Here is a 51598-nt window from a genome sequence, read left to right on the forward strand (position 1 = left end):
AGTACAGTGCACGTGAGAAAAAGTAGCCGCCCGGATGCATCCCAACAGGAAATTTTGTCAGCTCTTGGAGTGCAAAATCTACCAGGTAAGCAGGTGAAGACAACAATATGAATAAAAAGTAACTGCTCACAGAATAAGAAAAAAAGTAGTGCCATAACGGCACATGCTGAACCGGTAAATATCTGTATTTACGATAAATTGTGATCCAGCGTCACGAACTTGGGTTAGCTTTCGGATTTATTTTTACCTGAAATTCCCGTCGACGTTCAATTAACAAACAATTTGCCGGATGCCATCTGTTCACCCAGCAACCTGGCTTGCATGCAATCGTTACCGAAATGTGCCTCCTGGTACGCCTGTTTTTCCTCGCCTGGCGCATTGGCCTCATACTTGCTGTAATCGTCGTATTGTTTGGTATTATTGGCCATGATCATTTTACAGTATCCAAATTCCCGTTCAAGGGTCGTTTTTGTACGGCCCAAGGTTACATCGTAACCCAAGGTCTTCATCATTTCGACGGGGATATTCATGGTATAAATGAGGCCGATCGGAATTCGTCGTGGGAAGTGGCTGTTGGCGTAATCTGCATAATTAAGATACGGAAAACAGAGCCTCTCGATAAGAGCACGGGTTGCAGCGGTTTCACTGCCGAAATAGACGGGAGTGGCAATAAGTATTGCATCGATATCGCGAACCTTTTGCAGTACTGGCTGCAAATCATCCTGAACCACACAAACAATGGGACGTTCCCTGTCCAGGCGTTTACAGGAAAAACAGCTGATACAGCCGGAATACTGCATTTTGTACAAATTGAACAGTTCCACTTCTGCACCATTATCCCTTGCGCCATTTACAGCATTGTCCAGCATTGTTGCCGTGTTTCCTTTAAGGCGGGGGCTGCCGTTAAATGCTAATATTTTCATATAACTCCTTATAAGATATTAATACGCTTGTTTTGACGAAACAGTTTTATTATCCTTCCGCGCAAAGCCTGGCTTACGTATGATCCAATACGCTGTGCCAGCCTGATTGCGAAAATCTCAAGTACCCTGTAACCAGTTACACATACAGGTGAGTTTTACATTTATCCGTTTCACCTATGAGTTGTTACCTTTTTCGCTTTACTCCGACTGTCGACATACCGTTTACTTATGCTTTTGAGGCCGATGAAGCCTTGATCTCATTATTAACTGAAGGTCTTATGAGGTAGACGTTCCTCACGACAAAGACACGAAAAAGAAAAAATCATTGCTTACTCAAAATACATCGAAAAAAGACAAAGAAAAAATAGTTGGTGTACTTTTTACAATCATGAAAAATAACCTGTATCGTCTGCTTAGAATTGTTCAGCGGGAAAATATCGCACAACTTGTATTGTTTATTATTTTCATGGTGTTTGTCGGCAGCCTGGCTATTACTTGGGCGGAACCTGATATTTCCTTTGTAAACGGCGTCTGGTGGTCGATTGTAACATTGACCACAGTTGGGTATGGCGACATTTCTCCAACCACTGTCGGAGGAAGGGTTGTCGCAGCTTTTATGATGTTTTTTGGTATAGGAATATTGGGTATGTTCAGCGCTGCCCTGGCAACAATCATGATAAGTAACAGATTAAAGGAGAATAAAGGAATGGCTGCAACCAGCCTTGAGAACCATGTAATTATCTGCGAGTGGAACCATAGAAGCCATTCTGTTTTAAAAGAGTTACGAAACGGTGTAAAGCGATGTGAAACCCCTGTGGTGCTGATTGCTGATATTGCGGAAAAGCCGATGGATGATCCAGATCTCGTATTTATAAACGGTTCTGCCAACGAAGAAACTTTTGGCAAAGCCAACCTGAAACAGGCTTCCACGGTTGTAATTTTGGGAGATGATAACCTAGACCCCACCGCAAGGGATGCCAAGGTGGTGTTGACCACTCTCACAGTGGAGACCATTAATCCTGATGTCTATACCATTGTTGAGATAATAGATAAAGCCAACAAGCAGCATTGTCTTAGAGCCAATGCCGATGAGATTATCATTGGAAGTGAGCTCAGCAGCCATCTATTGGCTACTGCCACCATGGACCATGGAATGTCTTCCATTGTTTCCGAGCTGGTCAGTTCGCGCTACGGTAACGATCTGTATTCCGTTCCTTTACCTGAAAACTACGTTGGTACACCATTTCTTGAACTTATGGTAACGGTAAAGGAGAAGTACCAGGCGACTGCCATCGGCATTCAAAAAGGCAGGGAAGGGGATTTAATGGCCAATCCGGATCATGAATACCTTATCGAGGAAGCAGATCGATTGGTGGTTATAGCCAGGAAGCGGTTCACGTTTTAAGGCTGACGACGGTATATTTTTCTTTTCAAGGAGAGTTTTTTCTTGTTTCAACCTGGCCTTGATGATGAAATGTATCCCTTCACCCTGCACGAATCTTCAGATAAAAAAGAAATGTTGCAGCACAAAGGCTTCCCAGATCGTGGGAAGGTTTGTCTTGACTTATTATGGCCAACTTTGTAGTTGATATCTGTTTTTCCGTTTTTATGGTTAATTAGTTGTTTTATGGGTTTGTATGTCCCTTGATGCAAACATATTGCCGGATGGACTGGAGGGTCTTGCCGGTCCCTTTTTTATGTTTTGGAGATCCCTGAATGAAGCAGATTAGTGTGTTGCTGTGTTTTCTTTTTTTTATGTTTGCTGCAGGTACTGCACAATCCGGTGAAACACAGCCCCAAGAAGGAACAATGACAGTTGAAGAATTTGTTGCCTCGCTTAATTTACAACAGGGAACAATCGTTTTGCCTGGTGATGTTGCAACCCTTACGGTTCCGGAATCTTTTTACTATCTCGGTCCGGAAGATACAGAGCGGGTGCTGGTTCAAGCCTGGGGTAATCCAGATGGTTCAGGAACGCTTGGCATGCTTTTTCCTGTTGATACCGGAGTGGTTGATGAGGGGAGCTGGGCTGTTGTGATATCGTATGAACAGGATGGCTATGTTTCAGACGAAGATGCAGACAGCATTGACTATACCGCTTTGATGCAGGACATGAAAAAGGCGGTTGCAGAGGCAAACAAGCAACGTACTGAGCAGGGATATGAAGCTGTAACGTTGGTAGGATGGGCTGCAGAACCATTCTATGATAAAACAGAACACAAATTGTATTGGGCAAAGGAGCTAGCCTTTGGTGATGATGAAAACCATACCCTGAATTATAATATAAGGGTATTGGGACGCAAGGGAGTGATGGTGCTCAATGCTGTGGCTGGGATAGCACAGCTTGATAATGTTTCCCAGGAAATGCCTTCAATCATGTCTTTTACCGAATTTAATCCCGGATATCGATACGATGAATTTAACCCAACTACAGATAAAAAGGCTGCCTATGGTCTTGCCGCTCTTGTAGCCGGTGGGGTTGCTGCCAAGGCAGGTCTGTTTGGGAAACTTTTCGCGGTGTTAATTGCTTTGAAGAAGGCTATTATTCCCATTATTGTAGGTGGTGGAGCAATGGTGGCCCGTCTTTTTAAGAAAAAAGGGTAACATTCAACAGTAGAATATTCAGGGAAGTTTACAATGACTATGCAGGAGAATACACCGGAGTCAACTCCTGAAGTGCAAAATCAGTCCAGCGATGGTGGAGGTGGCAAGCGCTCGGGCCTTATTACTGGTCTGCTTGCCATCGGAGTATTGTTGTTTAAGTTTGTCAAACCATTGCTTGTAGGCATCAAATTTCTTAAATTTGGGGCCCTGTTTAAAACCGGGGCAACAATGATTGTATGCATGTGGGCCTATGCAAATCTCTGGGGATGGCAGTTCGCTGTTGCCTTTGTGTTGCTCATTTTTTTCCATGAAATGGGGCATGTATATGCTTTAAAGCAATATGGAATCAGGTCCACTGTCCCGTTTTTTATTCCATTTGTAGGGGCATTTGTTGCCTTGAAAGAAATGCCTAAAAATGCAGAAATAGAGGCATGGGTGGGGATAGCCGGTCCCCTGGTAGGGACTGGAGCTGCCACCCTCTGCTGGTCTTATGGTTTGTATACAGGCCAGCGTTTCTGGTTTGCTGTGGCTTATAGCGGATTCTTCATTAATCTTCTTAATTTACTGCCCGTTCGTCCGTTGGATGGAGGGAGGACTGTTGCGGCTATTTCTCCTAAATTGTGGATTCTGGGAGTAATCGGTCTGGTACTTCTTCTTTTTCGGTCTTTTAATCCAATTTTACTGGTAATTCTTTTTTTCGGCTTGCAAAGCCTGTATCAGTTGTGGAAAAAGCGGCATGAAGACAGCAATGTATATTATGCGGTCCCTCTCAAAGCCAAGATTCAATTAAGTTGCTGTTATTTCGGTTTATTGCTTTTTCTCGCATACGGAATGTCACAGACCCAGGTACATGTGTAAAAGGGGCCTTCTCTGTTTGTTCATACATGGCAGGACCTTGCTGAGGCCCTTTGTTACAGCGTGGCTATAACAGAGCTCATTGTATCTATTACACTCTTCCACGTATACCTGTCCTTTACTCTGTCATATCCGGCTTCACCCAACGCCTTGAGAGTGGCGGGACTCTTCAGCAGGTCAGTAATGGTGTCGGCAAGTTGCCTGCCATCTTCCAGGCCAACCAGGTACCCGGTTGTGCCGTGATTAATTATTTCCGGCATGGCGCACGTTCGTGTGCCGATACATGGTATTTTGTGAGCCATGGCTTCAAGGAACACTATTCCAAACGGTTCGTACAGTGAAGGCATAACAAATAGATTGGCCCATTTGTACAATTCCAGGAGTTGGTTCATTCCATATTCAGAATTTTTGTCAATAGCAGGGATATATTCCACTCCATCGGGAAGCCTATCCATTTTTTTGGCGGTAACGATTTTCAGTCGGGCACCGGGGATTTCTTGTTTCACTTGTTTGAAGGCATCCAGCAGGCATGGTCCGCCCTTACGATGAAAATTCATGCCGATGAATAAAATATTGGGGCTCGAGTAATTTTTTTCTTTTGTAACAATGGGTTCTGGTAAATTTATGCCTGCTCCAACAACTTCCAGCCTGGAATAGGGGACGTCGAAATCGTTATGGAAAGAGGAGGCAAGCCAGTTGCTGAAACAAAAGATTTTGCTGACCCTTGAGTAGACTTTCTTTTCATAGGCAAATGCTCTCCGCAGACAGGATTTCGGTACTTTAGGTAAAGGGTGGGGGCTGTTCAACAGGGCTGCTAAATTACCATCGTGGTAAGAAACGACGTCTTGGGTTCCAAATGTGGTAAGGTCGCACCAGCTGCCAAGCTGCAACAAGATGTCATAGGCCTTATTTTTAGTGAGTACGTGTCGCCGCGCTCCCATTTTCAGCAGATGGTACCGCAGGGGAGAGAGATTATACTTAAATTTCCAGGTGGAGACACGCGGGTGGAAGCTCACCAGCTTTGCGAGCAGGGTAAGGTTGGTTCTGGCGCAGTAGACGCCTGCGAAATTGTTTCTTTTTTTAAATTCATTAAAAAAAAAGTAACTGGAACCAGACCAGGAGTGCAGATTATACGGATCTGCGTCTGTTACTGCCATGATTTTTTTCATGGGAATGCGTCAAGGGGATGAATGTATTTGGCTCAATGCTGTGTGTAATGTTCAACCCTTTGATAATAGTGTGAAATATCCAGGATGTCACTGTTTTATTCAACTTTACTGTCTATTGACGATTTACAGCAGCGGGTTCCGGTCATTGACCATGCAATCGCAGATCTGCCTGACAAAAAGTTGTGATCGGCCTGATGACCGCAAAAAATCTAATAAGACTCAGCTCCATCTTGGTCTCAATATACATCAGGGCATCCCCAAATTTTCATTGGTCATGGGGATGGTTTTAGAGCTGTTGCATCACCTTTATTCCATTTCAACAAAGCCCCAGTACGGGTAATCCAACCGGTAAGACCCGATCTTTCCAGGGCTCTGTTCACGGCTGGCAACCAGCCAGAGGTTATTGACCCTGGTGGATGGGTCGGCATCGTCGAACGGATCCCAGTCAGGCAGCAGTACCATGGCGTTATCAGCGGAATAGGCGATGTCTCCCGACCCCTTGAACGAGCCAAGGCTTGGCTGTCGGTCAAACTGACCGCTTTCTCCCCTGGCCAGTTCAGAGATCACCAGAAATGACGTTTGATATTCGTCACGAATGGCTTCCAGTTGCCGAAGCCAGCCGTCAATACCGGAGCGCATGTTGGTGATATCCTGAAACGGCAGCTTATGCAGACTGTCTATGACCACGCAGACAAATTCACTGTTGGTTTCATGCCGGAGAAAATCAATGTGCCGGCGCATCAGGTCAGGGGTGAGCTTGCGGTCGTTCACCACTCGCAGGTATGGCAGCAGTTTCTGCAGCTGTTGCTGTGATTGTTCCAGAATCTGGTTCTGTTCCTGGGTGCGCTGACGGGACTGGATAATATCCGTTGACAGTTTGCTGAGGCGTGACAGGGTGCGCAGGTAAATCTTTCGGCGACCGTTCTCAAAATCATAGTAGATGACAGGTACTTTATTCAAGGCCATCTGGGAAGCGATCTGGATATGAAAACAGGATTTCCCAGCCTTTGGGGTCCCACCCATGATGTTAATGCCCCTGATACATCCCAGAGCGCGATCCATCTGTGGAAAACCGGATTTCAGTTTATTAAAACCCCCTTCCTGTTCCATGGTGAGGGATGTCAGAAAATGATGATATTCCCTGTTGGGAGAATAAAAAGGGCTGAAAGCCTTGGATTTTTGTATGGAGTTAAACAACGTCTGCTGCAGTTGTTCTTTGCTGCAGTGTGATGCCAGAGTAAACAGGGATTCATCTTTTTTAGTCTCCGTACTCCACTGAATAAGGCGCACTTTGAAGCCGATTTTGGTAGCAAAACTTCTCGCTGCAGCCTCTGATTCCTTATTGTTGTCAACCCAAAGAAATATCGTGCGCAGGTATCTGCATCTCTCCCATGGGATAAAATCGAGATCAGCAGCAGTTGGCACGGCAATGCCCGGCAAACCAAATTGTTTCAGAATCAACAGGTTTCTTTCTCCTTCCACAATGATGAGACTGCCGTTTTCACAATGATCAATGTCGAGACTGTTGAATATGCGCATTCCCTGGTTGGAAAAGGTCTCATTCCCGTACCAGAATGTATCTGTTGGTTTGTCGGGATGGATGCAGCGCCCACTGTAATAGTTACCATCGGTTTGCAGATAGGGATAGACCAGGTATCTGCCATTATACCCTATACGCAGAAGACGAAGCACATCCCGGCTGATATGGGCATCAATGAACTGGCGTTCCTGTTCCTCTGTGAGTTTATCCATGAATTGGATGATGTCCTGATTAATATTTTTTATAGGAAAATCAGATAACAGGCCACCATATTCACGATCTGGGTCATACCCGGGAACCGTGTTAAGATCAATCTTCATCAGCCGCCCAAAATGGAGGGCAAATCCCCCTGGTACGCAGTTGGAGGAGCAACGGAAATAGCCGTGGAAAAAACTTTCCGGGTTTAAATGAACTACCAGGGTGCCTTGTGGTGATGTCTTCTGTTGGGCACAGAAGGGGCAGGGCGACTGCATGGCTGTTTTGTTCAGGACAGCCTCCGGCAGTAGGGACTGGTAGAAACGGCTGATTACGTCCGACATGGTTGCACCTCATTGTAAAAATTGGTTATCATAGTGTATTCAATCAAAAAGAGCAGGGCTGATCAATGAAATATCGTTCCTGCGGAGGAAGATATGACAGCAGGTGTTGATTACGAAAAAATGGATCTTTTCTATTTGGGTCGAGAACTTGACGCCCAGGGAATCACTTCAGCCATACCTTTTGTCTTCAACAACAGGGAGCTGCGCACACATGCGGCCATCCTGGGGATGACCGGCAGCGGGAAAACAGGCTTGGGCATTACCCTTCTGGAGGAAGCAGCCATTGATGGTATTCCTTGTTTCATTCTCGACCCCAAAGGGGATATGGGAAACCTGTTGCTGAGTACACCTTCTCTGAGGGCTGATACGTTCAAACCATGGATTGATGAGCAGCAAGCTGAAAGACAGGGGATTAGCCGTGATGAGTTAGCACGTCAGACTGCCCAAACCTGGAAACATGGGTTGGAGTCCTGGGATCAATCTGCTGAGCGGATACAACGCATGCGTGATCGCACTGCGTTTAATCTTTTCACTCCAGGCAGCACTCGAGGGCGCCCCCTGTCACTGTTGCATAACCTGGAAGCACCAGACCTGGAAAGCCTGCAGCATACAGATACCATCGCAGGACTTGTGAGTGCAACAGCCTCTTCTCTATTGGGGTTACTGGGTATACAGGGCGATCCCCTGACCAGCAGGGAGCATATACTGCTTTCCACTATTCTTCTGACATCCTGGAAAGAAGAAAAGAATCTGAGCATTGAAACCGTGATTTCGCAGGTGGTTCAACCACCATTTGAAAAGGTGGGCATCATACCTGTGGATTCATTTTTTCCCCAGAACAAACGGATGGATCTGGCTGTAAAATTGAATAATCTGTTGGCCAGTCCAACTTTTGCTGCCTGGATGCAGGGGGAGGAACTCTCAATAGAGCAGCTGCTCTACGATAAGAGTGGCAAACCAGCCTTGTCTGTTTTTTCCATCGCCCATCTCACTGACGCTGAGCGTATGTTTTTCGTCACCCTGTTTCTTGGGCGACTGCTTACCTGGATGCGAAAGCAAAAGGCAAGCAGTGGGCTGCGATGCCTGCTGTATATGGATGAGATTTTTGGCTTCTTTCCGCCAACCAGTCAGCCACCTTCAAAAAAGTTGATGTTGCTGTTATTGAAACAGGCCAGGGCATATGGAGTGGGGGTTGTACTTTCTACACAGAATCCCGTAGACCTCGATTATAAGGGACTTGCCAATATCGGTACCTGGTTTGTGGGAAGGATGCAGACCCGCCAGGATCAGGACAGGGTGCTTTCCAATATCAGCAGGGAAAACACTCAGGTACGGGAGGCAATACGTAACGCTCTGGGTACTATGCGTAGACGTGTGTTTCTCGTCCATTCAACGTACCATCCTGATGCGTTTTTATTTGAGTGCCGTTGGACCATTTCTTATTTGAAAGGTCCTTTGAGCCTTGATGAAATTGCGCATTTGAATCAAGAGAAGGTACCTGTTTTTCACCAAAAAGAAAGTCGTCTTGAACGTAATTCCCAGGAAATAAATACAGCATACTCTGCCAATGCACCACTTCTCGAAACAGGCATCGGTCAGCGCTTTGTCCCTCCCCCCTTTCCCGGAGAGCAGATTCAATTTAGACCGAGTTTTATAGGGTTTGCAACTGTACGTATTGTGAAGCAGGCAAGAGGAGTTGACCGGCAGGAGCAGGTTTGTTTAAAGCTGGAAATTCCTGGAAGTAGAGAAGCCATTGCATGGAATTCGGCTGAACCAGTGGATCTTCAGTTGCAGGACTTAGCTTTACAATGCCATGAAGGTTCGCGATATGCTTCACTGCCAGGTTATGTTCTGCGCATGAAGAATCTGCATGCAGAGAAAAAAGCATTGATTGATTATCTGTACCACAACAAAAAGTACCAGGTGTTTCAGGTAAAATCTCTTAAAATCTTTTCCGATCCCGGGGAAGGTGAACAACAATTCAGGCAGCGGATACATGCCGTACTTATAGAAACCCTGGAGGAGCAGAAAAAGAAGGTTCAGGAGAGCTATCTGAAGAAACGAAGGGCATTGGAAACTCGTCTGGAAAAGGCCCAAAGTAAACTTGAGAAGGAAGAGCAGGATGTGTATGTAAAAGGCGTTGATACAGTCATGTCCATCGGAACAGCAGTTATCGGAGCCTTGTTTGGCAGAAAGTTGCTGTCGACTTCAACGGCCAATCGAGCCGCACGTGGTGTACGAAGCGCTGGACGGCTGGCCAGGGAAAAGGCCGATGTAGAGCGGGCCAGGGAAGAAATACTACGTATTCAGGATGAACTGCAACTGTTGACAGATGAATTACAGATACAGATAGGAGAACTCACAACAAGGTTTGCTCCTGAGAAGTATCCAGTGGAAACCGTGATGCTGACACCCCGCAGGGCAGATATTTTCGATGTGGATGTCTTCCTGCTTTGGGAGCCGGATTTTTCATCTGCAACATTTGCGTAAGGGTCGCGGAAAATAATACATATCCAAAAATTGCGTAGGATATCGGTTTGGTAACGTCGTCGCGTCAAGAGACAAGCAAGATTGTGGATAATTTATTTTTTCCGTGACCCCTAATGCCGGTATGAGGAGAGCTAACCCAAAATCTTCTGCATGGAGTTGTTTTCAAGCAGAAGGTCAAAGGTAAAGTGCACACCATAGTCTTTGGTCAGGAGATCGTGGGGTTGGATGCCTATGGCGGTTCCTTTCAGATACAGATATTCGCCCTTAATACCCACCGGGAGAACAACTTGCATTTTTCGTCCCAGAAGGAGTCTGGTGTTCTCTTTTCGAGTAATGCGGATGAGGAAGGCAAGGCCTCCCCGGCTGATATCAGCAAGTTCTGCACGGAAGCCCTTGCCGATTGGTTTACCCTGGTTGTCTGTAGGTTGGACCTGGATCTTTCTGGAGAGTTTGAACCGTTTTTCGGTTCGTCGATCCAACCCCTTCTTCTGAATGAGATCAGGAACATTATTATGTTCAATATAGAATTTCTCCAGTTTACTTCTCAGGCCTGGGAATTGTTCTTGCCACTTTGCCAATTTTTCCTGTTTGAGCCTGTATACCCTGGCCTGGGTAAGGGCTGTGAGGCTGACTGTCCATATTGACGGATTGAAAAAATTTTCCCCTGCCAGTTCACCACGGCTCAGAGTGGTGATAAAAAGCTCTTTGTTGCCAATGAGGTGGGAAACCTTCACACTGCCTTGATTTATGAAAAACAGTTCATTGCTCAATGTTCCCTGGCTAACAAGATTCTCCTCAGGTCCATAGGTGCGTTCACGGAATTCATGATAGATGGTCAAGAATTCTTCAGAAGTGAGTCTGTCCGTTAACCTGGCCCAGATTTGGAGATCATCTTCACGAATTGCCCCACCTTTCTCCTGTTCAATTATTTCGCCAGAGCGAATGATTTCGCTGAGTGCCATGGGATCAATATCGTAAAATCGCTCGCGAAGACGCTCTGCATTTTCAAAATCACCCCTGCGAGCTGTATTGGATATGAGATCAAACAAGCTCTTTTTTGCCTCATCTATTTTCCCTTGTTCGGCAAGATGCAGAATTGCCTGTTCTTCCTGTTGTAGTTTTTCCTGTTGAGCCTTTCTTTCTTCTTGCTGGGTAAAGGAAAGTGTAGCTGTATACGTGTCCTTCTCTTGATCTGTATCGTCTGGTTTGGCTGGGGCAGCTGATTTGAGAATATGGACAGTTTTTTCCGCTTCCGCCCTTACGCTGTCGGAATATGTGGCTTTGCCCAGAACGTTCTTACTTTGTGCCACTCTCTGCAGGGAGGTGAGAGCTTTTCTGGATCCAATGGCAGCGAGAGCCTGGCATATGGTAATGTGTAATGTATCTTTGCTCTTACCTTTAAAAGGAGCCGTGCTCTCCAGAAGTTCGGTAAGATGGCGTACAAACCGCTCATCAGGAAAAATTTCCATCAGCGATGCAGCTTTTGTTTTAAGCATGTCATCTGTACGAAGAAGCGCCCGTATTAAAAATTCGGTAATATCTTCTCCGCCGAGTTTACCGGCTGCTGCCAGTGTTTCCTGCTGAACGCGCAAATCATCGTGATCGAGAAATGGCTGCAACTTGAGCAGTACGGTAGAATCACCAATGTCACCAAGCAAACGAATAATATTCCTGTGAACATACCAGGGGCCCGGCTGTTGCAACTGTTCCTGAAGTATTTCCGTGGCAAATTTACCGGATTGTTTAATCAGGTCGAGCAAACGCTTTCTTTCAAACCTGCTGTCACTTTTTATGAGATGGTCAACCTGGAAGCTCGCAGAGGTTTTACCCATTTGAGAGAGGAGTTTACCGGCCTTGTCACTTCCTTCACCAGCTTCAAGAAAGCGTGTAAGAAGTCTGCCAAGTACTTCGTTGGTGCTGATCTGTTCCAGTGCTTCACCGGCATGGAGGCGGACACTTTCCGAGATTCCTTTGTTTGTTGGATTTACCAGCCGCTTGATGGAGTAGATTGTATCATAGGCATGGGTGTACTCTTCCTGGGTAAGATGATGATATGCGAGTTTGGAAATAGCACTGATTGTTCTGGTGATACTGTCTTCGTCAGCAGTCATTGAGAGAAGCATCTGCTCCAGGGCTGGCAGGAGCCTGGCTAATCTTGGCCAGCGATTATGTGCCGCCATGGCTTCGGCAGCGGCAGCCAGTGTCTGAGCACTGTTCATTCTAATTTCTTCGTCAGCAGTGTGCTGTGCTACAGCGAGTTGGGCAAGAAGCGTGTCAGCTTCTTCATGTCTTTCCTTCTGGAGTGCATATATGATTTTGTCGGGTAATACGGAGCAGAATTCGTGGGAACGTAGAGCCTCCAAATCACCATTTTGCAGATCTTTAAGCCCCTGGGAGATACGGCTCATATTTTTTTCCTGCTGTTCGCTTTGTTTTTCTTCCTGGATTTTAACTACTGTACGTAATTTTTGTTCTCGAACGGTTTTCATCAAAGCTGTATATGCTTCCTGAACGTTCTGGTCCATTTCGTCATTGGGGAGCATCTCCTGGCCAGTGGCAAAACGTTGCATCTGTTCTGCAAGCCGGGTAAATTTTTCATCACTGAGGTTCCGAATGACCTCGGAGTAGAATTTTTCCCCAAAAAGGCCCTTATATTTCTGTATAAGAATGAGACCAAGCTCTCGTTCTTCCAGATCTTCTGCAATCCTAGCCCCGGCCGACGCAGCAACCTGTTTTTGTTTTTCTTCGTTTAGCAGGCTTTCATAGGCTGTCAGTATCTGATTGAATCCTTTGATGTCTATGCTGCTGTCGCTGGAGAGTTCCGGGTCAACGGACAGGTGAGCAGCAGCAGTCAGCACCGGTGACGACCATCCTGGCTGCTGCAATCTCAGTTTAACTTGTTCTGGTAAATGTTCAACCGATGTTTGGGAAGAGCGAAGGAGCTGTGCATCAAGTTGTTGTGCAACCAGTTGTTTGATGATAGGGCTTTTGCTGGTTGAAGCCAACCTGTGAAGAAAGGCCTGTTCTTCATCCTTTTCCAAACCGGCTTCGCCGTCTTCTGACGCACTTGTCAATATGGCGATCAATTTGTTGATCTGGCGGGTGGAAAGGGTGTCAACTGTTGCCTCAAGCTGGTCATCGTGTATCTGGTTGAGGACTTGTTTGTAGAGCTTTTCGCCAAGTATACCCTTGAAGCGGTGAGAGAGCAGATGAGCCAAGGCAGTACTCTCTGAGGCTGCCAGTTGCGAGCCGAGCCGGGAAGTAATGTCTTCCTGCGTGCCGGCATCGAGCAACTGTTCAAAATGCCCGAGAATGGTATTGAATGCAGCGAAGTTTATACTCCCATTTGCCGAGAGTTCCGGGTCCATGGTTTGCTGTGCTACATTGGCAAGCACCCGGCCTGACCACTCTGGTTGTTTGAGTCGTTCCACCAGATGTGGAGGAAGTTCGGCAAGGGTGGTTTGTGGATTGTCAACCAGCTGCCTGGCATCGAAATTTTGTACTATGGCCTGCTGCACTTCCTCTTTTCTTGGGGAGTTGAGCAGTTTCTGTAATTCTGGTGTTTCTATGGCGCTGTAATCTGGTTCTCCTTCGATATCGATTCTAAATGGAAGTTTGGCCGACATCATGGTTACCAATCTGTTTAACTGTTCAGGGGTTAGTTGTTGCAAAGAGTCGTCCTGGGTCGTATCCTGGCTTTGACTGACGAGCTGATTGTAGACCTTTTCTCCAAAAATACCTTTGAACTTATGGGATATAAGTTTTCCCAGTTGCAGCCCTTGAACAGAGAGTAGCTTGTCTGCAACGGTTGCCGACACCTGATCCTGGTTATCCTGGTCCAGGATATATTCATAGGCATTGAGAATTCGATTGATTGCCGCAACGTCAACCTGTCCATCATCAGCACTGTCGGGCAGCGCATGTGCCTGTCTGGCAGCATTGAGGAGAACGGGTGCAGACCATTGGGGGTCCTGTAGCCGTTGTCGCAGGCTGTCTGGCATTTTTTCTGGTGCATTGAGCGTGCCTAGGAGCTGTTGTGCATCATTGTGTTGGTTCAAGACAGTCTGCACCTGTTCACCCTTGTTTGAGGCAAGCAACCGTTGCAGAACTTCAGACTGTTGTCTTTCGCTGCCAGTAGCCGTGGCCGGGAGCGTGGAATACAACATGCTGATTATGTGGCTCAGCTGTTCGGGCTGCAGTTGTTCAAGTGTTTGATCCAGGGCTTCTTGCGGAATATTCTCGATGATCTGCTGATATAATTGCTCTCCGAAAACACTTTTAAAATTATAGGTAATCAGCTTGCCGAGCATCAACCCGCTTGAATGCGCCAATTGAGAACCTGCCTCGTGGGCAACCTGAAACTGCTGTTTTTCAGAAAGCAGTTTTTCATAGTTGGCAAGCATATGTGCCAGGGAGATTGATGCTGCTGGGTGATCTGCAGCTATACCGGGATCAACGCTTTGTTGAATAGCGTTGGTCAGGACCGGAGCTGACCATTCAGGCTGCTGGAGACGTTTCAGGAGAGGGGCTGGCAAGTCTTTGAGTCTGGTGTCTGAATTGGCCAGCAGGGTTCTGGCATCGACGTTCTGGGCGATACTTTTTTTAACTTCACTGTCATCGGCTAGGCGAATAAAACGGTTGAGCAGGCTATGTTCATCAATCTGCAGACTACCAAAACCCTCGCCCGATTTCATAGAAGGAAGCTGTGCTACAACATTAGCCAGCAGTCTGTTCAACTGCTCGGAATTCAAGTGGCCTATGGTGGCATTGAGCATATCGTCACTGAGCGACGACTCCGGTAAAGATGAAATAAAGCGTGAGAGAGCCGGCGGGGTTAATCCTGCTATTGTTGCCGCGGTTGTATCTATCTGCTGTGCACGTATACTGTCGTCATTTTCCTTCCCTATTCCATCAAGAAAGGTAAGGACAGCCTTGTTCATGTCTTCGGGGTTGTCGTAATGTTTTGTGGCTTCGGCAAGCTTCTTCAATATGCTGTCCGCTACATCAGGGGAGAGGCCGTGTAGATCGGCTTCCTGCCTTCCCTGGGACAGCACGTAATTAATCATATCTTCTTCACTGACAGGCATGGAGCCACTGAGCATTCCTAAATGCTCCTCTTTGACGACCTGTTCCCCTTTATGAACGACCACATATTTTTTTTCGTCAACCTGTACCCCGGAAATATTGTATTGGGCAATGATTTCATCAAGAGGCTGATCATGTTCCCTCTTCCCTAGAAGTTCGGAGAAAATTTCAATAAACCGGGTGCATTCCTGTTCGTTGAAGGCATCTGTAAACGACAAGGAGTGAATATGGATATGATTGAGAAAATCTCTCAATCCAGTGATTTGCGGACGTTTTTGATCTCTTTCTGCAAGTTGTTCTCCGTTAACAAGGATTTTTTGCTCGGAAACAGCCAGGACAACGGTGTTTGCGTCGCATTGTGCAAGTAACTTGGCAAAGGAATTGTATGCAGTTTTGTTATTGCGCAGAACCTGTGGGTTAGTAGGGGGATAAAGGCGCATGGTGCGCATGGCTGTAAAAAATTGCAGAGGGAAGGCAAGAAGCAGGGTGTTTTTCTCGGAAGTGGTTGAAAAAGGGTGACTGTTCATAACTAATCAGATTCTATCCCTGGAGATCATGGAGTGGATTGTATACAGTTCAAACATACAATAATCATGACGTATTAGCAAGAAATGCTCGTGGAGGACACTCTGCAGGCGTGTATGGTTCCTGTTGTAGTTGTGGTTAAAGACGATAAATCAGGGCAACATGATTATGCAATGTGGGCGGAACAATAGTAATGGCCTGAAAAGTGGCAGGCATCGTCCTTCAGCTTGGGGAAATGTCTTTTGAGAGGGCTCAGCGTGAGCCCTTCTGAAAAAGCACTGTTTTTACAGTGCGGAATATGATTAGGAGGTCCATAAAAATGGATTGATTTTTAATATAATAGAGATCGTATTCCAGTTTACGGAGTGAGTCTTCTTCAGATGCTCCATAGGGGTAGCAGACCTGAGCCCACCCTGTGATTCCAGGCTTGACAGCATGTCGCAGTGAATAATAGGGGATGGATTCCACCAGTGCCTGTACAAATACCGGTCGTTCAGGTCTGGGCCCCACAAAGCTCATATCTCCCTTGAGAACATTCCACATCTGCGGTATTTCATCAATTCTGACTTTTCTGATAAAATTGCCTACCCTGGTCACTCTGGCGTCGTTTTTACTGGCCCATACAGCACCATCTTTCTCCGCATCGTTACGCATTGAACGAAATTTGATGACGTTAAATGGCCTCTCTTTTTCTCCGACCCGTTCCTGGAGGTAAAAAACAGGTCCAGGCGATTCAAGCTTTATCAGTATTGCGGTGATTACGGTGAGAGGGAGTGACAAGAGTAGTCCGCTCAGGGCTAAAAAGAGGTCAAGCGTCCGCTTGATAAACAGGGTCATGCGACCACTGTCAAATCCCTCGGAAAAAATCAGCCAGGCAGGATTAACCTTTTCCACAAGTATTTTGCCGGTGAGGGTCTCATGAAACGAGATGCCATCCTCGATGATGGTTCCCTGAACTTTTGCTGACAAGAGGTCGGCGATCGGCATGTTACCCCTGCGGTCATCAAGGGCTATTACAATACGCTCCACCCTGTGAGCCAGGCCCAATTCTGCCAATGCTTGAAGGGTGGGGACATGGGGGACGCCCGGATGATCGAAAGAGGGTTTTTGGGGGCCTGCGAATGCCAGTATGCTGTAACCGCATTCCGAATCAGCACTGATTTCCTTATATAGTTTGGCTGCGGTTTCACCTGTTCCAATGATTGCGATTTCGCGGGAAAAGAGTTTTCGTTCCAGTATCAGGTAATACAGCGATCGCCACACAAGAAGAAAACCACAGGTGATGATATAGCTGCTCCAGAAAATTTTTGTGGAGATAATAAGAGGGGGAAAAGCAAAATAGAAGAGTCCCAATATTATGCAGCCAACACCAAAAGATTGCATCATGCTGATAAATGTATCCGTGGTCGTTCCCGGTTTTCTTAAATCGTAAAGATCGAAGAAATAGAGTGATGCCTGGAAAACCAGCGTGACCATTCCGGAACGAAGCGCATGCAGGGCATAATCAAAATAGACTATCTCCCAGGGGGTGAAAAGAAGGTTACAAAGGCAGTAGGTTGCAAAAATTAAAATGCCTTCGCCAAGGAAGAAAAGGATCTTTCTGATTGGATAGTATTTATGTAATATGGTCGGCATACGTATCCGCAGTAATAGAATGACTAATGTGAAACATTCACTGAAAAAATCTTATAACATCATAACGTAGCATACTACATGCGCAAGTCAAGCAAAGGTAAAAGAAAAAATGAACTTGGAAATTTGCTGAACTAGCTGAAATTTTTATTCTTTTACGCAAAAAAAGTTTTTCTCCGGTCAGCTACCCTGAAATTATTATCTAATTGTAAGATTCAGGTACTGATCTTTGTTATTTCGATCGGCAACACGTCAAGAGGACGTGTCCTCGGGAGTAATGCAGCCGCATTGCTCCAGTGTCTCTACGAGCCTTGCCACAGGGAGTCCGACAACGTTGGTGTATGAACCTGAGATTTCCTTGACGAGAAAGCCACCCAGAGTCTGAATGCCGTATGCACCTGCTTTATCCATGGGGTCGCCACTTTCTATATATTTTTGCAGCACCAAAGGAGAATAGTGGCCAAATGTTACGTCTGTTTCAGCGATGAAGCCGGTGAATAGGTTACGGTGCGGCCACTGCAAATGTACAGCAGTCATTACTTTATGAGTATTGTTTGTCAATTCCAGGAGTATTTCCAGGGCTTCGGTCTGGTTTGCTGGTTTACCGTAAACAACGCCGTCAAGTGTAACGACTGTATCTGCGCTTATCGTACAGCTTTCAGGAAAATGACGGGCCACAGCTTCACCTTTTTCCTGTGCCATGCGTTGTACATATTCCAGGGGAGACTCCGTAGGAATTTTAGTTTCGTCAATACTGGCAGGGCAGCATTGAAATTGCAAACCAAGCTCTCCGAGCAATTGTTTTCTTCTCGGAGATGCTGATGCAAGAACAAGAGAACACTGTTGTTGGTAGAGCTTTACATGCTGCATAACGATATCAGGTAAGCGGTGAATAGAATACCTTTTCCAGGGTGAGGCCGTTGGCTGGAGCTGTAAGTCCGGCTTTGCGACGATCACGGCTGGCAAGAATATGTTGCATACTGTTTTCTGGAAGTCGGGTTGTTCCTATATCTATCAATGTTCCAGAGAGTATGCGGACCATCTGACGTAGAAATCCGTCTCCTGTGAAACGGAGGCTATAATGATTTACATTACCAGGGTCAGCTGTGCATGTCACTTCGAACAGTGTGCGAACAGCACCACGGCCGTTGGCAAGAGAGGTATCTCTGGAACCGGCCTTTTCAAAACTTGAAAAATCATGGGTGCCTTGCAGAGCGTTAATGGCCAAAGTAAGGCGTTCCGGTTTGAAATCACCAGGCATATGAGCTGTGTAATATCTGGAGCAAGGGAGCTGAACATCACCTGTGAAAAAATTGTAGCAGTAGGTTTTTCCGGTTGCATGAAAGCGACTGTGAAAATCCAGGGAAACTTCATGGGCTTGGCGAATCCTGATGTCAAAGGGTAGCAGGGAGTTCAGGCCGGTCACAAATGCATGCTCGGGAATTTTTGACTCGGTAAAAAAATGAGCAACCATTCCAAGAGCATGCACTCCCGCATCCGTTCGACCTGATGCGTGAAGGGTAACCGCATGTTTACACATAGTGCTCAGACCGGTTTCGATGGCTTCCTGCACAGCCAGACCATTTTCCTGGCGTTGCCAGCCGCAATAGCCGGTCCCATCAAAGGCTATGACAAGGCGAATATTGCGTTTCACGTTTAGGGGAACAACGGCACTTGGGTGAGACCTGTTGATTCCTCGAACCCGAGCATGAGATTCATATTTTGAACAGCCTGGCCAGAAGCGCCTTTTACAACATTATCAATGGCTGAGAGAACTATTATTCTGCCCGTTCGAGGGTCAACTTGAACCCCAATGTCGCAATAGTTGCTGCCTCGCACGTACTGTGTAGCTGGCAATGCACCTTCGGCAAGTACTCTAACAAACTGTTCGTTCTGGTACATGTCGGTATACAGCGTGCGCAGTTCTTCGGGTGTGCAGTCACCGTTCATGGTTGCGTAAATCGTACTGAGGATACCCCTGGAAACAGGCAACAGATGCGGCGTAAAGGTAATGGTGCAATCGTTGCCTGCGAGGAGCGAAATTTCCTGTTCGATTTCCGGAGTATGTCGATGTGTGCCACCAGTTTTATAGGCACGAAAGCCATCATTCACTTCACAAAACAGTGTGCCAACACTTGCAGCTCTTCCTGCGCCCGTGGCACCTGATTTTGAATCTGCGATGAGCGTTTCAGGCTTAATACAGTTGTTTCTCAGCAGGGGAGCAAGACCCAGGATGATTGAAGTAGGATAACATCCCGGATTTGCCACCAGCCGAGCGTCACGAATCTTGTCCCTGTAGAGCTCGGGAAGGCCGTAAACAGCCTCGGATAGCAAGTGTCCGCAGGTGTGTGTGTCATACCATTGTTCATAAACGGCAACATCCCGCAGGCGAAAGTCTGCACTGAGGTCAACAACCTTTTTGCCAGCTTCAAGCAGTGAGGGCACAATATCCATGGCTGTCTTGTGAGGAACTGCAGTGAAAAAAAAGTCTGCCTGTTCCGCAAGTGCTTCTGTAGGGAGATTTTCACAGACGACATCTGTGCACTGGCGAAGATTTGGGAAAACTTCTGCCAGGGGAGTTCCTGCATATTTCCGAGAAGTTGCAACTGTGAGTTTAACTTGGGGGTGATTGCTGAGTATTCGGGTCAGTTCCGCCCCTGTGTATCCTGAAGCGCCTACAATACCAACGTTGATCATGGGGTCTTCCTCATAGGAGTAATCTGCTTATACCAGTCTGTCCCTTTTTCTTCGAAGCTGATAGAGACTCCTCTGGCGGGTGTAACTGCGGTAAAAAACACTTGCCTCGGAGTCATCGCTTACCGGTACTAGGCGATAAGCCTATTTCCGGGAAGACACTGGTCAATAAAAAAGGGAATAACGAAGCGATCGTTATTCCCTGAAGATACCTTGAATAGGTCGTAAGATGAGCTGAATAAACGCTCCGAATCCGATTAACGCTTGGAGAACTGGAAGCGGGCACGTGCACCACGCTGTCCATATTTCTTTCTTTCTTTGGCGCGTGGATCACGGGTCAGCAGACCTGCTTTTTTCAGTGGGCTTCTCATTTCAGAGTCGATGTCCTGAAGAGCACGAGCAATCCCATGTACAAGAGCATCAACCTGGGCAGATTTACCGCCGCCTTTTACTGTCGCCTGAACATTGTATTTTTCAAGTGTTTCGGTAACGGCAAATGGACGAGCAACTTTGTGCTCAAAGAAGATGTTGCCAAAATAGTCTTTCAAATCAACTTTATTGACAGCCATCTCTCCTGTGCCGGGGGTCAACCACACACGTGCTACAGCTGTTTTACGTCTTCCGGTAGCGTAGGTTTTTTCTTGTGCCATATTGGGGCTCCGTTATCAGATCTCGATGGTTTCAGGCTGCTGGGCCTTGTGTGGATGGGCATCACCTGCATATACTTTGAGCTTTTTAAACTGGGCACGGCCAAGTTTATTTTTAGGCAGCATACCTTTAACCGCAAGCCGGATAAGCTCTTCTGGTTTTTTCTCCAGCATTTCTTTTGCAGTCGAGGTTTTCAGGCCACCCATGTAACCTGTATGGTGGTGGTATTCTTTATCATCAAGTTTTTTGCCTGTCAGGTGTACTTTGTCAGCATTGATGACAATGATAAAGTCGCCGTTGTCCTGGAAATTGCAGAAAGTAGGTTTGTGCTTGCCGCGCAAACGAGTGGCAATCTCTGTAGCGATACGCCCGAGTACTTTTCCATCGGCATCAACGACATACCATTTACGATCAATTTCGTTTACCGGTGTATAATAGGTTTTCATTACTTACGCCCCAGCAGATTAACAAAAAAAGGTTCGAACAGCTGTCCGAACCTTGGATATTGAGTGGAGCGGGAAACGAGATTCGAACTCGCGACTTCAACCTTGGCAAGGTTGCACTCTACCACTGAGTTATTCCCGCTCTCATTTAAATCAGTTGACAGCGCGGCATTCTAACGAGTCTGGGTGAGAGTGTCAATAAAAAAACTTACGACAATCTCTTTTTTTTGTTTGTTTGAGATTACTTTTTTTTTGGGAACCAGGTTGAAGCTCTTTTGGCATGGAATTATTACGCAGGATGCCGAAAAAGCTTTCGACTTGCTTGAAGAACAGTTGCGATTCTCATATAACCAGAATACTATGGTAAACTATTTCGGGCAGATGGCAGCATCTGTCAGAAACACAAGATAAGGGAGCGCAAGCGCATTGCTGTGTGGCGGCAGGTGGTCCCTGGTCAATGTATTGGTGCTGTTAACGAAATGATGATATAAGGGGAGTACATGGATCAGTCAAATGATCGGATAGCGGAAATTGTGCGCACAACGAAAGAAACGCAGATCCGCCTGCGTCTGAATCTCGATGGAGACGGGCAGGCTGCCGTAAGTACCCAGGTGGGTTTTTTGGATCATATGCTGACTCTGTTTACCGTGCATGGCTTCTTTGATCTGGAAATCTCTGCCTTAGGTGATGTGGAAATCGACGATCATCATACTGTGGAAGATATCGGTATTTGTCTTGGCAAAGCTTTTTCAGAAGCCCTTGGAGATAAAGCAGGTATCTGTCGTTACGGGCATTCGTATGTTCCCATGGATGAAACACTTACCCGCGTGTGCGTGGATTTTTCCAATCGCTTTTACCTCCACTATGAGAGTGGGGTGCTTGATCAGAAAGTAGGAACATTTGACACTGCTTTGGCCAAGGAATTTCTGCGGGCTTTCGCTTTACATGCCGGCGTAACACTCCATGTGGATGTTCTGCATGGAGAAAATACCCATCATATCCTGGAATCCGTTTTTAAGGCTTTGGCCCGTGCAGTGTCTCAGGCATGCAGTAGCAGTGACCGTATCAAGGGGCAATTGTCGTCAAAAGGGATGCTATAATATTGTATAACCGGTCATCTCCACAAAATATACACCATTACACAAGGAGGATACTCGTGTATCGCTACCGTAAACTGTTGTCAGTTCTAGCGGCCTGTGGCCTGCTTTCTTTTTCAGGCTGTGCTTCACAACAGGCACAGGAACCGATTCCACGCGATCCTGAACTGGCCATAACCTGCATCGGAGTCATGCCGGTACAAACAGCTGTAGATTATGATGATAGACTCAGTTTTGCACAGGCAAAACAACTCAAGGAAGGTGCTGCCGTTCTGGACGGTGTTCTTCGTCAGCAGTTGGCTGGCCGTAATGAGTTCAGATACGTAACCGCAGAACAGGTGTATGGAATTGAAAATTCCATCGAGGGTGATTTTGTCAAGCAACTTAAAGCTGTAGGGACGTTGATGGGCTGTAATGTTATGTTGCAAACCCAGGTCAGTAAGTATATTGACAGGGTTGGTACAGAATACACGGCAAAAGAACCTGCTTCGGTAACGTTCGAGTATAAACTCGTTGATATAAATCGTGACCAGGTGCTTTGCCAGGGGCGATTTGAAGAAACCCAGCAGTACGTGCTGGACAATCTTTTTAAGCTCAAGCAGGCCAGTAAGCGCAGGTTTACCTTTGTGACTGCACCAGAGCTTCTTAAAGAAGGATTGGAGGAAAAATTTTCCCATTGCGGATACTTGAGTACTCCCTGATAGCAATGCAAGGATATAAATATTATTAAACTGCCTGCAACCATCAATCGGAAAATAGGCCGGGCCATGCATGATTATTCTATGCTGGCTGAGGGGGATTCAGTACTGGTCGCAGTTTCGGGCGGCATAGATTCTCTGGTTCTGGCCTGGGTGTTGACATTCTGGGAAAAAAAAGCTCCCATTCATTATTCCATGGAATGCGTCCATGTTGATATGGAAGGAACAGCGGGAGAACTCGGCACCGCTGCGTATATGGTGAAGCAGGAGCTCGCCAACCTGGGAATACCGCTTACCGTTCTGCCTGCCCGCTGGCATCCTGACAGGGGGCAGTTGAATGGCTCTGAAACCGAAAATGTCTGTTTTCAATGTTCCCGTTCAAGGAGAAAACAGCTTTTTGACCATGCCGCAAGCCAGGGGCACTGCAAACTGGCATTGGGGCATCACCGTGATGATATTATTGAAACTTTTTTCCTTAACCTGACCTGCGCAGGCAATATCAGTACCATGCGGCCCAGGCAGCAGTTATTTTCCGGTAAGCTGAATGTAATACGGCCCCTTGCGTACTGTGATAAAGGGGACGTCGAGACAATCGGTCGAATGCTGCATTGTAAGCCGGTTCGCTCCTCTTGCCCTCTTTCTGAAAAAACCAGAAGGGCCGATATACACAAACTAGTGCGCTCCATCTATGCTGCACTGCCGGATTCCAAGGAACATATTTTTGCAGCTCTGGGAAATGTCCGGGAAGATTACATGCTGCTCCCAGATACAAGGAAACCATGATTGAAACCGGACCTGACTGTCTTGTTTGTTTTATGAAACAGGCCAAGGGCGCTATTGCGCTTTGTGAACAAGACTCGACTATTCAGTATGAACTCCTTTCTGCTGTAGCAGAGATGATTTCCCAATTTCCAGTCTCAGCGTCACCGCCGGAGAATGCTGCCCGTTACTATGCATATATCAGCGAGCAGACAGGGGTAACAGATCCGTTTTCTGCAATCAAACATCAAAGCACCGCGTATGCCTTGTCCCGGGAAGACCACCTGCGTGCGGTTATAATGGCTGCAGACGACCCGGTGTTGACGGCAGCCCGTCTCGCCATAGGGGCCAATGTTCTGGATAGCGGAGCCCAGCGGCAACTGGATATCAAGGAATCTCTGAAACGTTGCCTGTACACACCTTTAGCCATCAGTCACTATCAGGCCTTTTCTGAGCAGTTGTGTACGAAGCCGGATATCCTCTATCTTGCAGATAATTGCGGGGAACTGGTATTGGATAAGATTTTGGTGGAATTGCTGCTGGATAAGGGGTGCAGGGTTACAGTCGCTGTACGACAAAGCCCTGTTATAAACGATGCCACCCTGGAGGATGCACGCGCCATTGGGCTGGATCAAATTTGTCCTGTTATCAGCAACGGTACAGGTATCCCCGGTACAGTTTTGAATAAAACTTCCAGAGAGTTCAGGGAATATTTTGATTCAGCAGAGCTCATTATCAGTAAAGGTATGGGGAATTTTGAAAGTCTGTATGGAACGCCTGCCCCATTGTATTATCTCTTTACTGTAAAGTGCACCACGGTACGCACGCGAATCCGGAAAGAATTCACCGGCAGAAATCTTGAGATCGGCTCATTCATTTTTTTGCGGCAGGAGGGGTGTCTGTAGTATGCAAATAGCTGTTCTGGCTGATATACACGGAAACTACAGGGCACTGCAGAGTGTGCTGGAGGATATTGACAAGAGCGGGATAGATGAAATTGTCTCCCTTGGTGATGTCGTGGGATATGGGCCCGAACCGGAAGAAGTCGTTAAGGCGCTGCAGAAGAGAGATGTGGTCTCTGTTATGGGGAATCATGAACTTGCTTTAATTTCATCTTCATATTTTAATCGTCTGAATCCTGACCCGCGTGAATCCCTGGTCATCACACGTCGTCTGCTCAGTGAAGATTCTTTGGATTGGATTTCAAATCTACGTGCATCCATCGTGCATAGAGGCATTCGGCTGGTTCACGGGTGTCCTCCGCAATCCATAACGGTCTACCTGTTTTCACCAACCGAGAATCGCCTGCGCAGGGTCTTCTCCACATATCCTGAGAAGATATGTTTTGCCGGGCATACCCATGCTCTTGATATTTTTCGCTTGGCCGAAGGAAATATTGACAGCAGGGAACTGCAGATAACCGACTATCAGCTGGACCCCCAGGCCCGTTACCTCATCCTTCCCGGAAGTGTCGGGCAACCGAGGGACATGATCAATTCCAAAGCAAAATACGCTGTATTTGATACGCAAAATCATTTTCTGCAGATCAAGGCCGTGGAGTATGACAGGGATACTACAGTTCGCCTGTTGAAAGAACGTGATTTTCCTGCATCCAACTCAAGACGATTGAATTGGTAAACAATGTATGACCGATCTTTGGTACGCCACGGAGTCTTTGTTTAGGCAGTTTGCATCTCGAAGGTGTGGAAAAATAAGAGGTCGCCTCTCCTGTAAGAGGTTACAAAGACAGGGGAGCTGCCAGATTTAGTCACTTACCCTATGTGTAGTTACGTTACAACAATGGAAAAAAAGATTGGGAAGTATACTATAATTCGTCGGCTTGGCAAGGGTGGGATGGGCTCAGTGTATAAAGGTCTTGTCCCTGAGATAGACAAAGTCGTGGCTATTAAGCTGCTTGATCCTCTGGAGGTGATGGAAGATGTCCTTGGCTATGACAAACTCAGGGAAATTTTTATATTCGAAGCCCGGACCATGGCCTCGTTTGCCCAGCCTTTTCTGGTAACAGCCCATGATTTTGCTGAAGATGAGAAGGGCAGGCCGTTTTTTGTTATGGAATACCTTTGCAAAAATCTTGGTGACATGATTGGTGAGGCCTTTGAGGTGGAAAAAGATTGCAGGGTGATCCCGGCAACCAAAGTTCTTGATTACGGGCTGCAAATTTTACAGGCCCTGGCCTTTCTGCATCACCGTGATATCGTGCACCGCGATATCAAACCTCAGAACATCCTGGTAACAGATGATGATACCCTTAAAATCTGTGATTTCGGGATGGCTCTGGTGGAAGGCGTGGCATTTTCCGGCCCTGATACCATGCAGGTCGGTTCTCCATATTATACACCACCGGAGCAGCGCAAAAGCCCCTCAACGGTAGATGGCAGGGCTGACCTGTATGCTGCTGCAGTCCTTCTCTATCGCATGTTGACTGGTAAGTTTCCTGGTATGCAGAGCTTTTCCCTTTCCCAGGTTAATCCTCTTTATGATATGCATTGGGATGCTTTTTTTCAAAAAGCTTTAAGTTGGGATCCTGATCTTCGCTTTCAGGATGCAAGGTCCATGTCAGTTGACCTGCAAAAATTGAGGCTTCATGGAGGGGAGCAATATGATCCGGACGGCCATTGTTTGCTTGCCGATAAAGATGGGGACTACACGTTGCGGCAGCAACCTTTAAATGTCTGTCGTTCCAAGGCAGCTGCTTCTTTTGGCTTGAATGAAAGGTTTCGTCCTCTGAAACCGATATGTAATAGAATAACTATAAATGATGATCTGATTTTCGATGCTGCCACAGGTTTATCCTGGAAAAGACAGAGCAGTCTTTATCCGCTCACACTGGAACAGGCGGAGCAATATGTACAGAGACTGAACAACGAACAGCAGGGGGAAGAGACACATTGGCGTCTGCCGACTATGGATGAGTTGCTCAGCCTGCTTGGCAGCGAAGGTCGGCGGATTCTCGGTGCCTTTCTCCCGGAAAAAAGTACCTGGTTGTGGAGCTGTGATTTGCACGGTAAGCATGAAGCCTGGTTTCTTAATCTGGACATGCGATATGCCGGTACCCAGGATATAAATTGTTTGAACTATGTGCGGCCTGTCTGTACTATAAATTTCGAATCAACCCAATACTCTGCACAGTAGACATATGAAGGTAAAACAACAGGATTATAAGGTCTCACATATTTTTCTGGTTCAGGAGGAAGCCCTCCAAACAGGAAAAGAGCTGGTATTTCGTTATCTTGACAAGAATCCACTTATTACCTACGCGGATATGCTCGTGAATGATGATGAGGCCATCAATGGAACAGATGATCGATTTTGGTCGACTGTGGAGCGTGGATTAGGGAAAAATATGGATTTCGCCTCTTCAATGATTACCGTTTTGCAAGATGAAGGGGTTCATACCCTTGATGATCTCCTGAAGATGCAAGAGGGATATCTGACAAAGGTCCTGCATACCTTGACCCATTTGCTCGATGGTTTTATTGGTGTTGATTCAGTTTTTTACAATATGGTTGAAGATTCCCACCGGATCAGTGAACAACTCAGAAAGAATATTGTGAAAACACCAAAACAGTACTGGCTTATACCTGTACGTACAGGAATGCTGGAACATTCGGTAATATCGGTGTAAGTGGTTTTGACATGGTAATACCTGATACTAAAGAATATAAGGAAGCCCGTCAGGCATGACACGGTTTCCGAAGGATTATACGAACATCATGCAGATTGCACAAATTCTGAAGCAACCAAACCTTGGCGATCATCTTGACGTGTGCGGCTGGGTACGTACGCGGCGTGATTCCGGAGGCTTTTCTTTTCTGGAAATCAATGATGGCTCATGCCTGGCCAACCTCCAGATAATCGTAGAAGGGGATTTGCATAATTATGAACAGGTGGTAAAGAAACTGACTACGGGCTGTTCGGTCAAGGTGCAGGGAGAATTGGTGGAGTCACCTGCCAAGGGACAAAAAGTGGAATTGCGTGCTGCAGAGGTGGATGTACTGGGTTGGGCTGATCCTGAAACCTATCCATTGCAGAAAAAACGGCACAGTTTTGAATTTTTACGGACAATAAGTCATTTGCGAAGCCGTACAAATGCCCTTGGCGCTGTTACACGCATCCGCAGTGCGTTGAATTTTGCCATTCATCGTTTTTTCAAGGAACAGGGGTTTTTCCAGGTACACACTCCAATTATCACGACTTCTGATTGTGAAGGAGCAGGGGAAATGTTCACTGTGACAGCTCTTGAACAGGCGGAGTTAGGCAAAGCAGAGGGATTTTCTCAAGATTTTTTTCACAGAAAGGCCGGATTGACTGTAAGCGGGCAGTTGCAGGCTGAAATCTTTGCCCTGTCGCATAGTCGGGTTTACACCTTTGGTCCAACCTTTCGTGCTGAAAATTCCAATACCTCCAGGCACCTGGCAGAATTCTGGATGCTGGAGCCGGAAATGGCCTTTTGTGATCTCCAGGGAGACATGCAATTGGCAGAGGCATTGGTGAAAGACCTGGTAACAGCGGTATTGGAAGAATGTGCGGATGACCTGGAGCTTTTTGATCGGTTCATTGCCAAGGGATTGTTGGCAAGGTTACAGGCCGTGGTCGATCAACCTTTTGAACATCTCAGCTATGATGAGGCGGTAAAGCAGCTTGTGACTTCAGGAAAATCTTTTGAGTTCCCGGTTTCCTGGGGGAGTGACCTGCAGGCAGAGCATGAACGATATCTTTGTGAAGAAGTGGCGGGTCGACCTGTTATTGTCACAAACTATCCAGCCCAGATTAAACCGTTTTACATGCGATTGGATGATGGTGGGAAAACCGTTGCAGCTATGGATATTTTGGTTCCCGGTATAGGAGAACTGATAGGCGGCAGTCAACGCGAAGAGAGGTATGATCTGCTCAAGGAACGTATGGAAGCTGCCGGATTGTCTTTGGAGGAATATGGCTGGTATCTGGACCTGCGCAAATATGGTTCTGTCCCCCATGCAGGATTTGGACTTGGTTTTGAGCGAATGGTGCAGTTTGTCACAGGTATGCAGAACATACGTGATGTTATACCTTTCCCAAGAACACCTGGCAATGCACCTTGCTGAAGAAAAATTTATACAAGATGGAGGTCTCTCATAGGAGCCGTAGTTGGAAATAAAAATGGTTTGAAAAGGCAGCATTTACGAGCGTTGGAACGGTTGGCCCAGAAAAAGGTTTCACCTGCAGATGTTGTTGGTCGAGACATCGCCCGTACCTTGGCTTCACTTTCTGCCGAGATCAATCGGCAGATCGGGTTACTCATCCACCGGTCAGGCATCATTGCCAAGGTTATTGTTGGTGATCATGATCGCATTGTCATCCCGGCGCTCCCCAATGTGGGAACTGCCGGTGGCCGTTTGCGAGGATTACGCTGTGTGCATACCAGTTTCGGCAAATCAGGGATCAATGATGAAGATATCATGGATATGGCCTGTCTGCGTCTGGATCTTATGGCTGTACTGACCTTGGATAATGATCTTCCTGATTTGTTGTACACAGCTCACCTTCTCCCGAGGAAGGTGGATGATCGAGACTGGCAGGTGCTTGAGGCAGAACATCCGGCACATCAGTCTTACTCCTGTGTTGAGCTCATTGAGGCCTTGGAAGGTGAATTTGTTCGTGCCCGTCCATTGCAGGAAGTAGATGCAGATCATGATCGTGCATTACTCATCAGCGTTTCAACAGGTTCGCGTGTGGAGGCGGAGGATTCCATGGCGGAACTCGCTGAGTTGGCCCGTTCTGCAGGGGTTGTTGTTCTGGGTGAAGTGATTCAGCGGCGTAAACAGATGCATCCTCGTTTTATACTGGGGCGTGGTAAGTTGATGGAAATCATGCTGACCAGTTTGCGGCTTGGTGTCAATCTGCTGCTTTTTGATCAGGAACTCAGTCCTTCGCAGATGCGTTCAGTCACTGATCATACCGATTTACGGGTGATTGATCGTACCCAGCTTATTCTGGATATTTTTGCAGGTCGTGCCAGATCAAGGGAAGGTAAACTGCAAATTGAAATGGCCCAGCTTAAATATATGCTGCCAAAATTGACTACCCGAGACGATGCGTTATCACGTCTCACCGGTGGTATCGGTGCAAGAGGCCCTGGCGAAACAAGATTGGAAATTGACAAGCGACGAATTAATGATCGCATAGCCCGGCTGGCCAAAGAATTGAAAAACGTCGGCCAACAACGATTTCATAGAAGAAATCGGCGGCGTAAGCGGGATGTCCCGGTTATTTCCCTTGTTGGGTACACCAACGCAGGAAAATCAACCCTGCTGAACACGCTTACACGCAGCGATATTCAAGCTGAGGATTTGCTCTTTGCCACCCTGGATCCGACCAGCAGACGATTGCGATTCCCCCAGGATTTGGAAGTTATTGTGACCGATACCGTGGGGTTTATCCGCAATCTACCTGCGGAATTACTCAAGGCATTTGAATCAACCTTGGAAGAACTGTTTGAGGCAGACCTGTTGTTGCATGTCATTGATATTTCCAATCCCATGTGGCAGCAGCAGGTAGAGGTTGTGGAATCTCTGTTGCGCGAACTTGACCTGGATTCCATTCCCTGTCTGAACGTATTTAATAAAATAGATAAGGCCTCTATGGAGACGCTGACCGGGCTGAACCGTCTCGATGGGGTGGCTGTCAGTGCAATTGATGCATCTTCCCTTGAACCCCTTTTGATCAGGGCGCAGGATATACTTGAAAAGACTCTTTTGACAGAAGGTTAACTGCGAAGAAAAAAGCCCAGTGCTTTACCCAGTTCGTCACGTTCGAAAAATTGGCAACCGATTTTGTTATTGATCACTGTGCGAATTGTGGCTTCCTTTTTAATAAGTGTTTGGGCTTTATCGTTAAGGTGAAATTCCAGGTTTATGACCTGCTGGGGCTGCAGATTATGCATCCCTGAGACTGTAAATCCTATGCCGCCACGGGAGATGTTGTGGATGTGAATGACTCCGCCACCGCGGCCTTTTTTCAGGATGGCGTAGGTGCCGGGGAGGTTGACGGGTTTGCGAAAATGCTGTCTGAAATCCATTTGCAGCTGGAAAACATGTTTACAGCTGCAACGGACTTTGATGGTATGACTGGTTTTGCGAAATTTTTCAGTGGCAATAGTCTTTATGTTAGCACAGGCCGGACAGGTTACAGTAACTGTATTATTTTGTCTGACGTGTGCTTTAACCGTTGCCATATCTCTCAGTCGTAGATGATTGCTGTAAACCGTTCCAGTTGAGCTTCTGTCTGCGCATCCAGGTCAGCGGCGACTTCATGAATATGGTATTCATGTTGGCACCGATCGCATTTGAGCCGTATTTTTCTGCACCTGCGGTGCACCTGGAGGGTACCCTCGCATTTTTTACATTTCACGGCTTGGGTTTTCCTATAAGCTGTTCCCTGGTAAAGACCGCTTTCAGCGGATAGCCCTGTTCGGCCAATATTTCGGCTCCACCCTCCTGGCGGTCCACAATGGTTGTAACCAGGCCAACTTTAAACCCTTCATTCTCCACTCTTTCAATGACTTTCAGCAGAGTCCCGCCAGTGGTTACCACATCCTCAACCAGAGCTACCACCGCACCGGGCTTCAGGTTTGATTTGCCTTCAATGTAATTGCCTGTCCCATGTCCCTTGGCTTCCTTGCGGACGATAAACGCGGGAATGGGTTGTTTTTCCAGATAACTGACAACAGATACAGCTGTGACCAGTGGATCAGCGCCCAGGGTCATACCACCAACAGCGTCTATGGGGGTTTCATTATTTTGCAGCAATTCAAAGAGCAGTTTGCCGCACAGGTATCCACCTTCCGCATCAAGGGTGGTCTGCTTGCCATCCACATAAAAATCTGAAGTCTTACCGGAGGTCAGGGTAAAGGTTCCCTCGCGGTATGATTTTTCTAGCAGTAACTCTTTGAGTCGTTCTCTTGCATCCATGTTTTACGTCCTTACAACAAATAATGTTACTCTATTTATATAATTTTTTCAGAGAGTAGCAAAATTATTTTTTAATTATTGCAACCATGTGACTTGGCTGTCATTAGCATAAAGAGTATGCTACCATACCGTAAAGATATTCGCTTTAAGGAAATTTAGGAATTGTTCACTGCTACTCCAGCTTTGAATGATCATGCTTTTCCTCAAGGGTACTTATACCGGTACACCGTAATTCGACAGCTGATTGCTATCACACATACGGTGTACCTGTATTACTTACGCAATACGAGGTAAAGCACTAGAGAGAAAAACTACCCCTGTAACTATGTACAAAATGTATTGATATAGCGACTGTGAGGATTAAAACATGTGTGGAATTGTAGGGTATGTCGGAACGAGAAGGGTTGTTCCCATTTTATTAGAAGGACTGAGGCGGTTGGAATATCGGGGCTATGATTCTGCAGGCCTGGTGTACCAGCATGAGGGGAAACTTGTTAGATACCGTGCCGAAGGCAAGTTGATTAACCTGGAAAATACCGTTGACGAAAATATCGGTGTGGCAAGCAGCACCGGCATCGGTCATACCAGATGGGCAACCCACGGTGCACCTACGGAAATGAATGCCCATCCGCATACGGATTGTACTGGGGAACTGGTGGTTGTTCACAATGGTATTATCGAAAATTACAATACCCTCAAAAAAGACCTGCTTGCCAGGGGGCATGTCTTTTCATCGGAAACCGATACCGAGGTTCTGGCACATCTCATCGAAGAACATCTTGATGACGACTTGGAAGAAGCTGTCAGAAAGGCTCTTACCTTGGTCGAAGGATCCTACGCTTTGGGGGTATTGTGGGCGAAAGAGCCGGAAATGATAGTTGCTGCCCGTAATCATAGCCCGCTGGTCATGGGAGTTGGTGAAGATGCCTGTTACATTGCTTCCGACGTACCTGCATTATTGCCTTATACCAAAGATGTGATTTTCCTCGATGACAAGGAAATGACTGTTCTCAGAAAAGGAGAATACACCATAACAACTGTGGATGATACCACACCTCTGAATAAACCCGTAACCACCATTGAATGGAATGCAGCAATGGCGGAAAAAGCCGGGTATCGGCATTTTATGCTTAAGGAAATTTTTGAGCAGCCCCAGGCTATTCTCAACACTGTGAGTGGACGCATCGTGCCTGATACAGGTATGATAGAGTTGCCGGAAATCGGTTTGGATGACATAGCCATCAAGTCCATTGAGCGTATAGCCCTGGTAGCTTGCGGAACATCATGGCATGCAGCTTTGATCGCCAAATACTGGATAGAAAAATGGGTGGGAATTCCCGTTGAGGTTGATATTGCCTCGGAATTCAGATATCGAAGCCTGTTGATCAATGATAAAGTGCTGACCATATCCATCTCCCAATCCGGGGAAACGGCAGACACCCTTGCTGGCATTCGCAGGGCGGCGCAAATGGGGTCCAAAATTCTTACCATCTGCAACGTGGTGGGTTCAACCATGACCAGGGAAGCAGATGGCGTAATCTATACCCATGCAGGGCCTGAAATTGGCGTGGCCTCTACCAAGGCATTTACTTCCCAGCTCGCGGCGTTGTTCCTGCTGACCCTTTATCTGGGGCAGGTCAGGGGAACTATGGATTCAGAACAGCGGATTGTTTACGGGGCAGCGCTTATTGACCTGGCTAAAACCATTGAAGAGCTGCTTCCAAGATTACAGGAGGAGATTGCTGCGCTCATCGAAAGTTTTTATGATTCCAGGGATTTTCTTTTTGTTGCACGCGGTATGAACTTTCCCATTGCTCTGGAAGGTGCTCTCAAACTTAAGGAAATTTCCTATATCCACGCAGAAGGTTATGCAGCCGGAGAACTCAAACATGGGCCAATTGCATTGATAGACAAGGATATGCCGGTTATGGGCCTTGTACCGCAGGATGAAGTGTATCAGAAATCAGTTTCCAACCTGGAGGAAATCAAGGCACGTCAGGGACGCCTGGTACTTATTGGAACAGCCGGTGACGAGCATTTATCCAATCTCACCGAGCACGTTCTCTATCTTCCTAAAGTGATTGATGACCTGAACCCCATCCTGTACACGATACCGGCACAGCTGCTTTCCTATGAGATCGCTAATCGTCGCGGTTGTGATGTGGATCAGCCCAGGAATTTAGCCAAAAGTGTTACTGTGGAATAGGGGGGCCTTTCTTTACTATTTTGTTGTGTAAGAAGTAAAGTATCATCCTAAGTGATAAAGTGTCATACTGAAACGGTCGATCGGATTTATCAGACGGTTTACCTGGTCAGTGTGACATTTTTATTTTTTCTATAAATCGACCTTTTTATCTAGCAGGCGTTGCCCCTTTTCTTTGGCAGTGCCATCACCATTGACGTAACTATAGAGCGTACTAGTCGTAATCCTGAACTTTTGGCTACGTTTAAGGCATTAGATTCTTTATCACTCATTACGGCTATGACCATTTTTAAAGTGTATTTAGTCATTTTCCTCGGTCTGCCTCCTAACCGACCCCTAGCCCTGGCTGCAGCAAGACCAGCCATCGTTCGTTCCCTATGAGCTCTGCTTCAAATACTGTTGCAGCGTCAAGAGCGCATTCAGCGCGTTCGACGCGTGTCAATATAGTTACTGTTTTTGAAATTAATATCATTTTTATATCAAAAAAATACTAGATATTTTTACAAATAAAGATACAAGCTTATTATTTCTGGAAATGCGCAGCAGTTGAAAGTAACAAAAGGGTTAACATTCTAATGCCCCTTTTAGTCCCCTCCTACGTAACAGCCTGTAATTTTTGCTTTTGCCAAATCAGATCAGGCCGCTCCACCACAACACAACTTCTTATTGTGGTGATGTAGGATGCAACAGGTCGGAAAAAACGCCAATCAGTCATTATGTCGAACTGTGCAGGGGCTTAGTATGGCCAAGGTCGTTTGCAGTTCAAATTCAAATCCTACATGTTACGGCTTGCAAACAGAGTCAATCTCGGCTTGAATTAAACGCCAATAAGAATGGTTGTTGGTAAGAAACTTAAAAAGCGCATGGAACTGGCATGGTACTAATCAATCTTGAACTGTCACTTGCCGATTACATTCCCTGACGTATAATATTATTATGGTATTGCGACCCGGAGGAATGACTATGTCTATAATTACAATATCTCGAGGTTCATACAGCCGAGGCAAAGAGGTTGCTCAGAAACTTGCCGATGCGCTCGATTATGAGTGTATTTCTCGGGAAATCATTCTTGAAGCATCTGAACATTTCAATATTCCTGAACTTAAACTGGTACGCGCCATTCATGACGCTCCGACTATTCTGGACCGCTTTTCTTATGGTAAGGAGCGTTTTATCGCGTTTTTCCGAGCAGCACTTCTCAACCACCTTAAACGCGACAATATTGTCTTTCACGGATTGGGCAGTCATTTTTTTCTTCAACAGTTCCCAAATATTCTAAAAATCAGAATCAGTGCCGACCTAGAGGATCGCGTCCGTGAAGAGATGAGGCGTGAAAATATCTCTGCTGAAGAAGCCCGTATGATGCTGGTGAATGATGATGCAGAGCGGCGCAAATGGGGAATCCAGATTTTCGGCCAGGATACCTGGAATCCGCTACTTTATGACATGATCATTCATATCGGCAATATGAATGTTGACCAGGCTGTTTCCGTTATTCTGCATACAGTCCAGCAACCCTGTTTTGCCACTACCCCAGAGAGTCTCCGCATGCTGGCCGACGAAGCGCTGGCCGCCCAAGTGGAGGCTGAGCTGATTAAGAGCTTTCCGAAAGTAATGGTCGATTCAGGGGGCGGTGACGTGTTTATCAATGTCCGTGGCTCGCGGGCAGATGAAAAAAATATCACGGAAAAGGTGAAGTGCATGGTGGAAAACGTTGAGGGGGTAAATAAGATAAACGTAAATATCGTTCCCTTTATTGTAGAAGATTAAAATCCGGCAATCCCTTTCCCAACAGACAAAGAGCCGAACATGACACCCAAACATATCTATGCACCACCGACCAACAAGGCTAAATCCAGGCTCCGCAAACTGCTACCCTTTTTGCGCTGGTGGGGATTTATCGGATGGGACACAATAAAAGCCGACCTTTTAGCCGGTATCACTGGTGCTGTCATCGTTCTTCCCCAAGGTGTAGCCTTTGCCATGATTGCTGGTCTTCCACCGGAATATGGCCTCTACACTGCTATTATCACCCCTGTCGTTGCAGCGCTTTTCGGCTCTTCCCTGCATCTGATATCCGGTCCTACAACAGCAATCTCAATCGTTGTTTTCAGTACCGTCAGCAGTTTTGCCGAACCCGGTAGTGCTGAATATATAAGACTTGTGTTGACGTTGACATTCCTTGCCGGAGTGTATCAACTCGCCTTTGGTCTGGCCAGACTGGGAACGCTCGTCAATTTTGTCTCTCATTCAGTGGTTATTGGGTTTACTTCAGGTGCGGCAATTCTCATCGCCACGAGTCAACTGAAGCATGTCCTGGGTATCAAGCTGCCTGGTAGCCACGATTTTTTCGAAGTATGGTTGAATATTTTCGGTATGCTGAATCAAGTCAACCTGTTTGTTTTTGCCGTGGCCATGGTCACACTGATTTTCGCGGTCTATTTTCGGGCAAAGATTCCGCGCTGGCCGGGAATGCTCTTTGCCATGGTCATAGGTAGCCTCCTCTCTCTTCTGCTTCATGGCAGTGAGCACGGTGTCACCCTGGTCGGCCAGATGCCGGCCAAACTTCCGCCATTGTCCCTGCCGGATTTTTCCGTCGAGACCGTTCGTGAACTGGCACCCGATGCACTGGCGGTCGCCCTTCTTGGACTTATTGAGGCTCTGTCCATTGGTAGGTCCATAGCGGCAAAATCCCACCAACCCATAGATGGCAACCAGGAGTTCATCGGCCAGGGTTTGTCCAACGTTATTGGGTGTTTTTTTTCCAGCTACGCCGGATCAGGTTCTTTCACCCGCTCCGGTATCAATTACCAGGCCGGTGCCATAACCCCTCTCTCCGCAGTGTTTGCAGCAGTGTTCCTGGCATTACTCCTGTTGCTTGTCGCTCCTCTGACGGCGTATCTGCCTATCGCTGCCATGGGAGGCATCATCCTTATGGTTGCCTATCATCTTATTGATGTGCATCATATCCGCACCATCCTGAAAACCAGTAAAGAAGAAACTGCGGTTATGATGACCACATTTTTTGCAACCCTTTTCCTCGACCTGGAGTTTGCCATCTACATAGGAGTGCTGCTCTCGTTGATTCTTTACCTGAATCGTACCGCCCATCCACGCATCATCAATCTCGCGCCCAATTTGCATCCAGAGATCGCTGGCCCCCCACTTATCGAATCAGAGGCCGAGTGTTCCTTTTTGAAGATTATTCGTATTGACGGTCCACTGTTTTTTGGTGCCGTGAATCATATAAGCGAATTTTTATATAATATTGATAAAACGCTCCCTCGCAAACGCCATGTGCTGATACTCGGTTGTGGCATCAATTTTATCGATATCGCCGGCGCTGAACTACTTGCCCAGGAAGCAAAGCGCCGCGCCAGCCAGCGAGGGGGCCTCTACCTCTGCGAATTGCAGCCCCAAGTATACAATATACTGGAACGAGGAGGCTATTTGGATCAGATCGGCAAAAATAATATTTTTGTCACCCAGCAAGAAGCCGTCAACACAATAATGCTTAAAGTTGATCCAATTCTCTGTCGAAATTGCCTGAGCCCTATATTCAAACAGTGCAAAGATCTCGCTGAGGCATGACGTTTTTGTTATATTGTGATTCACTCGACTGCCGGCTATAGATGGGCTTATGTAAACGCTGGCAGTCATGGGGGAATGCCAACATAGTTAGCTGTTGCGCCTGTAAACAGAGTAAATCTCGGCTCGAATTAAACGCCAATAAGAATGGTTATTGGAACGAGGCAAAAGGGACTGTCCTAAAACTGGCAGCAGAATCTAGCTATCTTGCACAATCAGGCCGACGAGATATAGGAGTAATATCAAGTGTTGGCTGTTTAGTCAGCCACTCCCCCTTTGAACCGGTTGTGAGTATACATTTCCTATGAAACGGCACTTGCCGGTGTAATTTCACCTCTCAAAGGAGGAATCCCTAAGAGTCGCGGTTGTTTCGCTTCGAAGTTGCCTAACGCACTGTTTTTAGAGCGTAGTTATCCATTCGGCCTACCGAAGATACTTTTCGGGAGGCACCTGATCTTTGCCAAATTGTCTGTTGCCCATTATCTGCTAGTCAAATGTCGGGCAAGGTGGGTACTCGAATCCATGGGCAATTATACGTAAAATCGCTTCCATGTAAGGGGCTATGAACGTGTTGAAGTAGTTGCGCATTCGCTCCCATAATGCCCTGTTCGTCCTCAGCTTTGCCCTGGCTGCTTGAAACAGCGGGCAGCAGAACTGCTGTACCTGATCAACAAGAAAAGCAAGCAACATCAGATGGATAAAAACAGCGCTCAAGTGTTTTTTGCCCAGGCCATAGTTGTGTCCGAGATTATAGCCCTGATGTTTCAGGGTATTGTAGCGGCTTGTCCTGCTCCTTCACTATCAAGATTGCTGTTGACGGCCAGGTCTTTTAATGGGGAGTTTGATCGTAAAGGTTGTCCCTCGTCCTGGGATTGTCTGAAAACTTAGACTACCTCCGTGCTTGGTTGCAATGACGTTGTAGGCAATGGCCAAACCTTGTCCTGTCCCTTTACCCACTGCCTTTGTCGTGAAAAAGGGATCGAAGATTCTCGGCTGGATCGCTTTCGGAATCCCACAGCCGGTATCGGAAATATGAATGACAATTACTGATCCTTCCAACTCAGTTTTGATCGTAATCAGGCCTGGTTCTTTGTTTTCAGTCGATTCAATCCGTTCTTGGATAGTATGGGCACTATTAACAAGGAGGTTGAGTAGTACTTGGCCTATTTCATTGGCCAGGCATGGAATTTGAGGCAGATCCGGTGCAAGGTCGAGGACAAGTTCAGCACAGTATTTCCACTCATTCTTAGAGATCGTGGTCGTTACTTCGATAAGATGGTTCAGGTCGAGAAGCTCAAATTCCTTGCGGCCTGGATGGGAGAACTCCTTCATCGCCTGGACAATTGAGGTCACTCTGGTAATCCCCTCCCGGGACTGTTTGACAGCAATTGGAATTTCTGATTCCAGGTAGGACCAATCAGCCTTTTCCAGACACTCTTCAAACAGTGTTGAAGAAAAGTGTTCCTTTTGTGCGGCATCGGCAAGGGTGGTAATTATGTCGTTCAGTGCTACGAAGCTATCAGAAAGGAATTCAATATTAGAGCTTACAAACTGGAGAGGGGTGTTGATTTCATGGGCTATCCCAGAAGCTAATTGGCCAATTGATTCGAGTTTGTTGGCCTGCAACCGCTCGATATGAAGTTTTTTTTGCTCCGCTATTAAATTATACTCATGGGTATTATCTGAAAAGACTAGAAGAAAGCCGTTGAACTTACGGCTGATATCGCACATGGCCGAGCATAGAACATCAATCTCTAACTGTCGGTCGTTCTTGAGAATGCTGTGATGTTCAACAATGACCTTTTGGCTATCGTTGAGTTTGTGGATTATTCCCTGAAGCCATGGGAATATTTCGTCATATTTTTTTCCGAACAGGGTTTGATTGATCATGTGAATAGATGAATCAATAGAATAAAAACGTTTGTCGTTCGCTACCTGGAGCCACTGTGCCGCGGCGTGATTGATTCGGTCGAGAATTCCCTGGTCGTTGAGTAGGATAACAGGCTGTGACAGACTTTCGAACAAAGTGAGATATTTGTTTTTCTCGTTGGTAATATTGCGATTTGCTACTTGTAGTTCCTGAATTTTCGCCGCATCGCTGCTGCTGGTCCATTCATGGACCAGACCCAACTCGATACGGTCAAAAAAACGTTCCAGATAATGAGAGGCCCACTTTTTTTCTTCCGGAGTCAAAGGCTCCAGTTCAAGAAGGTCAAGGTAGCTTTGTCGATAATATTTAAAAAATCCAAGGAACATGGGGAGGGTGACCCCACGTTGCCGGTGTCTTTGTGCTTCAAGTATGCCAAAGGAGGCGATCATGTCATTGGTGTAGTCTTCATCCGGGTGCAATTCAAGGTTATCTTGATGTTCGGTAAGCGATTTAAGAAGTGGTTCGGAAAGTCCGCTAATGGAGAGGCGCCAGGGTTCGACTAAAGTTGATGTGTAGGCTGCGTAGCCATATTCGATGGCATAATGTAGGATGGAGTTCATCAACCAGTCTTCATTGCTTGAAACCAAGGCATGGAGCTTTGCATGAGGATGGTTGGCTTTCATCCAAGACCTCCTTGAAAAGGGGAACGAACTATCAATTGAAATAGTTTCGACTTGATCTGACACCTCACTTGAAAAGATGAGAGCTAGCAGTTTTGATTTCGGTGCCAACAAAAAAGCAAAACTAAAGGAGATAACCCTCATACTTCATGGTAACGAACGTATCGTAAAACACAAGATCGGATTACTCAATCTGGCAGAAGAACTCTCTAAAGTCTCACGGGCATGCAAAATTATGGGCCTCTCAAGAGACACTCTTTATCGCTATAAGACAGCAGCTGAAGAAAGAGGCGTTGACGCCCTGATCGACAATAACTGACGCAAGCCTAAGATTAAAAACAGAGTCGATGAATTGACAGAAAAAACCGTGGTTTCACATGCTATCGAGCAATCGACTCATGACAGGTACGTGCGAGTAATGAGCCGAGAAAACGTTGGGTTTTCATCTCTCCTCGAGTGAAGATGCGTTTGGATCAGACATGAGCTTGGCCATTTAAGGATCGCCTGGCGGCTCAGGAAGAAAAAACGGTTTAGAAAAAAATGATTCTGACCTAGGCCCAAGTCCAAGTGAGGTAGTACAGGTGGCCGGATAAAGGGGCTTAGCCTGACGGCTATGGGGCTGTGGGAAAGACTCCACCCGGCTACCCGATTGGGCATTATTTCAAACTTGTGCTTTCATCAAATGCCCGAAATTACCAACCATTAACTTGTCGGTACGATTAACGAAAAATTTTGCATTGATTTCATCCGGCCCAATATCTTCAGCTTGTGTGAATCCGATAGCTTTTAAATCCGCTACCAGAGAGTTTGGATCAAAAAAACTTCGCCAAGGTTCTCCGGCAGCCGCAATTTTTCGGGCTATTAATCGGAATACAAATCGACGTAAAAAATTCTGTGAAGAAGGTGGAGTGGTATAATCAAATATAATTTCACTTCCGGAAGGTGTTGATGAGGAAATGTAATTCATCGTTGCCATCATCGTTTCTCTGTTCAGATACATTGTTACGCCAAGCCACGAAAAAAAGGATGGCTCGTCCGTCTTGAATCCAGCTTCATGCAACTGATCTGCTAACATCTGATTTTCAAAATCTATTGGAGCCAGAATCAAATTATTTGGTATGGGGATCTTTGCGGCATCAAGTTGCTGGCGTTTCCATTTTTGTGTGGCTGGATGGTCAACCTCAATTACTTTCAAACCGTCATTTGAATACGGATTACGATAGGCAAACGTATCAAGGCCGGCACCAAGAATAACATACTGACGGACACCGCGCTTGATGGCAACAGATAGTTCATCTTCAACAAATTTACTACGTGCGACAACGATAGCCCTGAGATAGCTGTGCAACCTTGTCTTGAACTTTCGTTTTTCTGAATGAATTGCTGAAACATCTTGAGGGTCGATAATGTCTAACGATAGATGGTCTTCGAATACCTTGGGATTATCAAGGATTTGATGTGCTGCTCGCATCATTGCAACTTTTTTGGCGGTTAAACTGGGACCATTTTGTTTCATCTATCTCTGTCCTTCGGATGGGTGGCATGTCCAACGTTCTGCGTGAACGGCCGGGAAAACGAGCTGTGCCTATTTAATGTAAAGTTCATTGATGACTGCGTTAAAGCTAAAAATAGCATCGTTTTCTCGATCCGCTGTCCACGCAGTGGTGTGCGTCCGGTATGGGCGTGAACTCATGGGGTTAAATTCCCTTGTAAGTATTCCATGTAACGTTTTGAAACGTAACACAAATTACTAGCCGAAGGCAAGGGCGTTACCGCGAGGTAGGGTCGGAAGGAAGATGGAGTGCAAACTTGTGAGCTGACGGACAGAAACGTCATACAAGGCCGAGTCTCTGGGTAAGGCAAGCACCACATGTCAATGCCCAAGGAACAGGAAATACGGTAAATGGCGTGGTTGTACAAGGGAAGTTCACGTTCTTATTCGGGGAGGCCTCTACGGTATGCGATCCAACTCCCGTTGGAAAGCGCTTTGCATGGCAACATGTCTGGTGGCCGGGCAGGAGTCAGCAGAGATCATAGCAGTTCGCCGCCAGCGGAGTAAGGACTGAATCCAGAGAAGGGAAAAGGCCCGTCATGCTCGGCTAGTGAGATGAACCTGACCGGGGGGAGCAATTGGTCGGCGCGTTGACGATAAGCCCGATTCCGAAGAATACCTGTTGGAGCGGATTCTTTCCCGTGCCAACCTGAGTGAAGCCTGGAAACACAAGGCCAACCGTGGAGCGCCAGGTGTGGATAACATGGTCCTTGACGACTTCATGGCCTATGCTTGGGAGCACTGGCCAGAGATTCGTTCATCCATCTTTGCAGACAGTTATAAATCTTCGGATTCTACGCTTACCCCTACCGGCCAAACGTGTAGATATCCCAAAGGCAACAGGGGGGACTCGTCCTCTGGGGATTCCTGCCGTCCTTGACCGCTTGATTCAACAGGCCGTCGAAGTCTGCGGTTATCTGCCCAGGTCTTGGTGCCGATAAGCATTTACCGGACGGAGCTGGGGCGTTGTTTCCATGGACTATAGACTGTTCAAGTTGGCAGAGTATTTACATGGCTGGATGGAGTATTACGGGATATCGGGGCTGTATCGGGCAAAACCCGAACTCTACCAATGGTTACGTCGTAGGGTACGCATGTGCTACTTGAAGCCGTGGCGTTACTGCCGCACTAAGGTTCGCGAGCTAACCAAGCTCGGTACCTTCCTGCGAACTGCCATCTCGCTCGGTTTGAGCCGGAAAGGCCCGTGGAGATTATCCCGTACATTGGCAACTCAGTCTGGAATGACCAATCAATGGCTTAAGAATCAAGGTTTGCTTTCTATCAAAGATCTATGGGTAAAGATTCATTACCCGGCTACGGCTCGAGCTCATGGGAACCGCCAAGTGCGGACCCGCTTGCTTGGTGGTGTGGGGGCAGAGACTCCCCCGGCTACCCGATTATACTATTTTTCTGTATCTGTTAATTTCGTCTCGCAATTCTAACGCAACAGCCCTTGCTGCCTCGGCAAAATCACCACCGCTACTTGCGTACAAAACGCTTCTTGATGAACTGATGATCATCCCCGTGCCATCGTTGGTCTGACCCGATTTTACCATTGCCTCTACATCTCCACCTTGAGCACCAACTCCGGGTACAAGCAATGGCATGTCACCTACTATTTTTCTTATTTCTAACATTTGGGATGGCCACGTCGCTCCAACGACGAGCAGACAATTTTTGTTTGTATTCCAATGTTTGCTGGCTACCTGAGCTATGCGTTTGTATAATGGTTCACCGTCAATCTCTAAATCTTGAACATCACCTGCTCCTGGATTAGATGTGCGACACAAAAGTATGGTTCCTCTATCCTTATATGACAAAAACGGCTCTACAGAATCGCGGCCCAAATACGGGTTAACCGTCACCGCATCTACCCCATACCGTTCAAATGCCTCGATTGCATATTTTTGTGCGGTGCTACCTATATCTCCTCGCTTCGCATCTAAGATAACAGGAATGTGCGGATAGAATTTCTTTATATAATCTATTGTTTGTTCAAGTTGTTTCTCAGCAGATACGGCTGAAAAGTAGGCTATTTGCGGCTTAAACGCACAAACCAAATCATGGGTTGCATCAATAATTGCTTTATTAAAATGAAATATCGATTCTGAGATATTTTTCAATTGCTCGGGAAAACGTGATAAATCTGGATCAAGTCCAACACAAACCAAAGAATTGTTTTGTTGCCAAATGGCTTTTAGTTTTTTATTAAATCTCACCTGTGCTCCTATGAAGTATAGCATGAACATCTGCGGCTTGTCCGCAGAATGTTATTGTCGGAATTAAATATCGCGCCTCTGAATTTCTTAAATTTCCAGATACTTATCATGGGTGATTCTGATATTCCTGCATCCTCCGTGTCGGCAGTAAGCCGGCTGAGTTAGCGCACGGGTGGAAACATGTTCTCCTTGTGCAAAACAACGCGTCTCTTCTCACCATCACGCAGAATTTCCAGTTCGATCGCACCTTCTGTATCCTCGCTTATAAATAATTTCATTAAATCCAGTGCGGAGAAATTCATCGCTTTGGAGTTATTGAGTCGAATTACTTCATCGCCAATTTTCAGTCCCATTTTGGCTGCAGGAGAATTGGGCCAGTAACCGACTACCAGCAGTTTCTCATCCTGTTTGTCCAAATTCAGGCCGTAAATGGGGAAATTGTCCATGAAGGGTTTACCATTGGGTACTAAGGTCATCAGGCCGTTCGGGTAATCCAATGTGACTGTGTACCGGCTCAAGATATGGTTGCCGATGAGGAGTTGTCCGTTTTTGGAGAGATGGGAGAAGGTTGGAACATTATGGAAGAGCAAGTCATCGATTTTGAGGTCATCCAGTCGCACCGCATGATCTTCCTCGGAAAGTCCGCCAATTCCCTTCGACATGCTGCCTATGGCTTTGATCGTCTTACCACGTTTGTAACCATTGGTTTTTTTGACCATATAGCTAGGGATTAAACAAACAGGAGCGCCGGTATCAATGAGTACGGTATCATGGATCTCGTTGTCCACAACGCAATCAATGGCCGGAGCAAAGCCGTTTTTCGCATCAATGGTGAAAGGTATGGTGATACCTCCCATTGGCGGTGCGTGCTGTGTCCTGGGAGGCGAGAGAATTAGGGTATTGTTGGTGAAATCAATTGTTGTCACAAAGTATCGCAGGAAATTGGAGCCAATCACCCCTGCAACATCCTTGAAATTGAGAAAGGACATGTCTATGACCCCCGCAGCACACTGGGCAACTTCCTGAGTACCGACTCTCAGGCTGTTCAGGGTAATTAAATCGATTTCTTTACTGTTGCCGCCGCTCCCCCGCATGGCTACTTTGACACCTTGCGGCAGCTTGAGTTCCTCCGCCACTTCTTTACGAACGATGGTGAGCGCGGCCGTATCAAGCATAAAGGTGTATTCTTTTGGTGAATTATTGATCCGGGCCTTGATGAGAATCGGATGCCCCGTGAGGGTGAAAGGAACCACCGCCGGGGTTACGTTCGTTGAGACAAGCTGGCCGCCGTTGACGGTCTTGATTGCTTTGACGATGGAACAACCGTTTAAATAAATCAGGGAAAACAACAGGACCAACCAACAAACAACTCTCGGTGCACTTTTCATTCTCGTCCTCGCGCCGTTGCTTTATTGTAAATAATTTGGATTGTCAGATCGCCTTTTCGAGCGGTGAGGTGATAAGCAACTACTATTTAAAGTAGCCCTAAAAAGATCAACGATCCGCTAAGACCGAGGTTATAAGCCGCTTCATCCGAAAAAACAGCAAAATGTATCCTTGTCAATTTCCTTGTTGTTTCGGATTTAGGGGAGCCCTGTCCAGGAGGTTGTCAGGAGAAGATTTTCGCCTACACAAAATCAAGAAGTTACAGGTGATGTTATATCCCGCTACTGACTTCTTTGGCGTTGGAAAGGGAATTTTTGGACGCTTTAACCAGCTGTTTTTGAGTTGTTTTATTTGCCACCCATAAATCTGAAACAATCAGCATTTCGCTTATACCCTGTTGTTTAACTCTCTCGTTCCCCTCACCAGCTTACTCCAACTCTTCTGCCGTTATCAGGCGGTAACTTGTACTTCGGCCTCCACCAGGATTTTGAATCAGGAATTGACGGGCGACGAGTTCCCGTATGTCCCGAAGCGCAGTATCCGGGGAGCATTTGACAATTTTGGCGTATTTCGATGTGGTCATGTGCCCCTTGAAATTGTCGAGCAAACGATTGATAACAAGCCGCTGTCGTTCGTTCACTGGAGCTTGATTAATCCGGTTCCACAGTGCCGCCTTAAAAAGGACCGAGGACAGTATGTCTTCTGCATTATCAATAGCATGGGAAAAGCAGCTCAAAAACCAGGATAGCCAGGATGTAATATCAAGACTGCCTTTTTGCTGTCTCTCAAGCTGTTTGTAATATTCTTTACGTTCCTTCTCAAGTTGTCTGGACATGGAATAGAAACGATTGGGCGTACCATCTGCCTTTGCCAGAGCCATATCCGCAATTGCACGGGCAATCCGTCCGTTACCAGCTTCAAATGGGTGAATAGTGACAAACCATATATGGGCAATACCAGCTTTGATAACAGGATCAAGCTTCAGGTCAGCTTTAAACCATAAAAGAAACGTCGTCATTTCCGCATCAAGCCTTGATGCTTCCGGTGCCTCATAATGCACCTTTTCATGTCCTATTGGACCAGACACAACCTGCATCGGGCCTGCTTCTGCAGGTCGCAAGGCTGCAACGGTGATGCGGTGCATACCGCTTCGACCTGTCGGAAACAAAGCCGCGTGCCAGTCAAACAAACGCTCTGCAGTCAATGGTTGTTCGAAATTTTGCGTCGCATCCAACATCATTTCAACAATGCCTTCAACGTCGCGACCAACAGGCTTGTCATTTAACAGAGGAATACCTAATCTCCTGGCAATGGAAGATCTGACTTCATCAGTATCTAGTCTTTCGCCCTCTATTGCTGACGAGCTTACAACATCGGTTGTGAGAATATTCAGGCTGGCCTCCTGCCTGATCGGAAAACCTAATACCTCCATCTTGCCCAATAAACGGCCTTGTCGGTGCCGGGCCTCTGCGAGTAATGACGCAAGGGTTTCATTGTCCCAAATGAAATTTGGCCAGTTTTTCTTTTCATGAATCCACATGCATCATCTCCGTCTCGTTTACGGATATTGTATTGATCATTCTCCGTAGAGGCAACTAAAAGACGCAAATTGTGCGGCGAATAATAGCTTTAATCACCGCAAATGTACAATGCCCCCTCTGGATAATATGGGGGAAGGGGCTGATGAGACCGTGCCCTTCAATCTTCATTGAGAACTTTACCGGCTACATTTACGCCCTTTCTCAGAGTTTCATCAAGTCCACGACCGGTGTTTGCATGTCCGCATTGCAACAGACCGATGCGCATCCTGAGATTCAGAAATGATTACCGTCAACCTGGCTAAATGGTAATCGAGGCACCGCTTCACAGCCAACAATAGCAGGGAGGCTTCCATTGATTATGGACATCGTGTTTTTTTAACGCCTGGTCAGGCGAATGGATTTTTGCGCCCTGAGTTCAGCGCTGCTGTCCCGGCAGCGCAATCTGAACATACCTGAAAAATATATATTTCCTTATAGAGACGGGCTTGTCCAGCCACGGATAAGATTGTGGTTCGTTCGTTCCTCACTCACACAATCTATCCTTATTCGTTAACTTCTGTCGGTACCAGTGAACTGAATGATGTTGCTCGGAAATTTCATTGACCTTACTTCCTCCGAAAACTCCGTCGCCACCTTTAAAACGGTTTTACTGACATATGCATACTGCTTGGAAAAAGGAGGCCAGTAGTCACCAAGCCCTAATGCGTCATTGATCACAAGGACTTGCCCATCACAATCCGGTCCAGCACCAATTCCAATAGTGGGAATAGACAAAATCTTGGTGATTTTCCCTGCTAGAGAATACGGAATATGTTCAAGCACAACCATGAATGCACCCGCCTTCTGTATTGCTTGAGCTTCGTTTATGATTCGTTTTGCGTCCTCACTAGACTGGCCGACTTGTTTGAAGTTTTTAGCAGTCTGGGGAAGTAAACCTGTATGACCTACGACAGGAATGTTGTGTTTCACCAAGTACTGAATGACCTGGATGTTTGGTCCTTCCAGCTTCACGCTGTCGGCGCCCGCTTGGATGAGACGCCGAGCGTTCGTATATGCTGTTTCTGGATTTACATCTGTACCATAAGGCAAATCACCAATAATGTGCGTACTCTTCGCACCACGGCGTACAGCACCTATATGGTATTCCATGTGTTCTATGGTAACATCACGAGTGCTATCAAAGCCCATTTCAACCATCCCGACGGTATCGCCAACAAGAATCACCGGAACCTGAGCCTCCTCTATACTTCTAGCAACCGGACAGGTATATGCTGTCAACATAGGGATGGTCTTTGAGCCTTTCATAGCAACAAAACTTTCCGGATTCATTTTCATTCCAACATTCTCCTGTGTCTCTTAAAAGCTAATTGCGATTCTCGGCGAAGTAGTCGCCGAGAACATGTGTATCAGCTGCGGCGTTCCATGAACGTTTATCGGAACGGCAATACGTCCCCGACCTTTAGGAAAAGTGATAATTAAAAAGCTCGAATAGCCGTCAGCTGTGTATAGTTGTTACCTCAGAGTTACTGCATTACTTCTACATAGACTCCAAACCTGAGAAACAGCTTGTTTTCATTTTCCGTTTCTTTTAATGACTAAACCTGACATGTACTGATTATCATTGTGAAATTGATTTATGATATCAATCTCTTCTTCGGTACATCCAAGTATTAGCTTAATCTCTGTGTCATTTTTCATAGTATCAACCGTACAGACAATTGCAACCAGTTTCGCAGCATCTCCTGATCCACACCAAATATCAATTTCATTACCATCTCCACCTGATGTGTCTTCCAAAAAACCGTAATCTAAAGGATACACAATGCTTGGATATTTAGGATGCTTCGATCCTTTTGGTCTATCAATAACCGGTTTTGTGGAACGTAATAATTTATCTAGCCTCGCCCAAAAAATCATCATACCTTTGTGAAGATAACGTTGCAAATAACCAGTGCAAATGGAGCGCAGCGGAATTTGCATCCGAGTTAATTTGCATTGTTGTGCTGTTTAAACATAGAGCACTTGTTTAACGGCTTTTCTATAATCTTTATAATTCGATTCCGCTTGCGGCTTCTCCTGAAAGTATCCTTTTCTTGTCGCCTGTTTTGAATTAGTAAACTGAATTTCCGCAATTTATATCAAATGGCATTATAGGTAATTTCATAATGCTTTTCTGGTATTTGTCAAAAAAACACCCAGTAGCTTTTCCATAGTTTTCTTTATTATTAAACTCCCAATATGAATATTATTTAACACATTTTACAATTTTTGTTAATTCTCTGAGGGCAATCCTTCTTTGATCAAACCGTTCATAGTATAAAATCTTTTCATATATTTTACACAAAAGGAGCTTGTTTGTTTTTCCTGTTCTTTCGCTGCGAAATTAATTATTTCTTCAAACTCGTCAAATTTATCTGGTTTTACTTGAAGCAATTTTATCTCTGAAAATGTATTAGCCATTTTTTTAACCCTGAAAACAGATTATCTGTTTTATTAGCTTTATTCTGCTCAAGTTGCTGCCAGTTATTAGAATATATGAACTCCTGGTTGGATTATTCAATTTGTTGGTGTGAATTACAAGTGGATAAAATTAACAGCATAACATGATGGTCGTCGGTTCATCCGGTTAATTTTTCAGGTTTATTGAGTCAAAACGTGGCCTAACCATTTTGATGCACCTTCTTTCGTAATTTTGAAGTTCATTCAAAACTTTCTTTGATGATTTTTTTTAGAACTTCCTTCGGAACGCCTTGTATATGCTGAATTTGAAGCATCCCTTTGGGAGTTATCTTGAACTCTTTAAGGGATTCTTTATTCTGAATGACGGATTTTGCTTCAATATTAATATGATCTTTAAATGGAATAATACGAACAAAATTTTCACCAACATAAAATGATGGTAATTTTGCCCATAATTTTTCTTCAACTCTTTCAGATGTACTATGATGTATTAATTCATACAAAATCATGAACCGTATTTTTGTTTTATCATCTAAATTCTCTACATATTTTTCAATCGATTCATGCATAGATGCCCCTTTGCTATTCCAAAATTTAGTTTGTGTTTTTCAGAGCAATCGAGGTAGAACGGCCAGTTACCCGACCGTCCCCTTGCAGATCCCTGCGTGCGGTTTTTCCGCATAGGGCTCCTCAATAGTATTCGCTTCGTACAGAAGCAGTTTGGCTTCCTTTGCTATCCCCCGCAGTGAGGTTTGCATATGTTTCTTTTGCGAGCTACATACTACCGTTATTCCCTTCCCCATGTGATCGGTCCTACCGTCTCGGAGTACTATGGGATGATCTGACTCCCTTTTACCCATCAGATGTTCTTCTTGTGGTTGATACATCTTACCTCCGTTTTGAGAGGAGATAAATGGGCCTCCCAGGTTTCTGACACTTCTCTCACCCCATGCCACGCTCTAGGACCCAGGCAGTCCCTCCAGAATCTTGCCATTACGATTCCTTTGTTCTGGCATCCGATACGTTACAATCGTCGCCAACTGCATTTTACTCAGACGAGGCTGAATTGCTTAAGGGAGGCACGTCTCCTCTGCGGCCTGCAATGTTCCTTGTGTACACTTCACGACTGTTGTTCGCCAGATGGCTCCGCGAGTCACGCAACTCTCGGTACGGGCTGCTGGCTAGGCTTTGCCCGACAGGGACTTTCCGCTTATAAGCGGGGCACCCTGCAAGAAGCGCCAAGCTGCGCCTGGCGCACTAACGTGGAGCTAACTGGTTTCGCGGCTGTTTGCGAAATCCATGTTTAGCGTTTGGTTATCTAATTTTTAATCCATACCCAGGTCATCGATAAAATGTGAATCTGGTAATACTTGGTTAGGACCAACCCCTAATTGCTCAACAATAATTTCTTTTACTTTGGTATAAACGTCTTCTCTACACCAAATAGTACTATCTAATGATGTAGTTATTTTGACTAAATCTTTCACTGTTTGAAATTCTCTGGGCAATTCATTTTTCAAAGAAATAGTTGCAGTGTTGAAGATTAGTAGAAAAATAATCGTGATTACAATAGATAAGGTTAAATGATAATCAGATTGTAGCAAGCAAATAACGAAAATCGAAAGACCGCATAGGTTGGTGAGATAGTTAAGCCACTCAGGCTTAGCGAAATCAAGATATACTTCTTGATTTCCAGATAATTGAGTCGTTACTTTTTTAAGAATTTTCTTTTGCTCTTTTTTGCTTATTAGTTCAGATAGGTGAGTATTTGGTTTTATTTGACCACGAGATGCTCCAGCTATCTCAATTAGGTTTTTCCGCACGGTATAGAAAACTGACTGTGATAAACAACCAGAGTTTTCATTTTGCCTTAATTTTGAGAATACGAGGTTAGTTAGATCATTTGGGGTGTAGATATTGATTGCTTCTTGTTCGGTAATGACAATTCGAAATTCTTCTTCAATTGCCATAATTAATTCTACACCGTCTAGTCCCATAGTTTCATTTTATTTTAAAGATAACGTTGCAATAACCGGCCGCAAAATGCGATTGGTTATAGCTGATTTATTATTGAACTGTATGCGGACATCATAAATTTCAATGCCGCGATGTTTTTGCGGTCCGTGTTGATTGGCTGGTGTACGCCCGGCATGGGCGTGATCTAATGGGGTGCAAGTCCCCTGTATGTAAACCCTGTTACTGTCGAGATGACAGGAACATAAATACTAGCCGAAAGCAAGGGCGATCTCGCGAGGGTTCGTCTGAAGGAAGCTGGAGTGCAGGTAAGCGAGGTACGAGACTCCGAAATTATGAGTCGACGAACAGAAACGGCATACAAGGCCGAGTCTCCAGGTAAGTCAGCACAACATGACAACGCCTTGGGTTTGGGAGATACGGTAAATGCCGCGATCGGAGTCTCCCTGTGGTC

The 51598-nt window shown here is 46.1% G+C and carries 42 protein-coding genes, 1 tRNA gene and 2 pseudogenes; 19 read left to right on the plus strand and 26 right to left on the minus strand.

What is annotated here, in order from left to right:
* Nucleotides 1–266: 266 nt before the first annotated feature.
* Complete coding sequence (locus G493_RS0118165) at nt 267–923, minus strand: flavodoxin family protein (RefSeq protein ID WP_028581553.1); 657 nt, start codon at nt 921–923, stop codon at nt 267–269.
* A 388-nt stretch (nt 924–1311) separates the two neighbouring features.
* On the opposite strand from G493_RS0118165, the gene G493_RS0118170 reads away from it, so the two are divergent.
* The 3 genes from G493_RS0118170 to G493_RS0118190 all read left to right on the plus strand — a co-directional run bounded on the left by G493_RS0118170 (nt 1312) and on the right by G493_RS0118190 (nt 4385).
* Nucleotides 1312–2328 (plus strand): potassium channel family protein, encoded by a 1017-nt coding sequence (locus G493_RS0118170; RefSeq protein WP_153306582.1) that lies wholly within the window; start codon nt 1312–1314, stop codon nt 2326–2328.
* A gap of 311 nt (nt 2329–2639) precedes the next feature.
* The gene (locus G493_RS0118185) at nt 2640–3527 is read left to right on the plus strand and encodes a DUF2167 domain-containing protein (protein ID WP_028581555.1); all 888 of its coding nucleotides are present in this window, start codon (nt 2640–2642) and stop codon (nt 3525–3527) included.
* Nucleotides 3528–3560: 33 nt separating this feature from the next.
* Nucleotides 3561–4385, plus strand: a complete 825-nt coding sequence (locus tag G493_RS0118190) for a site-2 protease family protein (RefSeq protein WP_084813643.1) — start codon at nt 3561–3563, stop codon at nt 4383–4385.
* A gap of 53 nt (nt 4386–4438) precedes the next feature.
* Here the strand turns inward: G493_RS0118190 and G493_RS32475 are convergent, their stop codons facing one another.
* Nucleotides 4439–5539 carry a glycosyltransferase family 4 protein gene (locus G493_RS32475; protein ID WP_051309512.1) on the minus strand — a complete coding sequence of 367 codons (1101 nt, stop codon included), beginning with the start codon at nt 5537–5539 and terminating at the stop codon, nt 4439–4441.
* A gap of 318 nt (nt 5540–5857) precedes the next feature.
* Complete coding sequence (locus G493_RS0118205; protein WP_028581558.1) at nt 5858–7630, minus strand: bifunctional DNA primase/helicase; 1773 nt, start codon at nt 7628–7630, stop codon at nt 5858–5860.
* 93 nt (nt 7631–7723) lie between these two features.
* Between G493_RS0118205 and G493_RS29985 the strand changes: the two genes are divergently transcribed.
* On the plus strand, nt 7724–10120 hold the full coding sequence (locus tag G493_RS29985; RefSeq protein ID WP_035275080.1) for a helicase HerA domain-containing protein: 2397 nt from the start codon (nt 7724–7726) through the stop codon (nt 10118–10120).
* A gap of 131 nt (nt 10121–10251) precedes the next feature.
* Here the strand turns inward: G493_RS29985 and G493_RS0118215 are convergent, their stop codons facing one another.
* The 8 genes from G493_RS0118215 to G493_RS0118255 form a co-directional block, all read right to left on the minus strand.
* The gene (locus G493_RS0118215) at nt 10252–15732 is read right to left on the minus strand and encodes a HEAT repeat domain-containing protein (protein WP_028581559.1); all 5481 of its coding nucleotides are present in this window, start codon (nt 15730–15732) and stop codon (nt 10252–10254) included.
* A 250-nt stretch (nt 15733–15982) separates the two neighbouring features.
* Complete coding sequence (locus G493_RS0118225; RefSeq protein WP_028581560.1) at nt 15983–17365, minus strand: TIGR03013 family XrtA/PEP-CTERM system glycosyltransferase; 1383 nt, start codon at nt 17363–17365, stop codon at nt 15983–15985.
* Nucleotides 17366–17614: 249 nt separating this feature from the next.
* On the minus strand, nt 17615–18232 hold the full coding sequence (locus tag G493_RS29990; protein ID WP_035275082.1) for a Maf family protein: 618 nt from the start codon (nt 18230–18232) through the stop codon (nt 17615–17617).
* Nucleotides 18233–18239: 7 nt separating this feature from the next.
* Nucleotides 18240–19016, minus strand: coding sequence for a tRNA pseudouridine(38-40) synthase TruA (gene truA / locus G493_RS0118235; protein ID WP_028581561.1), 777 nt, complete (start codon nt 19014–19016; stop codon nt 18240–18242).
* Between the two features lie 2 nt (nt 19017–19018).
* Nucleotides 19019–20059, minus strand: a complete 1041-nt coding sequence (gene argC, locus G493_RS0118240) for an N-acetyl-gamma-glutamyl-phosphate reductase (protein ID WP_028581562.1) — start codon at nt 20057–20059, stop codon at nt 19019–19021.
* 254 nt (nt 20060–20313) lie between these two features.
* Nucleotides 20314–20706, minus strand: a complete 393-nt coding sequence (rpsI, locus tag G493_RS0118245) for a 30S ribosomal protein S9 (RefSeq protein WP_028581563.1) — start codon at nt 20704–20706, stop codon at nt 20314–20316.
* A 15-nt stretch (nt 20707–20721) separates the two neighbouring features.
* Nucleotides 20722–21150: a 50S ribosomal protein L13 gene (gene rplM / locus G493_RS0118250; RefSeq protein WP_028581564.1), complete on the minus strand. Its 429-nt coding sequence runs from the start codon at nt 21148–21150 to the stop codon at nt 20722–20724.
* Nucleotides 21151–21214: 64 nt separating this feature from the next.
* Nucleotides 21215–21289: transfer RNA gene (locus tag G493_RS0118255), tRNA-Gly, on the minus strand.
* Between the two features lie 358 nt (nt 21290–21647).
* Here G493_RS0118255 and hisB point away from each other — a divergent pair.
* From hisB to hflX, 9 genes are all read left to right on the plus strand, one after another.
* On the plus strand, nt 21648–22247 hold the full coding sequence (gene hisB / locus G493_RS0118265) for an imidazoleglycerol-phosphate dehydratase HisB (RefSeq protein ID WP_028581566.1): 600 nt from the start codon (nt 21648–21650) through the stop codon (nt 22245–22247).
* 56 nt (nt 22248–22303) lie between these two features.
* Nucleotides 22304–22945: a hypothetical protein gene (locus G493_RS0118270; RefSeq protein ID WP_028581567.1), complete on the plus strand. Its 642-nt coding sequence runs from the start codon at nt 22304–22306 to the stop codon at nt 22943–22945.
* 66 nt (nt 22946–23011) lie between these two features.
* Entirely contained in the window at nt 23012–23725 is a 714-nt protein-coding gene (locus G493_RS0118275; protein WP_167332854.1) for a tRNA lysidine(34) synthetase, read from the plus strand.
* Nucleotides 23722–24606: a damage-control phosphatase ARMT1 family protein gene (locus G493_RS0118280; protein WP_028581569.1), complete on the plus strand. Its 885-nt coding sequence runs from the start codon at nt 23722–23724 to the stop codon at nt 24604–24606. The genes G493_RS0118275 and G493_RS0118280 overlap by 4 nt, the downstream gene beginning before the upstream one ends.
* Before the next feature lies 1 nt (nt 24607).
* Entirely contained in the window at nt 24608–25339 is a 732-nt protein-coding gene (locus G493_RS0118285) for a metallophosphoesterase family protein (RefSeq protein WP_028581570.1), read from the plus strand.
* Nucleotides 25340–25501: 162 nt separating this feature from the next.
* The gene (locus G493_RS29995; protein ID WP_161629853.1) at nt 25502–26854 is read left to right on the plus strand and encodes a protein kinase domain-containing protein; all 1353 of its coding nucleotides are present in this window, start codon (nt 25502–25504) and stop codon (nt 26852–26854) included.
* A gap of 4 nt (nt 26855–26858) precedes the next feature.
* Complete coding sequence (locus tag G493_RS0118295) at nt 26859–27347, plus strand: hypothetical protein (RefSeq protein WP_028581571.1); 489 nt, start codon at nt 26859–26861, stop codon at nt 27345–27347.
* Between the two features lie 88 nt (nt 27348–27435).
* Complete coding sequence (gene asnS, locus G493_RS0118300; protein ID WP_051309520.1) at nt 27436–28806, plus strand: asparagine--tRNA ligase; 1371 nt, start codon at nt 27436–27438, stop codon at nt 28804–28806.
* 60 nt (nt 28807–28866) lie between these two features.
* Nucleotides 28867–30471: a GTPase HflX gene (gene hflX / locus G493_RS0118305; protein WP_084813647.1), complete on the plus strand. Its 1605-nt coding sequence runs from the start codon at nt 28867–28869 to the stop codon at nt 30469–30471.
* Here the strand turns inward: hflX and G493_RS0118310 are convergent.
* Genes G493_RS0118310 through pyrE form a run of 3 tightly spaced genes read right to left on the minus strand, consistent with a single transcriptional unit; the run spans nt 30468 to nt 31671 of the window.
* Complete coding sequence (locus G493_RS0118310; RefSeq protein ID WP_028581574.1) at nt 30468–30935, minus strand: PilZ domain-containing protein; 468 nt, start codon at nt 30933–30935, stop codon at nt 30468–30470. The genes hflX and G493_RS0118310 overlap by 4 nt on opposite strands.
* Before the next feature lie 5 nt (nt 30936–30940).
* Entirely contained in the window at nt 30941–31111 is a 171-nt protein-coding gene (locus tag G493_RS33865; protein WP_167332855.1) for a dual CXXC motif small (seleno)protein, read from the minus strand.
* On the minus strand, nt 31108–31671 hold the full coding sequence (gene pyrE / locus G493_RS0118320) for an orotate phosphoribosyltransferase (protein ID WP_028581575.1): 564 nt from the start codon (nt 31669–31671) through the stop codon (nt 31108–31110). Before pyrE ends, G493_RS33865 begins: the two co-directional genes overlap by 4 nt.
* Before the next feature lie 367 nt (nt 31672–32038).
* On the opposite strand from pyrE, the gene glmS reads away from it, so the two are divergent.
* The 3 genes from glmS to G493_RS0118340 all read left to right on the plus strand — a co-directional run bounded on the left by glmS (nt 32039) and on the right by G493_RS0118340 (nt 37465).
* Complete coding sequence (gene glmS / locus G493_RS0118325; protein WP_028581576.1) at nt 32039–33877, plus strand: glutamine--fructose-6-phosphate transaminase (isomerizing); 1839 nt, start codon at nt 32039–32041, stop codon at nt 33875–33877.
* Between the two features lie 960 nt (nt 33878–34837).
* Nucleotides 34838–35644, plus strand: coding sequence for a cytidylate kinase-like family protein (locus G493_RS0118335; protein WP_028581578.1), 807 nt, complete (start codon nt 34838–34840; stop codon nt 35642–35644).
* A gap of 39 nt (nt 35645–35683) precedes the next feature.
* Complete coding sequence (locus tag G493_RS0118340) at nt 35684–37465, plus strand: SulP family inorganic anion transporter (protein ID WP_051309516.1); 1782 nt, start codon at nt 35684–35686, stop codon at nt 37463–37465.
* 483 nt (nt 37466–37948) lie between these two features.
* Here G493_RS0118340 and G493_RS34415 read toward each other — a convergent pair whose 3' ends face one another.
* Nucleotides 37949–38176 carry a hypothetical protein gene (locus G493_RS34415; RefSeq protein WP_232363792.1) on the minus strand — a complete coding sequence of 76 codons (228 nt, stop codon included), beginning with the start codon at nt 38174–38176 and terminating at the stop codon, nt 37949–37951.
* A gap of 87 nt (nt 38177–38263) precedes the next feature.
* Nucleotides 38264–40015: an ATP-binding protein gene (locus tag G493_RS32480; RefSeq protein ID WP_051309518.1), complete on the minus strand. Its 1752-nt coding sequence runs from the start codon at nt 40013–40015 to the stop codon at nt 38264–38266.
* Between the two features lie 76 nt (nt 40016–40091).
* On the opposite strand from G493_RS32480, the gene G493_RS34855 reads away from it, so the two are divergent.
* Nucleotides 40092–40331: a helix-turn-helix domain-containing protein gene (locus G493_RS34855; protein ID WP_084813649.1), complete on the plus strand. Its 240-nt coding sequence runs from the start codon at nt 40092–40094 to the stop codon at nt 40329–40331.
* A 342-nt stretch (nt 40332–40673) separates the two neighbouring features.
* Here the strand turns inward: G493_RS34855 and G493_RS0118355 are convergent, their stop codons facing one another.
* Entirely contained in the window at nt 40674–41528 is an 855-nt protein-coding gene (locus G493_RS0118355) for a class I SAM-dependent methyltransferase (RefSeq protein ID WP_028581581.1), read from the minus strand.
* A 658-nt stretch (nt 41529–42186) separates the two neighbouring features.
* Between G493_RS0118355 and G493_RS34425 the strand changes: the two genes are divergently transcribed.
* Together G493_RS34425 and G493_RS34430 are read left to right on the plus strand one after the other, a co-directional pair.
* Entirely contained in the window at nt 42187–42444 is a 258-nt protein-coding gene (locus tag G493_RS34425) for a hypothetical protein (protein WP_028581582.1), read from the plus strand.
* A gap of 67 nt (nt 42445–42511) precedes the next feature.
* Nucleotides 42512–42871: pseudogene (locus G493_RS34430) on the plus strand (group II intron maturase-specific domain-containing protein); the annotation flags it as partial.
* A gap of 90 nt (nt 42872–42961) precedes the next feature.
* On the opposite strand, the gene pyrF reads toward G493_RS34430, so the two are convergent.
* The 9 genes and pseudogenes from pyrF to G493_RS34860 form a co-directional block, all read right to left on the minus strand.
* Complete coding sequence (gene pyrF, locus G493_RS0118365) at nt 42962–43783, minus strand: orotidine-5'-phosphate decarboxylase (protein ID WP_028581583.1); 822 nt, start codon at nt 43781–43783, stop codon at nt 42962–42964.
* Between the two features lie 161 nt (nt 43784–43944).
* Nucleotides 43945–45171 carry an aspartyl protease family protein gene (locus G493_RS0118370; protein ID WP_028581584.1) on the minus strand — a complete coding sequence of 409 codons (1227 nt, stop codon included), beginning with the start codon at nt 45169–45171 and terminating at the stop codon, nt 43945–43947.
* Nucleotides 45172–45596: 425 nt separating this feature from the next.
* Nucleotides 45597–46709: a Fic family protein gene (locus G493_RS0118380; RefSeq protein ID WP_028581585.1), complete on the minus strand. Its 1113-nt coding sequence runs from the start codon at nt 46707–46709 to the stop codon at nt 45597–45599.
* Nucleotides 46710–47259: 550 nt separating this feature from the next.
* Nucleotides 47260–48045, minus strand: a complete 786-nt coding sequence (gene panB / locus G493_RS0118385; RefSeq protein ID WP_028581586.1) for a 3-methyl-2-oxobutanoate hydroxymethyltransferase — start codon at nt 48043–48045, stop codon at nt 47260–47262.
* A 237-nt stretch (nt 48046–48282) separates the two neighbouring features.
* Nucleotides 48283–48690 (minus strand): hypothetical protein, encoded by a 408-nt coding sequence (locus G493_RS0118390; RefSeq protein ID WP_205623709.1) that lies wholly within the window; start codon nt 48688–48690, stop codon nt 48283–48285.
* A 291-nt stretch (nt 48691–48981) separates the two neighbouring features.
* Nucleotides 48982–49170 carry a hypothetical protein gene (locus tag G493_RS34045; RefSeq protein WP_205623710.1) on the minus strand — a complete coding sequence of 63 codons (189 nt, stop codon included), beginning with the start codon at nt 49168–49170 and terminating at the stop codon, nt 48982–48984.
* Between the two features lie 239 nt (nt 49171–49409).
* The gene (locus G493_RS0118400; protein WP_028581588.1) at nt 49410–49739 is read right to left on the minus strand and encodes a hypothetical protein; all 330 of its coding nucleotides are present in this window, start codon (nt 49737–49739) and stop codon (nt 49410–49412) included.
* A 66-nt stretch (nt 49740–49805) separates the two neighbouring features.
* Complete coding sequence (locus G493_RS0118405; RefSeq protein ID WP_028581589.1) at nt 49806–50057, minus strand: hypothetical protein; 252 nt, start codon at nt 50055–50057, stop codon at nt 49806–49808.
* A 441-nt stretch (nt 50058–50498) separates the two neighbouring features.
* Nucleotides 50499–50615 (minus strand): annotated as a pseudogene (locus G493_RS34860) (acyl carrier protein); the annotation flags it as partial.
* Between the last annotated feature and the right edge of the window lie 983 nt (nt 50616–51598).

It is taken from the genome of Desulfogranum japonicum DSM 18378, from assembly GCF_000429945.1.
Classification (GTDB): domain Bacteria; phylum Desulfobacterota; class Desulfobulbia; order Desulfobulbales; family Desulfobulbaceae; genus Desulfogranum; species Desulfogranum japonicum.

Excerpts from the sequence above, each read along its gene's own strand:
- G493_RS0118370 (WP_028581584.1), bottom strand. The coding sequence starts at position 45,171 with ATGAAAAGTGCACCGAGAGTTGTTTGTTGGTTGGTCCTGTTGTTTTCC.
- G493_RS0118355 (WP_028581581.1), bottom strand. The coding sequence starts at position 41,528 with ATGAAACAAAATGGTCCCAGTTTAACCGCCAAAAAAGTTGCAATGATG.
- asnS (WP_051309520.1), top strand. The coding sequence starts at position 27,436 with ATGCAGATTGCACAAATTCTGAAGCAACCAAACCTTGGCGATCATCTT.
- G493_RS0118380 (WP_028581585.1), bottom strand. The coding sequence starts at position 46,709 with ATGTGGATTCATGAAAAGAAAAACTGGCCAAATTTCATTTGGGACAAT.
- G493_RS0118310 (WP_028581574.1), bottom strand. The coding sequence starts at position 30,935 with ATGGCAACGGTTAAAGCACACGTCAGACAAAATAATACAGTTACTGTA.
- G493_RS0118185 (WP_028581555.1), top strand. The coding sequence starts at position 2,640 with ATGAAGCAGATTAGTGTGTTGCTGTGTTTTCTTTTTTTTATGTTTGCT.
- G493_RS0118215 (WP_028581559.1), bottom strand. The coding sequence starts at position 15,732 with ATGAACAGTCACCCTTTTTCAACCACTTCCGAGAAAAACACCCTGCTT.
- G493_RS0118275 (WP_167332854.1), top strand. The coding sequence starts at position 23,012 with ATGCATGATTATTCTATGCTGGCTGAGGGGGATTCAGTACTGGTCGCA.
- G493_RS34045 (WP_205623710.1), bottom strand. The coding sequence starts at position 49,170 with ATGGCTAATACATTTTCAGAGATAAAATTGCTTCAAGTAAAACCAGAT.
- G493_RS0118390 (WP_205623709.1), bottom strand. The coding sequence starts at position 48,690 with ATGCAAATTCCGCTGCGCTCCATTTGCACTGGTTATTTGCAACGTTAT.
- G493_RS34855 (WP_084813649.1), top strand. The coding sequence starts at position 40,092 with ATGAGAGCTAGCAGTTTTGATTTCGGTGCCAACAAAAAAGCAAAACTA.
- G493_RS32475 (WP_051309512.1), bottom strand. The coding sequence starts at position 5,539 with ATGGCAGTAACAGACGCAGATCCGTATAATCTGCACTCCTGGTCTGGT.
- G493_RS0118335 (WP_028581578.1), top strand. The coding sequence starts at position 34,838 with ATGTCTATAATTACAATATCTCGAGGTTCATACAGCCGAGGCAAAGAG.
- glmS (WP_028581576.1), top strand. The coding sequence starts at position 32,039 with ATGTGTGGAATTGTAGGGTATGTCGGAACGAGAAGGGTTGTTCCCATT.
- G493_RS0118405 (WP_028581589.1), bottom strand. The coding sequence starts at position 50,057 with ATGTATCAACCACAAGAAGAACATCTGATGGGTAAAAGGGAGTCAGAT.
- G493_RS0118225 (WP_028581560.1), bottom strand. The coding sequence starts at position 17,365 with ATGCCGACCATATTACATAAATACTATCCAATCAGAAAGATCCTTTTC.
- G493_RS0118280 (WP_028581569.1), top strand. The coding sequence starts at position 23,722 with ATGATTGAAACCGGACCTGACTGTCTTGTTTGTTTTATGAAACAGGCC.
- G493_RS0118340 (WP_051309516.1), top strand. The coding sequence starts at position 35,684 with ATGACACCCAAACATATCTATGCACCACCGACCAACAAGGCTAAATCC.
- G493_RS29985 (WP_035275080.1), top strand. The coding sequence starts at position 7,724 with ATGACAGCAGGTGTTGATTACGAAAAAATGGATCTTTTCTATTTGGGT.
- argC (WP_028581562.1), bottom strand. The coding sequence starts at position 20,059 with ATGATCAACGTTGGTATTGTAGGCGCTTCAGGATACACAGGGGCGGAA.
- hisB (WP_028581566.1), top strand. The coding sequence starts at position 21,648 with ATGGATCAGTCAAATGATCGGATAGCGGAAATTGTGCGCACAACGAAA.
- pyrE (WP_028581575.1), bottom strand. The coding sequence starts at position 31,671 with ATGGATGCAAGAGAACGACTCAAAGAGTTACTGCTAGAAAAATCATAC.
- rplM (WP_028581564.1), bottom strand. The coding sequence starts at position 21,150 with ATGAAAACCTATTATACACCGGTAAACGAAATTGATCGTAAATGGTAT.
- rpsI (WP_028581563.1), bottom strand. The coding sequence starts at position 20,706 with ATGGCACAAGAAAAAACCTACGCTACCGGAAGACGTAAAACAGCTGTA.
- G493_RS32480 (WP_051309518.1), bottom strand. The coding sequence starts at position 40,015 with ATGAAAGCCAACCATCCTCATGCAAAGCTCCATGCCTTGGTTTCAAGC.
- G493_RS0118165 (WP_028581553.1), bottom strand. The coding sequence starts at position 923 with ATGAAAATATTAGCATTTAACGGCAGCCCCCGCCTTAAAGGAAACACG.
- panB (WP_028581586.1), bottom strand. The coding sequence starts at position 48,045 with ATGAAAATGAATCCGGAAAGTTTTGTTGCTATGAAAGGCTCAAAGACC.
- G493_RS29990 (WP_035275082.1), bottom strand. The coding sequence starts at position 18,232 with ATGCAGCATGTAAAGCTCTACCAACAACAGTGTTCTCTTGTTCTTGCA.
- G493_RS29995 (WP_161629853.1), top strand. The coding sequence starts at position 25,502 with ATGGAAAAAAAGATTGGGAAGTATACTATAATTCGTCGGCTTGGCAAG.
- G493_RS0118170 (WP_153306582.1), top strand. The coding sequence starts at position 1,312 with ATGAAAAATAACCTGTATCGTCTGCTTAGAATTGTTCAGCGGGAAAAT.
- G493_RS0118190 (WP_084813643.1), top strand. The coding sequence starts at position 3,561 with ATGACTATGCAGGAGAATACACCGGAGTCAACTCCTGAAGTGCAAAAT.
- G493_RS0118205 (WP_028581558.1), bottom strand. The coding sequence starts at position 7,630 with ATGTCGGACGTAATCAGCCGTTTCTACCAGTCCCTACTGCCGGAGGCT.
- G493_RS0118285 (WP_028581570.1), top strand. The coding sequence starts at position 24,608 with ATGCAAATAGCTGTTCTGGCTGATATACACGGAAACTACAGGGCACTG.
- G493_RS0118295 (WP_028581571.1), top strand. The coding sequence starts at position 26,859 with ATGAAGGTAAAACAACAGGATTATAAGGTCTCACATATTTTTCTGGTT.
- G493_RS0118400 (WP_028581588.1), bottom strand. The coding sequence starts at position 49,739 with ATGCATGAATCGATTGAAAAATATGTAGAGAATTTAGATGATAAAACA.